Genomic DNA, 57,671 nt, shown 5'->3' with positions numbered 1-57,671 from the left:
GGTGACGACAGCCACGGTCAGGATGCCGAGATCTTTCGCCACTTCCGCGACCACAGGCGCTGCACCGGTACCGGTACCGCCGCCCATGCCGGCTGCGATGAACACCATGTCTGCCCCTTCCAGCGCAGAACGCAGTGCTTCGCGATCTTCTTCTGCAGAGTTACGGCCCACTTCCGGGTTCGCACCCGCACCCAGACCTTTGGTAATGTTATTACCGATCTGAATCGTCTGGCCGACCGCTGTTTTACGCAACGCTTGCGCGTCGGTATTCACAGCAAAGAATTCCACACCTTCGATACGTTCGCGTACCATGTGCTCTACGGCGTTACCGCCGCCGCCACCGACGCCGATGACTTTAATCACCGCGTCGTTGGTTAATTCCATAGGTTCAAACATGATTTCTCTCCGTTATGTGCCTGTCGCCTGGAGATCACTAAAGAAAACAGCATGATCTCCTTTCACAAAAATTAAAACTCTTTTTTTAACCAACTGTTAATACGCTTGAACCAGTTACCTACTGAAACCCGTTTTTCGGTCTCTGTATCCCCGTTCATGTGCGACTCTTTGCCGTAATGCAACAGTCCCACGGCGGTGGAGTAGTACGATTCCTGCGCATAATCAGTCAGGCCGGTAATATTCAGCGGTTGTCCGATGCGTACCTGTGTATGGAATACACGTTGCGCACAGGCCGCCAGTCCCTCGATTTGCGCTGCACCACCCGTCAGGACAATGCCTGCCGCTAAATGGTGTTTCACGCCCTGCTGACGCAGTTGTTCCTGTAATTGCAGAATCTCGTCATTGACCAGATTCAGAAGTTCGGTGTAACGCGGCTCAATCACTTCTGCCAGCGTCTGACGTTGCAGGCTGCGCGGTGGACGTCCACCCACGCTCGGCACTTCAACGTTCTCATCTTTGCCAACAATCGACCCCAGCGCGCAGCCGTGTCGCACTTTGATCGCTTCCGCGTCGGTTGGCGGTGTACCAAACGCATAGGCAATATCGCTGGTGACGACGTTGCCCGCATACGGAATAACCTTAGTGTGCCGTAAAGCGCCGCCGGTATATACGGCTATGTCCATTGTACCGCCACCAATATCGACAACACACACGCCCAGCTCACGTTCGTCTTCGGTTAAGACGGCAAAACTGGAGGCCAGACCGGCGAAAATCAGCTGATCCACCTTCAGGCCACAACGTTCAACCGCTTTCACGATGTTCTTCGCCATATCGTTGTGGCAGGTGATCAGGTGCACTTTCGCCTGCATGCGCACGCCGGAAAGGCCGACCGGATTCTTAATCCCTTCCTGATAGTCGATGGCATATTCCTGCGGAATCACGTGCAGAATGCGATGCTCGTCACGTACTCTTACCGACTTAGCGGTATGCACCACGTTCTCCACATCATCCTGAGTCACTTCCTCTTCCGAAATCGGAACCATCCCGATTTCGTTCTGACAACTGATATGTTTGCCCGATAAAGCAAGGTAGACGGAGGAGATCTGGCAGTCTGCCATCAGCTCAGCCTGATCGATGGCGCGCTGCACGCATTTCACCACCGACTCAAGGTCGTTTACGCCACCTTTGTCCATACCGCGGGATGGACAGCTGCCCACCCCAATAATGTTGACCATACCATCGGGCAGAATTTCCCCAACCAGGGCGGCAACTTTCGCAGTGCCGATTTCGAGTCCAACTACCAGTTTTCTGTCCGTTGCCTTGATCATTGTTGTTTAGCCTGTGCCTGGTTCTGTTGCTGATTACTGTCCTGTGGCTCCATCACGACCGGCGTCCAGCCAACAGAAGCGCCCGAGTCATATCGCAAATCCACGTAGCTGATACGTTTACTCTCGTTCTGGCCTTGCTGTTGCAGCACCGGGTAGAGCTCAATAAATCGGTTGAGTCGTTTCATGGTGTCGCTGCGTCCCAGTTCGATACGCACATCATCACTGGTGACCAGCTGCCATGAACGCCGGGCCGTCATCGACGCGGCCTTAAGGGTAAACTTCCGGGCCTTCAGCACATCATCCATGCTGTGATAGCCCGCCAGGACCTCTTTCTCACTCCCCTCAGGCCCATACAGCATCGGCATTGTCTCTTTGCCGACATGGCTGGCGGGTACGCTGAAGGAGACCCCGTCAGCGTCCACCATATGTAAATCGTTCCAGCGCGCCACCGGGGTGTATTCCACCAGATGGATCTTCAGTTCGTCCGGCCACTGTTTGCGCACGCTGACCTGCTTGATCCACGGCAGCCGCTCAATCTGCTGCTGTAAAATATCGACATCCTGCGACATAAAAGTCCCCGGCGCGCCGAGGGACAAAATCGCCTGACGAATATCGTCATGGGTGGTGTAGTGCGTTTGTCCGGTCACCACCAGTTTTGACAAGGGCAGGCGGGAAGCATCGTTCATCCACTTCAGCACCACCAGCCCGCCGGAAATCATAATGCCCACCACCATCAGCAGAAAAATAATGCCGAACAGTCGGGCTCCGTTACTGCGCCCGGTGCTGATACGCTCCTGCGGTTCACGGTTTCGGACTCTCATCGCCGCCTGTGACATATCAGTCGGCCAGCTCCAGAATATGGGCAACCAGCTGCGGGAAACTGATCCCCGCCTGTTTTGCCGCCATCGGCACCAGGCTGTGGCTGGTCATGCCTGGCGAGGTGTTGGCTTCCAGCAGCTGGAAATTCCCTGCGCTGTCGGTCATCACATCCACCCGTCCCCAGCCGCGACATCCCAGCGCACGCCAGGCGGCCAGTACCAGCTGCTGCAATTCCGCTTCACGCTCCGCACTCAGATCGGCCGGACAGAGGTACTGAGTATCGTCAGAAATATATTTAGCTTCATAGTCATAGAACTCGCTGGCGCTCTTTATTTCAATCGTGGGCAGAATGCGATCGCCCACAATCGCGACGGTATACTCCGCGCCGCTGAGAAACGCCTCGACCAGCACGTCATTATCGTGCCGGAACGCCAGTGCCAGGGCTGCGGGTAAGTCGGCCAGATCGTTCACCCGGCTGATGCCGACGCTGGAGCCTTCACAGGCTGGTTTGACGAACAGCGGCAGGCCCAGCGCCGCGATGGCGGCATGAGTCCCGGCGTCGATTCCGGCTTCAGAGTGCTGACGGGTCAGCCAGACAAAATCGCCTGACGGCAGACCACGCCCCTGCCACAGCAGTTTGGTCCTTAGCTTGTCCATGGTCACGGCCGAGGCCATCACGCCGCTGCCGGTGTAAGGCAGCTGAATGAAATCCAGCACCGCCTGCATGGTGCCATCTTCTCCGCCCCGGCCATGCAGCGCGATAAAGGCTTTGGTAAAGCCCTGCTCTTTCAGCGTCAGCACCGGCACATCGCGGGTATCAACGCCATGGGCGTCGATGCCCATCTCCCGTAATCCGGCGAGTACCGCCTGACCTGAATTCAGCGACACCTCGCGCTCAGCCGAGGTTCCGCCCATCAATACCGCGACTTTGTCAGCCATGACGATCCTCCGCTTTACGTTCTGGCTGGAGCTTAGCGTCAGCCAGTTTGCGGGCCACCTTGCCGACGTTACCGGCACCCTGCACCAGAATCAGGTCATTGCCTGACAGCAGCGGTGCCAGCATCTCCGGCAACGCATCATGTTCCGGCACCAGAATCGGATCGACTTTGCCCCGGCTGCGAATAGCGCGGCAGAGTGAGCGGCTATCGGCCCCCGGAATGGCGGTTTCACCGGCGGAGTAAACGTCCAGCATCAGCAAAACATCGACATGCGAGAGCACGTTGGCAAAATCATCAAACAGATCGCGGGTGCGGGTATAGCGGTGCGGCTGAAACACCATCACCAGTTTTTTATCGGGCCAGCCCGCACGCGCCGCTTTAATCGTCGCGTCGACTTCGGTGGGATGATGACCGTAGTCATCGACCAGCATCGCGCTGCCTGGCTGACCGTTGACCGGCTCTGTCGGGAACTCACCCAGCAGATCGAAGCGGCGGCCGGTGCCCTGGAAACTCTCCAGCGCGGCGAGAATGGCGTTGTCATCAATGCCCTCTTCACTGGCGACGGCAACCGCGGCGGCGGCGTTCAGGGCATTATGGCGACCTGGCGCATTCAGCGTGATGTGCAGCGGCGCTTTCTCCTGACGGATCAGCGTAAAGTGCCCCTGTGAGCCGCGCTGGTGGTAATTTTCAATGCGCAGGTCCGCGTCATCGCTGAAACCGTACGTGGTGATCTGACGCCCTACGCGTGGGATCAGGTCACGGATAACCGCATCATCCACACACAGTACCGCGCGTCCGTAAAACGGCAGGTTGTGCAGGAAATTGATAAAGGTCTGCTTCAGGTTCTCAAAGTCGCCCTGATAGGTATCCATATGATCAGCTTCGATGTTGGTCACAATCGCCACCATCGGTTGCAGATGCAGGAACGACGCATCGCTCTCATCCGCTTCAGCAATCAGGTAACGGCTGCTGCCAAGACGCGCATGGGTGCCCGCCGCTTTGACCAGGCCGCCGTTAACGAAGGTCGGATCGAGACCGCCCTCGGCATAAATGCTCGACACCATCGCCGTGGTGGTGGTTTTGCCGTGGGTGCCGGCCACCGCGATGCCATGACGGAAACGCATCAGTTCAGCCAGCATTTCCGCGCGACGGATCACCGGAATGCGCTGTTCCCGCGCCGCCACCAGTTCCGGGTTGTCCTGCGCAACCGCGCTGGAGACCACTACGACGCTGGCGTCGGTCACGTTTTCGGGGCGATGGTTAAAATAAATGGTGGCACCCAGCGCGATCAGATTCTGCGTCACCGGGTTAGGGGCCAGATCAGAACCGCTGATATGGTAGCCTTCATTCGCTAACACTTCGGCAATACCGCCCATGCCAGCACCGCCGATGCCGACAAAGTGGATGTGCCGGACGCGACGCATCTCGGGCACGATAGAACGCAGTTTTGCCAATTGTTGTGTATTCATCGCTTTCAATTACCTGCTCTTTCAGTTTGTACCCAAACCGGGTACAGGTCAGACCCGCTGACCGGAATGATTACTTTGCGGCGCGAGCCACTTCCTGCGCGACCCGTTCAGTCGCGTCGGGGATCGCCACCTGACGGGCCTGCTCAGCCATCGTCAGCAGTGTGGCGCGGTCCCAGTGGCGTACCTGATCCGCTACAGCCTCCGCAGTAAACTGCGGCTGCTCAAAAATTCTGGCCGCGCCCGCTTTTTCCAGCGGCAGCGCGTTCCAGTACTGCTGGCGATCTTTATGCTGAAACGGCACGAAAATCGCCGGTAATCCGGCGGCGGCGACTTCACTCACCGTCAATGCCCCGGAACGACAGACCACCAGATCGGCCCAGGCGTAGGCGGCGGCCATGTCATCAATAAATTCGGTCACTTTATGCTGCGTCTGACCCACCTGCTGATAGGCTTTTTCCACCTCAGCCAGCGCACCTTTGCCGGTCTGATGCCACAGCGTGATTTCGTCACCGGCCAGCGCCGCTACCTGGGGCAGCGTCTGGTTCAGTACCCGCGCGCCCTGACTTCCGCCGATCACCAGGACTCTTATCGGACCGGTACGCCCGGTTAAACGCACGGCGGGCAGCGGCAGCGCCAGCACATCGGTTCGAACCGGATTCCCGACCACGTCAGCGGCGGGAAACGCGCCCGGAAACGCCTGAAGCACTTTTGTGGCAATTTTCGCCAGCCATTTGTTGGTCAGGCCGGCAATGCCGTTCTGCTCATGCAACACTACCGGAATGCCGCAACTCCAGGCCGCTAAACCGCCGGGACCAGAGACATAGCCGCCCATCCCCAGCACCACATCCGGCTGCCAGGCTTTCATGATGCGACGCGCCTGACGCCATGCGTTGAAGATGCGCAGCGGCGCCAGTAACAGCGCTTTTATCCCTTTACCGCGCAATCCGCTGATGCGGATAAAATCGATGTCGATGCCATGTTTAGGCACCAGGTCCGCTTCCATCCGGTCGGCGGTGCCTAACCAGCGAACCTGCCAGCCCTGTTCCATCAGATGATGGGCGACAGCCAGACCGGGAAAAACATGTCCACCGGTTCCGCCCGCCATCACCATCAATCGCTTACCGCTCATCGACCACCTCGGGTAAACGCCTGCGCTTTCGCCAGGCGCGTTTCATAATCTATGCGTAACAAAAAGACGATAGCGGTCGACATAATAATCAGACTCGACCCGCCATAACTGATCAGCGGTAACGTCAGACCTTTGGTCGGCAGCATACCGGCTGCCGCGCCGACGTTAACCAGCGCCTGAAAGCTGAACCAGACACCGATGGAACAGGCCAGGAAGCCGGAAAAACGCTGATCCAGCTCCAGCGCACGACGGCCAATCGACATCGCACGAAAAGCGACGAAGAATACCATTAAAAGTGCCAGTACCACACCGATGTAGCCGAGTTCTTCACCGATGATGGCGAAAATAAAGTCGGTGTGCGCTTCCGGCAGATATTCCAGCTTTTGCACCGAGTTACCGAGTCCCTGCCCCCAGAATTCGCCCCGGCCAAAAGCCATCAGCGACTGGGTCAGCTGGTAGCCACTGCCGAAGGGATCTTCCCACGGGTTCCAGAACGAGGTGACGCGACGCATACGGTAAGGTTCCGCGATGATCAGCAGCACCACGGCAAAGATGCCGGAGCCGATAATCGCCAGGAACTGCCACAGCTTGGCTCCCGCCAGAAACAGCATCGCCAGCGTCGTCACAAACAGTACCACCACCGTTCCGAGGTCCGGCTGCGCCAGCAGCAGTACCGCCAGCACCACCATCACGCCCATCGGCTTACAGAAGCCCCAGAAGTTATTGCGCACCTCTTCCACTTTTCGCACCAGGTAGCTGGCGAGATAGCAGAACAGGGAGAGTTTCGACAGCTCCGCCGGCTGGATACGCAGCGGACCCAGCGCGATCCAGCGCGAGGCGCCGTTAACCGAGCTACCGACCACCAGTACAATCAGCAGCATCGCGACCGTCACCATCAGCATCACGTTGCTGTAGCGCTGCCAGAAATCCATCGGCACCCGCAGCGTGACCAGCGCCATGCCGACCGCCAGCGCGATATAGAAGGCGTCACGCTTGGCGAAGTAAAACAGATCGTCATTCAGACGCTGTCCCACCGGCATAGAGGCGGAGGTCACCATCACAAAACCGATCACCGCCAGGCCGAGCGTCAGCCACAGCAGCGTGCGATCATAGAGCACCAGCGAAGAGTCATCGCTTTCACGCGCGCCCATCACCCAATCTTTCAGCCGTCCTGAGAAATAGTGCGCCAGTCCGGCGCCAGGAATACGCATCAGCTCAGCTCCTTCACCAGTTGCGCGAACTGTTCACCGCGCTGCTCAAAGTTACGGAACTGATCCAGGCTGGCGCAGGCTGGTGACAGCAGCACCATATCGCCCGGTTTAACCTGCGGCGCGATCTGCTCCATCGCCTGGCGCATCGTTTCGGTACGCACCGCGATCTCCGGGCGCAGCGACGCCAGCGCATCCCCGTCACGGCCAAAGCAGTAGATCCGTACCTTGTCGCCCTGGAGCCAGGGCGTCAGCGGCGTGAAATCCGCGGACTTGCCATCACCGCCCAACAGCAGCCACAGGGTTCCCTGTACCTGAAGGCCATTCAGCGCCGCTTCAGTGCTGCCGACGTTGGTCGCCTTAGAATCATTAATCCAGCGCACGCCCTGATGCTCATGCACCAGCTGGAAGCGATGCGCCAGGCCGGTAAAGTGAGTCAGCGCCGCCAGGCTGGAAGCGCGCGGCAGCCCCACCGCATCCGCCAGCGCCAGCGCGGCCAGCGCATTGGTATAGTTATGCTGTCCCACCAGCTTCATTTCAGCGGTGTTCAGCACTTTCTCACCCTTGACCCGCAGCCAGACACTGCCCTGCTGCTTGTTGAGGTGATAGTCGCCAAAATCGACGCCAAAACTGACACAGCGGGCGTCCGCGCCGCGTACCGGCATGGTCAGGGCATCATCCGCGTTCACCACGCAGACCTGCGCGCCTTCATAGATGCGCAGTTTGGCGGCGCGATACTGCTGCATGCCGAGCGGATAGCGATCCATATGATCTTCGCTGACGTTGAGCACGGTCGCCGCCGCCGCTTTCAGGCTATGGGTGGTCTCCAGCTGGAAACTGGACAGCTCCAGCACATAGAGCTGCGCCGGAGATTGCAGCAGGCTCAGCGCCGGCAGACCGATATTGCCGCCCACGCCCACCTGCCAGCCTGCGGCTTTCGCCATCTCGCCCACCAGGGTGGTGACGGTGCTTTTGCCGTTAGAGCCGGTGATCGCCACAATCGGTGCCTGGGCCTCGCGGCAGAACAGCTCAATATCACCGACAATTTCAATGCCAGCGCTGACCGCTTCACTGAGGATCGGATGGGCCAGCGCCACGCCCGGACTGGCAACAATCAGATCGGCCGCCAGCAGCCAGTCGCCGTTGATGCCGCCCAGATGACGTTCAACCTGCGCGGGCAGTTTATCCAGTCCCGGCGGCGACACACGGGTATCCATCACGCTGGGGGTAACCCCCTGCGCTAAAAAGAAATCAACACAGGAGAGCCCGGTCAGGCCCAGCCCGATGATGACTACTTTTCTGCCCCGATAGTCAGCCATGATTAACGTACCTTCAGCGTGGCCAGGCCAATCAGCACCAGCATGAGTGAAATAATCCAGAAGCGCACAATAACGCGCGGCTCCGGCCAGCCCTTGAGTTCATAGTGGTGATGGATCGGCGCCATGCGGAAAATACGCTGGCCGCGCAACTTAAAGGATCCCACCTGGAGGATCACCGAGAGCGTCTCCACCACAAACACGCCGCCCATAATCACCAGTAAAAATTCCTGACGCAGCAACACCGCGATGGTGCCCAGTGCGCCGCCCAGCGCCAGCGAACCCACATCGCCCATAAAGACCTGCGCCGGATAGGTGTTGAACCACAGGAAGCCCAGCCCGGCCCCGACGATGGCGGTGCAGACAATCACCAGCTCACCGGCGTGACGCAGATAGGGGATATGCAGATATTCAGCGAACTTCACGTTACCGGTGGCCCACGCCACCAGGGCGAAACCGGCCGCAACAAAGACGGTGGGCATAATCGCCAGGCCATCCAGTCCGTCGGTGAGGTTAACCGCGTTACCGGTTCCGACAATCACGAAGTAGGCCAGCAGCACATAAAACAGACCTAACTGCGGCATAATGTCTTTGAAAAACGGCACCACCAGCTGAGTGGCGGGGGTATCTTTGCCCGCCATGTAGAGCGCGAACGCCACACCCAGCGAGATCACCGACATCCAGAAATATTTCCAGCGTGCGATCAGTCCTTTGGTGTCCTTGCGGACCACCTTGCGGTAGTCATCCACAAAACCGATGATGCCGAAACCGATCAGCACCGTCAGCACGCACCAGACGTATGGGTTAGATGGATAGGCCCACATCAGCACCGAAATGGTAATGGAGGTGAGGATCATGATGCCGCCCATGGTAGGCGTGCCGCGTTTACTGAAATGCGATTCCGGGCCATCGTTACGCACCACCTGGCCAATCTGCAATTTTTGCAGCCAGGCGATCAGGCGCGGACCCATCCAGAGAGAGATAAACAACGCGGTCAGCAGGCTGACAATGGCGCGAAACGTCAGATAGGAAAAGACGTTGAAGCCGGAATAAAAAGCGACCAGATGCTCGGCCAGCCAGACTAACATGTTCCTTTCTCCTGTAGGCTTTGTACTACCTGCTCCATGGCGGCACTACGTGAACCTTTGATCAAAACGGTAATTTGTGAGTGTTCGGACAACAGCTGGCGTAAACGTTCAGTCAGCGTCGTTTTATCGCTGAAATGTTCGCCAACTCCGCTGCTTTCGCTGATGAAATGACTGAATTTTCCGGTAGTCAGTACCCGGTCGATGCCTGCGTCACGCGCCGCTTCCCCGACTTCCCGGTGACATTTTTCTGTTTCGTCGCCCAGTTCGGCCATATCGCCCGCCACCATCACCCGGTAGCCCGGCATCTCCGACAGCACCTGAGCGGCAGCGGTCATTGAGCCGACGTTGGCGTTGTAACTGTCATCCAGCAGCAGCTGATGCGCCGAGAGACGCACCGGGAAGAGACGACCCGGCACCGATTGCAAGGTTTTCAGCCCCTGCTGCACCGCGCTGAGCGGCGCGTCAACTGCCAGGGCCAGCGCCGCGGCGGCCAGCGCGTTGGCGATGTTATGGCGGCCCGGTAACGGCAGCACGATCTCCGCCTCACCACGCGGCGTCACCATCACAAAATGGGTGCCATCATGCGCGATGCGAATATCGCGGGCGGAGAAATCACATCCGGCGGCCTGCGGCGCGAAGCGCCATACCTTTTTGTCCTGCAAACTGTGCTGCCAGTTCGGCCAGTCATTGCTTTCGGCGTTCAGAATCGCAATGCCGTTTGCCGGCAGACCCTGGAAAATTTCGCCCTTGGCTTTGGCGACGCCCGCCAGCGAGCCAAATCCCTCCAGATGCGCCGCCGCCAGGTTATTCACCAGCGCGCTTTCTGGTTTAACCAGATCGGTGGTGTAGGCGATCTCACCCTGATGATTGGCACCGAGTTCGATCACCGCATACTGATGTTCCGCCGTCAGGCGCAGCAGCGTCATCGGTACGCCAAAATCGTTGTTGAGATTGCCCGCGGTATAGAGCGTTTCGCCACACTGACGCAGGATCGCCGCCGTCATCTCTTTCACCGAGGTTTTGCCGGAGGAGCCGGTCAGCGCCACCACCCGGGCGGTGGACTGCTGGCGCACCCAGGCTCCCAACTGACCGAGGCCCAGACGGGTATCTGCAACCACCACCTGCGGCACGGCGACAGGTAAGTGCTTACTTACCAGTAGCGCCTGCGCGCCGTTAGCAATCGCATCACCGACAAAATCATGCGCGTCAAAGCGTTCACCCACCAGCGCGATAAACAGACTGCCCGCCGTCACCTTGCGGGTGTCGGTGGTGACATCATCAAGCGTCAGGTCGCTGCCATAGAGCGTGCCGCCGGTGATCTCAGCCAGAGTGGATAATGAAACCGAAATCATGCTGCGCCTCCCAGCAGTGCGGCGACCGTGGCACGATCGGAGTAATCGAGGCGGCGGTTGCCGATAATCTGATAATCTTCGTGGCCTTTGCCCGCCACTAACACGATGTCGTCAGGCTGCGCCTGCATAATGGTACTGGTCACCGCCTGCGCCCGGCCTGGCACCACGCGAGCACGGCCTGGGTCCAGCAATCCGGTGAGAATATCGTTGACGATCGCCAGGGGATCTTCGCTGCGCGGGTTGTCATCGGTAATCACCACCACATCCGCACACTGCTCAGCAATCGCTCCCATCAGCGGGCGCTTGCCTTTATCCCGGTCGCCGCCGCAGCCAAACAGACACCAGAGTTTGCCTTTGCAGTGCAGGCGGGCAGCTTCCAGCGCTTTTTCCAGCGCATCCGGGGTGTGGGCATAATCAACCACCACCGTGGGTTTGCCTTTCGCGCTGAACACTTCCATCCGGCCATTGACCGGCTGTAACTGAGGCGCCGCGTTAATCAGGGCGCTGAGCGGATAACCCAGCGCCAGCAGGGTCGCCAGCGCCAGCATCAGGTTGCTGACATTGAATGCGCCCATCAGCGGGCTGTCGATTTCACCGTTGCCCCAGCTGGAGCTGAAACGGATATGTGCACCGTTGTCGTGATAGTTCACCGCATCGACTTTCAGCCAGCGGCCACGACAGCCAGGCTGCACATTATTTTCCAGCGTGACCGCCACCGCGTCGGGTAAACGGGCCAGCCAGCGACGGCCGGTTTCATCATCGGCATTGAGGATCGCCTGGCCGACCTGATGCTCAGAAAAGAGCAGCCACTTGGCTGACTCATAGCTCTGCATATCGCCGTGATAATCGAGGTGATCACGGCTGAGATTGGTAAACACCGCCGCCGCAAACGGCAGCGCGGCGACGCGATGCTGCACCAGACCGTGAGAGGAGACCTCCATCGCGGTCAGGGTCGCCCCTTTTCCGGCCAGATCGTGCAGCTGGTGCTGCACATCAACCGCCGAGCCGGTCGTGTTTTCAGCAGGGATAAGCTGACCAACCAGCCCGTTGCCCACGGTTCCCATCACCGCGCTGGTTTCGCCCAGCAACGCCGCCCACTGCGCCAGCAGCTGCGTGGTGGTGGTTTTGCCGTTGGTGCCGGTGACGCCAATCAGCGTCTGCTTTTCACCCGGTTGCTGATAAAACCGCCCGGCTAAAGCGGAAAGACGCTGATGCAGCTGCGCCAGATAGATAACCGGCACACCGTGCATTTCACGGATTTCGCCGTCAGCCGCTTCGCCTTCCGCTTCAGCCACCACGGCCGCCACGCCCTGAGCAATGGCCTGCGGAATAAAACGGCGTCCATCAGCCTGATGGCCTGCGACAGCGACAAACAGATCGCCAGATGCCGCGTTGCGGCTATCCAGGGTCATGTCACGCAGTGGACGCGCCGGCGCGCCAGGCACCCAGGGGCCGAGCAGGTCGCGCAGGTTACGATCTGTCACTTGATTCCTCACTTCTGTTGGTCACCAGCTCATTCTTGTCATTGGTCGGCAGCGCATCCGGCTCGATGTTCATGGTGCGCAGTACGCCGCCCATGATGGCACCAAATACCGGTGCAGAGACCGCACCACCGTAATACTTACCGGCCTGGGGATCGTTGATCACCACCACCAGCGCGAATCGGGGATGACTGGCAGGCGCTACGCCTGCGGTATAGGCAATGTATTTATTAACGTAGCGGCCATCCGGTCCGACTTTTTTCGCCGTACCGGTTTTAATCGCGATGCGATAGCCCTTGATGGCCGCTTTCACCCCGCCACCACCGGGCAGCGCCACGCTCTCCATCATATGCATCACGGTTTTCACCAGGGATTCATCGAAAACGCGCTGGCCCGCCACGGGCGGATCCACTTTGGTGATCGACAGCGGGCGGTTAATACCGTAGCTGCCGATGGTTGCGTAGACTCGCGCTAACTGTAACGGCGTTACCATTAGCCCGTAGCCGAAAGAGAAGGTGGCCCTCTCTATGTCAGACCACCGTTGTTTTTTAGGGTATAAGCCACTGCTTTCCCCGACCAGCCCCAAATTGGTCGGTTTGCCCAGTCCAAAGCGCGCGTAAGTCTCTACCAGCGCTGAGGAAGGCATCGCTAACGCCAGACGTGAAACCCCGACGTTACTCGATTTCTGTAAAACCCCGGTCAGGGTCAATTCGTTGTAGCGCGCCACATCTTTGATCTCATGACCATTGATACGGTACGGCACGGTATTCAGTACGCTGTTCTCTCTGACCACGCCGCGTTGCAGCGCCGTCATCACCACCATCGGCTTCACGGTTGAGCCGGGTTCGAAAATGTCGGTGATGGCGCGGTTACGCATCAGATCTTTTGGCGTGTTGCCAAGATTATTGGGGTTGTAAGCCGGACTGTTGGCCATCGCCAGCACTTCGCCGGTATTCACATCCACCAGCACCGCGGTGCCCGATTCCGCTTTGTTAAAGGCGACGGCGTTGTTCAGTTCGCGATAGACCAGCGCCTGTAACCGCTCATCGATGCTCAGCGTCAGGTTATGGGCCGCGCGGCTGTCGATAGAGGAGATGTCCTCAATCACCCGGCCGTAGCGATCTTTACGCACCGTCCGTTCACCGGGGGCACCGGTCAGCCACTTATCAAAGCTCTTCTCAATGCCTTCAATGCCCTCGCCATCGATATTGGTGAAGCCAATCAGATGAGAGGTGACCTGGCCGGCCGGGTAGTAACGGCGTGACTCTTCGCGCAGATGAATGCCGGGGAGTTTGAGTTTTTTGACATACTCGCCAATGGCCGGATTGACCTGACGCGCCAGATAGACAAAGCGGCCTTTCGGGTTGGCATTGACGCGGGCAGCCAGCTGGTCGAGTGGGATAGAGAGCGCATCGGACAGCGCCTTCCAGCGGCTGTCCAGCGTGACGCCGCCACCGGCATGCAGCTCTTTCGGGTCGGCCCAGATCGCGTTAACCGGCACGCTGACCGCCAGCGGTCGTCCGGCGCGATCGCTGATCATCCCGCGCGAGGTCGGCACGGCCTGCACCCGCAGCGAGCGCAGATCGCCCTCTTTCACCAGCTTGTCAGGATTGATCACCTGTAGCCAGGCGACACGCGACAATAATCCGCCCAGCGCCAGTAAAATGCAGCAGCACAACAACGCAAAACGCCAGCTTACAAAGCTGGCTTTATCTTCCGGTTTCTTCAACTTCAGCGTTCTGCCCGTACCGCTCATTCGCTATCTGGCGTCCTTATTTCTGCACCACAATATTTTCTTGTGAAGGATCAACGTGCTGCAAGTGCAGCTTCTCGGTGGCGATGCGTTCCACCCGGCTGTGATCGCCCAGCGCATTCTCTTCCAGAATCAGGTTGCGCCACTCGATATCCAGCGCGTCGCGCTCCAGCACCAGCTGTTCACGCTGCGCGGTTAACAGCCGCGTTTTATGGGTGGTGGTCACCACCAGCACGGCGGAGACCACCACAGCGATCAGCAACAGCACCGGGATCTTGCCCTTTCGCAGCAGATCCCCGCCAATCACCGCTGGCAGACTGTGGCGCTCGTTGCCGATCATGCGTCGCTTTTCTCCGCGATACGTAATACCGAGCTGCGGGCGCGCGGGTTCTCAGAGACCTCAGCGTCACCCGGCGACATTTTGCCGAGCAGCTTCAGTTCACGACCACCCAGCGCGCGCAGCTGCTGTTCCGTCATCGGCAGCCCGGCCGGCACCTGCGGTCCGCGGCTCTGATCGCGCATAAAGCGCTTCACCAGCCGATCTTCCAGCGAATGGAAACTGATTACCGAGAGACGGCCCTGCGGGGCCAGCACTTCCACTGCACCTTTCAGCGCAATATCGATCTCTTCCAGTTCGCTGTTGATCCAGATGCGAATCGCCTGGAAACTGCGCGTCGCCGGATGCTTAAACTTATCTTTGATCGGCGTGGCGATGGCGATCACCTCCGCCAGTTCCCGGGTGCGGGTCATTGGCTGCTCGCGGTTGCGTTCAACAATGGCGCGCGCGATACGTTTAGCAAAACGCTCTTCACCGTAGGTCTTCAGCACAAAAGCGATGTCCGCCTCTTCCGCCTGCAACAGCCATTCGGCAGCGGAGTGGCCGCGCGAAGGGTCCATACGCATATCCAGCGGTCCGTCACGCATAAAGGAGAAGCCGCGTTCGGCATCATCCAGCTGCGGTGATGAGACCCCCAGATCCAGCAAAATGCCATCAATTTTCCCGACCAGTTCCCGCTCAGCGACATACTCTGCCAGGGCGGAAAAAGGGCCATGAATAATTGAGAAACGCGGGTCGGTGATCTCCGCGGCGGCCGCGATAGCTTGTGGATCACGATCGATAGCGATCAGCCTGCCCTTCTCTCCCAGTTGCGAAAGAATCAGACGCGAATGGCCGCCACGGCCAAAGGTGCCATCGATGTAAATACCGTCTTCCCTGATATTGAGGCCGTTAACCGCCTCATCCAACAGTACGGTGGTATGTTTGAAATTTTCCTGCATAGCTATAGCGACAAGTCCTGCAACCGCTCAGATAAAGGCTCCTGAGCCGACTGTTCTGCGTCAATATCGTCCCTGACTTGTTGATACCAGGTCTGTTCATCCCACAATTCAAACTTGTTGAACTGTCCAACCAGCATCACTTCTTTGGTTAATTTTGCGTGCTGACGAAGCGTATTCGCCAGCAGCAGGCGGCCTGCGTTATCCATCTGACATTCACTGGCGTGCCCCAGCAACAGACGCTGCACGCGGCGCTCAAGCGGATTCATACTGGAAAGGCGTGCCAGCTTTTTCTCAATGATTTCCCATTCGGGCAGGGTATAAAGCAACAGGCATGGCTGGTGGAGGTCGATGGTACAGACCATCTGCCCCTGAGACTCCCCCTTCAGCAAATCGCGGTATCGCGTGGGTACGGCAAGCCGCCCTTTGCTGTCGAGATTGACTAACGTTGCTCCGCGGAACATGCCAGCCTCTTCTCCTGATCGCCCGTTTACGCCACTTTATCCCACTTTTTACCACGAAACGAGTTTAAGGATCCCATGAAATCCTTGTCAAGCCGGAGCGGTAGCTGAATATCACTCTTTACAGACCGGAGAATTAAGGTCTGACATCGATATAATCGGGCAAAAAGGGAAAATTAAAATTAAGCCGATGAATATCTGAATAAAAAACCCGGCCTGAGAAAAAACGACTAAAAATGAAACAATGTAAAGCGCTAAATATTTATCGCTGTTTCTGAGACAGCGGCGGCATTTTAGGGGATTTCCGAAAGGAAGCCCAGCAGCTTCAGCGGCGGCGGGCGGGCAAGGTTTGTTGAAGTTGTAAGCAGATAATAAAAATAAGGTGCAGTGCTTTGTTAGAATTGATGAGCAGAATTTACGCTTTTTTACGTCGACCTGTTTATTTAATCAGTTAAATCGGCAGATTAAATGTACGGGCAGCGTAATACTGCCCGTTAATCATTTAACTCGTCGGCTTAATTGTCCGCGACGATATAAATTACGACGAATACGGGTTAAGCCGGGTTTCGGTTTTCGCGGTTCATCCAGCGAGGCTAAAACTAATTCCAGCACCCGCTCGGCGACGTCGCGATGACGCTGACCCACGGCCAGCACCGGGCACTCCAGGAAGTCCAGTAATTCGTGGTCGCCAAAAGTGGCAATCGCCAGCTCGGTCGGCAGGCGTCCGTCTCGTTTCAGCGTCACATCCATCACCCCCTGCAACAGACCAAACGAGGTGGTAAATAGCGCCTCCGGCATCGGATGATCTTCAAGATACTTTTCAAACAGCGCCGCCGCCGCACTGCGCTCAAAGCTGTTGCAGTAGATATAGTCTATTGGCCGGGGGTCCTCTTTCCACGCATCGCGGAAGCCCAGTTCACGCAGAAAACTCACCGACAGCTCCGGCAACGCGCCGAGAAACAGCACATTTTTAACCGGCAGCTGACGCAGTTCAGCCGCCAGGGTAAAAGCGTCATCCTGATCGGCACCCACCACGCTGGTGAAATGCTCACGATCCAGCGCCCGGTCTAAGGCGATAATCGGTAAGGGATCGTGGATCCAGCGCTGATAAAAGGGGTGCTCAGGCGGCAGGGAGGTGGAAACAATAATCGCGTCGACCTGCCGCTGTAACAGATGTTCAATGCAGCGCATCTCGTTATCGGGCTGATCTTCAGAACAGGCGATCAGCAACTGATAACCACGCTGACGCGCCTGACGCTCAAGGTAGTTGGCAATGCGGGTATAACTGGTGTTCTCCAGATCGGGGATCACCAACCCGATTGAGCGCGTGCGCCCGGCGCGCAGCCCGGCAGCCACCGCGTTGGGGTGATAATTATGCTCACGTACCACCGCCATCACTTTTTCAACGGTTTTGTCGCTGACACGATACTGCCGCGCCTTACCGTTGATCACATAACTGGCCGTGGTGCGCGACACGCCTGCCAAACGCGCAATTTCATCCAGCTTCACGATAACTCCATCATCAAATCCGCTTCTGTGGCAGAAATAGCCGCAGTTACGCTATGGACAACTCATGGCTATCATCTAACAGCAGAAAAGTGCGCGGAGCAACCGCTTTTCTGAATGTATCCCGGCTGACGCATAAAAAATAAAAAACCCGGCATTTCGCCGGGTTAGGTCAGGTTTGATGGTGACGTAGCGCAATTAACGCATGATGCGATCGCCGCGGGAAACGCCCACGATGCCGGAACGGGCCACTTCAACAATTTCCGCCACGTCACGCACGGTGTTGAGAAAGGCGTCCAGCTTGTCGCTGGTGCCAGCCAGCTGAACCGTGTAAAGCGTCGGCGTCACGTCGATGATCTGACCCCGGAAGATCTCGGCGTTACGCTTCACCTCTTCCCGGCCATAACCGCTCGCCTGAATCTTCACCAGCATGATCTCGCGCTCAACATAAGCGCCCTGCCCCAGCTCGGTGACGCGCAGCACATCCACCAGCTTGTGCAGCTGCTTTTCAATCTGCTCCAGCACTTTCTCATCGCCCACCGTCTGAATGGTCATGCGCGACAGCGTCGGATCGTCGGTCGGCGCCACGGTCAGGCTCTCAATGTTGTAACCGCGCTGCGAGAACAGGCCGACAACGCGGGATAATGCGCCGGATTCATTCTCCAGCAGAACCGATAAAATGCGACGCATAATTATGTCCTCTCCGTTTTGCTTAACCACATCTCATCCATGCTGCCACCGCGAATCTGCATCGGATAGACGTGCTCGCTACCGTCAACGGTGACATCCACAAACACCAGGCGTCCCTGCGCCAGGATCTCCAGCGCCTGGGTCAGCTTCTCTTCCAGCTCGGCCGGATGTTCGATGGCGATGCCCACATGGCCGTAGGCTTCCGCCAGTCGCACAAAGTCAGGCAGCGACTCCATATAAGACTGTGAGTGGCGGCCAGAGTAGATCATATCCTGCCACTGTTTCACCATGCCCAGCACCCGGTTGTTCAGGTTTAACACCAGCACCGGCAGGTTGTATTGCAGCGCGGTAGAAAGCTCCTGAATGTTCATCTGGATACTGCCATCGCCGGTTACGCAGATCACCGTCTCATCCGGCAGCGCCATCTTCACGCCCAGCGCCGCAGGCAGGCCAAAGCCCATGGTGCCCAGACCGCCGGAGTTGATCCAGCGGCGCGGTTTATCAAAGGGATAGTAGAGCGCAGCGAACATCTGATGCTGACCGACATCGGAGGTGACATAGGCGTCGCCTTTAGTCAGCCGGCTGATGGTTTCAATCACCGCCTGCGGCTTGATTTTGGCGCTGGTGCGATCAAATTCCAGGCAGTGGCGACTGCGCCAGCCCTCAATCGTCTGCCACCAGTCGCCCAGGCTGTCGGCGCGCTGCTGACTGTCGCTCTGCGCCAGCAACTCCAGCATCTGCTGGAGAACCTGCTTAGCGTCACCCACAATCGGAATATCCGCCGCCACCGTTTTAGAGACGGAGGTCGGGTCAATATCGATGTGCATCACCGTGGCGTTGGGACAATATTTCGCCAGATTATTGGTGGTGCGATCGTCAAAGCGCACGCCGATACCAAAAATCAGGTCGCTGTTGTGCATCGTCATGTTGGCTTCGTAAGTGCCGTGCATCCCGAGCATGCCGACGCACTGACGATGGGTGCCCGGAAAAGCGCCCAGCCCCATCAGCGAGGTGGTCACCGGAATATTCAGGCTTTCCGCCAGCTGTAACAGTTCCGCTTCGCAGCCCGAGGTAATGGCCCCGCCACCGGCGTAGATCACCGGCTTGTGCGCCGCCAGCAGCGTCGTCAGCGCACGCTTAATCTGCCCTTTATGCCCCTGAATCGTCGGGTTGTAAGAGCGCATGCTCACCGTTTCCGGCCAGTGATAGGGCAATTTGTTCGCCGGATTGAGAATGTCTTTCGGCAGATCGATCACCACCGGCCCCGGACGTCCGCTGGAGGCCAGCCAGAACGCCTTTTTCAGCACGGTCGGGATCTCTTCAGTGCTTTTCACCAGGAAGCTGTGCTTGACCACCGGACGGGAGATGCCGACCATGTCGCACTCCTGAAAGGCGTCATAGCCAATCAGCGACGACGGAACCTGGCCCGACAGGATCACCAGCGGGATAGAGTCCATATAGGCGGTGGCAATACCGGTGATCGCGTTGGTGGCACCCGGTCCTGAAGTGACCAGCACCACGCCGACTTCGCCGGTCGCGCGTGCCAGGCCATCCGCCATATGCACCGCGCCCTGCTCATGGCGCACCAGAATGTGGTCGATTCCGCCCACGGTTTGCAGCGCATCATAAATATCTAAGACTGCGCCACCCGGATAACCGAATACCTGCTTAACGCCCTGGTCGATCAACGAGCGGACGACCATTTCGGCTCCTGACAACATCTCCATCTTCTGCCTCCAGGCGTGAGGAGCGGATAACCCTGACGCACCTTTCAGCGCCTGTCACGTTATCCCGCTCCCTGTTGTGCCAATGTAAGATCAAAACCTTATGTTTATGCCAGCCCAGCGGAAAAGGGTATCGCCGGGCGGTTACAGAGAAATCTGTTGAGTTCATTGTTCTCAGAGTAGGTCGATTACCATAACCGCAGTTAACCTTGCAGGCAAACCGCCAACCCGCGCAAATTAACCGGCGGGAATGTAAAGGCTCTGCGCGATAAGAATTGGCTGCGCGGATTAAACTAATTACCCGACCGAACCGCAGAGGAAAATGCTGAATAAGAAATTATTTTCAGCGTGATCTAAGAAATAGCGAAAAGTTATTATCTTCAGTAATAGCCCACAATCGCCTGACACTTTTCTTTTCTGGCGTAATTAACCTGAAAAACATAAAAGCACCTGCGATTATGCTAAAGCTCAGCCGGGGCCATCTGCCTTATCGCATCAAGCGCGAACAAATAAATCCTTTTATTTCATGGCAATAAATCATACCTGAACCCGGCAAGAGCGCATTCCGCCGCGCTATTCTTCCCGGTGCTCAGGGATCGCTGTTCATTACGCTGCTTTGTTGCAAAATGACAGAATATTTTTCTTATGCGCCAGCGAAAATGAGCCCGCACGGAAGGTTGACATCGCCCGGTGATTCCAGTACCAATATGTGCAGCACAACATTTTATGAGGTCTGAATCGATGTTTCGTTCTTCCCGCCTACTCGGTCTACTACTAAACGCATACAGCTTGCGCGGTAGACTTGTGGGCGGAATCAAACACTGATTCAGACCTGCTGAAAGTTAAAAACCCGCGCCTGTCGCGGGTTTTTTTATGCTCGTTGCAAGGCCAGAAAAGCATAAGGATGATTACGATGAGCCAGCAAGTCATTATTTTCGATACCACTCTGCGCGACGGTGAGCAGGCATTACAGGCCAGCCTGAGTGTGAAAGAAAAATTGCAGATCGCGTTAGCGCTGGAGCGCATGGGCGTGGATGTCATGGAAGTCGGCTTTCCGGTCTCGTCGCCGGGTGATTTCGAGTCGGTACAGACGATTGCCCGCACCATTAAAAACAGCCGGGTCTGTGGTCTGGCGCGCTGTGTGGAGAAGGATATTGACGCCGCTTATGAGTCACTGCGCGTGGCCGAAGCCTTCCGTATTCATACCTTTATCGCCACCTCGCCGATGCACATCGCCACCAAACTGCGCAGCACGCTGCCAGAAGTGATTGAGCGCGCGGTACATATGGTGAAACGGGCGCGTAACTACACCAGTGACGTTGAGTTCTCCTGTGAAGATGGCGGACGGACCCCGATTGACGACCTGTGCCGGATGGTTGAAGCGGCGATTAACGCCGGTGCCACCACCATCAACATCCCCGACACCGTGGGCTACACCCTGCCAGGCGAATATGCTCATATCATCAGCCAGCTGATTAACCGCGTGCCGAACATCGATAAAGCGATTCTGTCCGTGCATACCCACGACGACCTGGGCATGGCGACCGGCAACGCGCTGGCTGCGGTGCAGGCGGGTGCGCGTCAGGTTGAAGGCACCCTGAACGGTCTGGGTGAACGCGCCGGTAACTGTGCGCTGGAAGAGGTGATCATGGCGATTAAAACCCGCCAGCAGATTATGAACGTGCACACCAATATCAATCATCAGGAGATCTACCGCACCAGCCAGATGGTCAGCCAGATCTGCAACATGCCGATTCCGGCTAACAAGGCGGTGGTTGGCTCCAACGCTTTCGCCCACTCCTCCGGTATTCATCAGGATGGCGTGCTGAAGAATCGCGAGAACTATGAAATCCTGACGCCGGAGTCGATCGGCCTGCACAAAATCCAGCTGAACCTGACCTCACGCTCCGGCCGTGCGGCGGTGAAACACCGTATGGAAGAGATGGGCTACGCAGAGCAGGATTACAATCTGGATACCCTGTATGACGCCTTCCTGAAGCTGGCCGACAAAAAAGGCCAGGTGTTCGATTACGACCTGGAGGCGCTGGCCTTTATTAACAAACAGAATGAAGAGCCGGAACATTTCCAGCTGCACGAATTCAACGTCCAGACCGGCTCCAGCATCACCGCCACCGCCTCCGTCAACCTGGGCTGCGGCGATAGCGCGAAATCGGATGCCGCGACCGGTAACGGTCCGGTGGATGCGGTCTATCAGGCGATCAATCGCATCACCCAGATTGACGCTGAACTGGTTAACTACAAACTCACGGCCAAAGGCCACGGCGAAAACGCGCTGGGTCAGGTCGATATTGTGGTGAGCTACAACGGCCGTAAGTTCCACGGCATTGGGCTGGCGACCGATATTGTAGAGTCTTCCGCCAAAGCGATGGTCAACGCCCTGAATAACATCTGGCGTGCCCGACAGGTTGAACAGGAATTGCAGCGCAAATTTAAAGATCAGAAGGAAACCGTATAACTATGTCCAGCTCTTCTCATATCGCAGTTTTGCCCGGTGACGGTATCGGCCCGGAAGTGATGGCTCAGGCCATGAAAGTGCTGGACGCGATTCGCCAGCGCTTTGATATGCAGATTACCACTCAGGAATATGCGGTCGGCGGTATCGCTATCGATCAGCATGGTGAGCCGCTGCCGCCCGCCACTATCGCCGGCTGCGAACAGGCCGACGCGATTCTGTTTGGTTCCGTTGGCGGACCGAAGTGGGAGCACTTACCGCCCGCGTCACAGCCGGAACGTGGCGCGCTGCTGCCGTTGCGTAAACATTTTAAGCTGTTCAGCAACCTGCGCCCGGCGGCGCTCTACAGCGGGCTGGAAGCCTTTTGCCCGCTGCGCAGCGACATCGCCGCCAGAGGCTTCGATATTCTGTGCGTGCGTGAACTGACCGGCGGCATCTATTTTGGTCAGCCTAAAGGTCGCGAAGGCAGCGGCCCGGAAGAGCGCGCCTTTGACACCGAGGTCTATCACCGTTTTGAGATTGAGCGCATCGCCCGCATCGCCTTTGAATCGGCGCGCAAGCGTCGCAACAAAGTGACTTCGGTGGATAAAGCCAACGTGCTGCAAACCTCGGTGATGTGGCGTGAGATCGTGAATGAAGTGGCCAAAGAGTACCCGGATGTGCAGCTGAGCCACATCTACATTGATAACGCCACTATGCAGCTGATCAAAGACCCGTCGCAGTTTGACGTGCTGCTCTGCTCCAACCTGTTTGGCGACATTCTCTCGGATGAGTGTGCGATGATCACCGGTTCGATGGGGATGCTGCCCTCCGCCAGTCTGAATGAGGCGGGCTTTGGCCTGTTTGAACCGGCTGGCGGCTCAGCACCCGATATTGCCGGTCAGAACATTGCCAACCCGGTGGCGCAGATTCTGTCACTGTCGCTGCTGCTGCGTTACAGCCTGAATGCCGATGCGGCTGCCGACAGCATCGAACGCGCCATCAGCCGTGCGCTGGAACAGGGCTACCGCACCAAAGATTTAGCCGGCGACGGCCCCGCGGTCAGCACCGATGAGATGGGCAGCATCATTGCCCGCTTTATCGCCGAGGAAAAATAAAATAATGAAAACTTTATACCAGAAGTTATTTGATGCTCATGTCGTCCACGAAGCGCCGAATGAAACACCGTTACTCTACATCGATCGCCACCTGATCCATGAAGTAACCTCGCCGCAGGCCTTTGATGGCCTGCGTGCCCACGGACGTAAAGTGCGTCAGCCGGGCAAAACCTTCGCCACAATGGATCACAACGTCTCTACCCAGACCAAAGATATTAATGCGTCGGGCGAGATGGCGCGTATCCAGATGCAGGAGCTGATGAAAAACTGCGCCGAGTTTGGCGTCCAGCTCTATGACCTGAATCACCCATTCCAGGGCATTGTCCATGTTATCGGCCCTGAGCAGGGCATGACGCTGCCGGGCATGACCATTGTCTGCGGCGACTCCCATACCGCCACTCACGGTGCCTTTGGCTCGCTGGCCTTTGGTATCGGCACCTCCGAAGTGGAACATGTGTTTGCGACCCAGACCCTGAAACAGGGTCGGGCGAAAACCATGAAGATTGAGGTGCTGGGCCAGGCCTCCACCGGCATCACCGCGAAAGATATTGTGCTGGCGATCATCGGCAAAACCGGCAGCGCCGGCGGCACCGGCTATGTGGTCGAGTTCTGCGGACCGGCGATTCAGGCGCTGAGCATGGAAGGTCGTATGACCCTGTGCAACATGGCGATTGAGATGGGGGCGAAAGCGGGCCTGGTGGCACCGGATGAGACCACCTTCAACTACCTGAAAGGCCGTCAGTTCTCGCCGCAGGGCGAGAAATGGGAGCAGGCCGTGGAGTACTGGCGCACCCTGAAGTCAGATGAAGGTGCCACCTATGACGCGGTGGTGACGCTGCACGCCGAGGAGATTGCGCCACAGGTCACCTGGGGCACCAATCCCGGTCAGGTGATTGCGGTTGATCAACTGATCCCGAATCCGGCCTCGTTCGCCGATCCGGTGGAGCGCGCCTCCGCGGAAAAAGCGCTGGCCTACATGAACCTGCAACCGGGCATTAAGCTGACCGATGTGGCGATTGATAAAGTCTTTATCGGCTCCTGTACCAATTCACGTATCGAAGATCTGCGCGCCGCCGCCGCCATCGCCAAAGGCCGTAAAGTGGCTCCGGGCGTGGTCGCCATGGTGGTGCCGGGTTCCGGTCCGGTGAAAGCGCAGGCCGAAGCGGAAGGTCTGGATAAAATCTTCCTGGAAGCGGGCTTTGAGTGGCGTCTGCCCGGCTGCTCAATGTGTCTGGCGATGAACAATGACCGTCTGAATCCGGGCGAGCGTTGTGCCTCAACCAGTAACCGTAACTTTGAAGGTCGTCAGGGCCGCGGTGGGCGTACCCACCTGGTCAGCCCGGCGATGGCCGCCGCGGCCGCCGTAACCGGCCATTTTGCCGACATCCGTGAACTGACGACAGGAGCTTAAGTCATGGCGAATAAATTTACTCAGCACACCGGCATTGTCGCGCCGCTGGATGCCGCGAACGTCGATACGGACGCGATCATTCCCAAGCAGTTTTTGCAGAAAGTGACCCGTACCGGTTTTGGCCAGCATCTGTTCCACGACTGGCGCTTTGAAGATGACGCAGGAACCGTACCGACCCCCGGCTTTGTGCTGAATAAGCCGGAATTTAAAGGCACCAGTATTCTGCTGGCGCGCGAGAACTTTGGCTGTGGCTCCTCACGTGAGCATGCGCCCTGGGCGCTGACCGATTTCGGTTTTCACGTCGTGATTGCCCCCAGCTTCGCGGATATTTTCTACGGCAACAGTTTCAATAACCAGCTGCTGCCGGTGAAACTCAGCGAAGAAGAGGTGGATGAGCTGTTCAGACTGGTTGCGGCGCAGCCGGGCATCCGCTTTACGGTCGATCTGGAAGCGCAGACGGTCACCGCGGGCGATAAAGTCTATCCATTTGAGATCGACAGTTTCCGCCGTCACTGCATGATCAACGGCCTCGACAGTATCGGCCTGACGCTGCAACACGAAGCGTCCATTTCACAATATGAACAGAATCAGCCCGCGTTTCTGCGCTGATTGCGGTTACAGGGCGACCTCCGGGTCGCCCTGCTTCTTTATACGTCCCGCACCCGCGCCGACATCAACAGCGCCACCATCGCCAGCCCGAACGCCAGCCAGTAAACCGCCTCATGTCCCAGCCGCTCACTTAACGATCCCTGAATCACCCCGGCCAGGATCATGCCGGTCGAAATAGAGTTGGTGAACATGGTGGTTGCCGCGCCGGGTCGTCCGGGCATCAGATCCTGAAACCACAGCATCCCGATCCCGGCGATAATCCCGACAAACACCGCGTTAAACAGCTGCAACACCATCAGTGAGGTGCGCGAGTTGAACAGCACCAGCCCGAGGTAAAACAGCACCCCCGCCCCTACCGCGATCAGCATCAAGCGGCGTTTACCGATGCGCCGGGCGTAGTGCCCGGCCAGCAGCATCACCGGGATCTCCAGCCCGGCCGCCGTCCCCATCAGCAGACCGGCCAGCTTCTCCGGCAGACCCAGCGTGGCGCTGATATAGAGCGGCATGTCGATGATATACATGGTGTTGCAGGTCCACATCGCCACAGAAGCAAGGAACAGCAAGCGCACATCGCGGTCACGCCAGCCGCTGAGCGGCAGTCCGCCGCTTTGCAGCAACGGCTGCGACCGCGGCACCGACGGCAGGGTAAACCAGACCAGCAGGATGCAGATCAGAAACAGCGCTGCCGCCACCATAAACAGCGTCACGAAACCATAATTGAGTGCCAGCGCGAACGACAGCGGCGGGCCGATCACCCACGCCAGCGACAGCTGCGCCCGCATCACCGAACTGAACATCACCGCTTCACGCGCCGACTGGTCGGCATATTCACGCGCCAGCGCAAACAGCTGTGGCATCGAGACGCTGGCCAGCGCCGAGAGCAGCACGCCCAGCGTAATCAGCGTCAGATAGTGGCGGGTAAAGGCAAACAGCAGCGCATTGATGAGCGCCATCAGGCAGCAGAACAGAATGATATTGCGCCGGTCGCCCACGCTGTCTGAGCGCTTCGCCACCAGCATGCTCACCACAATCCCGGCCACCGCGTTGATGGTGAAAAACAGCCCGACCCAGAAGGGGCGTGCCTGTACCTCACGGGTCAGAAACAGGCTGAGCGTCGGCGCCTGCAATGCGCCCGCCACCCCCAGCATAAAGGAGGCGACCATAAAGGCGAGGTAAACCGGATTGATGCGGCGCTGCCGCGTTAACAGCGATTTCATACCGAAATCCCTTACAGGATGAACAGAGAGGAGAAAAGAAGGGTAGACGATAACGCGCAACATGAAAAAAGCCAGCAGAGATGATCTGCTGGCGGTGTAAATGCACCCTACTCAGAAAAGCATCCCGCTGAACAGCGAAATGCGGGTCGAGCGCCATTCCCTGCGGAATGCCTCCCGCTCTTCCCATAGGCTAAAGTTTGCTCTTAAAATAGGGCAGGAAAAACAGAGCGCTTTTAAGCGGGAGCTCCCCTTTTATGTCCACCTCACGTCTGAAGCAGCAGTTCATCCGCCTGTGGCAGAGCTGCCAGGGGCAGACGCAGGCGATCACGCTCAGTGAACTGGCCGATCGGCTGCACTGCTCGCGCCGCCATATGCGCAATCTGCTCAACCGGATGCAGGCGGCGGGCTGGCTGATCTGGCAGGCAGAGGCGGGCCGCGGCAAGCGTTCGCAGCTCACCTTCTGCTATACCGGGCTGGCTTTGCAGCAGCAGCGGGCGGAAGATCTGCTGGAGCAGGATCGCATCGATCAGCTGGTTCAGCTGGTGGGCGATAAAAATCAGGTCCGGCAGATGATCAGCGCCCATCTGGGCCGCAGCTTCCGTCAGGGCAAGCATATCCTGCGGGTGCTTTACTATCGGCCGCTGCTTAACCTGCTGCCTGGCTCGCCGCTGCGACGCTCGGAAACCCATATCGCCCGGCAGATTTTCAACGGCCTGACCCGGATAAATGAGGAAAACGGGGAAATCGAGCCCGATATTGCCCATCACTGGCAGCAGACCTCTCCGCTGCACTGGCGCTTCTTTCTGCGTCCGGCGATTCGCTTCCATCACGGCCGCGAACTGGAGATGGAGGATGTGATCGCCACGCTGGAACGTCAGCGCTCACAGCCGCTGTTTTCGCATATTGCGCAGATCGACTCCCCCGCGCCCTGGACGCTGGATATTCACTTAAGCCAGCCGGATGAAGGCTTGCCCTGGCTGCTCGGCAGCGTCAGCGCGATGATCCTGCCGCGGGAGTGGCCGACGCTGCGGGATTTCGCCCGCCAGCCGGTGGGCACCGGTCCCTACAGCGTGGTGCGCAATCAGGAGAGCCAGCTAAAGATTGAAGCCTTTGATGACTACTTCGGCTTTCGTGCTCTGATTGATGATGTCTCGATCTGGGTGTTACCCGATATCAGCGATGAGCTGGTCTACGCCGGTGTGCGCTTGCAGGGTGACAACGCCGGTGAGATCCAGGAGGAGAGCCGCCTCGAAGAGGGCTGCTACTATCTGCTGTTCGACCAGCGCTCGGAACAGGGCCGCGACGCGGCAGTGCGCCGCTGGGTCAGCTACCTGTTCAACCCCATCGCCCTGCTCAATCACGCCGGGGTCGGCTATCAGCGCTACTGGTTCCCGGCGTATGGCCTGCTGCCGCGCTGGCATCACCGGCGCGACCTGACACCGGTGGAAAAACCCGCTGGCCTGACCCATCTGACGCTCACCTGGTACAGCCAGCATGTGGAGCATGAAGGCATCGCCAACGCGCTGCGTCCGCTGCTGGCGCAGCACGGCGTCACGCTGGTGACCCGCGAAATCAGCTATGAAAGCTGGTATCAGGGCGAGGCGGCGAGCGACATCTGGCTCGGCAGCGTGAACTTCACCCTGCCACTGACCTGGTCGCTGTTTGCCCAGCTCTACGAAATCCCGCTGCTGCACCATTGTCTGCCGATCGACTGGCATGGCGACGCCGCCCGCTGGCGCGAGAAAACGCTGCCGCTGGCGGAGTGGAGCAAACAGTTGGTGCAGGAGGCGGGTCTGCATCCGCTGTTTCATCACTGGCTATTGCTCGAAGGTCAGCGCAGTATGCGCGGGGTGCGGATGAATACCCTGGGCTGGTTTGATTTTAAATCCGCCTGGTTTGCCCCACCGGCGCTGTGACGCTTTCGCGCGGGCGCTGAAATGACTAGAATGTGACGTTCTCAACGGGGTGCCGCCTGCCAACCGCAAGCAGCTGAGAGAGACCCGTCGAACCTGATTCGGTTAATACCGACGTAGGGATTTGAGAGGCCTCTGTGCTCAGATCCTTTGCGACTCATTTCCTCTTCTCCTTAAGGAACGCAAAGTGTTGAAAAAAGTTCTGCCGCTGCTGCTGTTACTCTCCGCCCCCGTACTGGCGGCTAAATCGGTTCTCACGGTCTACACCTACGACTCCTTCTCCGCTGACTGGGGCCCTGGCCCGGCGGTCAAAAAAGCCTTTGAAGCGCAGTGCAACTGCGAGCTGAAATTTGTCACGCTGGAGGATGGCGTCTCGCTGCTGAACCGCGTTCGCATGGAGGGCAAAAACAGCAAGGCCGATGTGGTGCTGGGGCTGGATAACAATCTGGTGCAGGCGGCGCAGAAAACCGGTCTGTTTGCCGACAGTAAGGTCGATACCTCGAAATTAAACCTGCCCGGCGGCTGGCACAATACCACCTTCGTCCCGTTTGATTATGGCTACTTCGCCTTTGTCTATGACAAAACCCGGCTGAAGAATCCGCCGAAAAGCCTGAAGGAGCTGGTCGACAGCCCGCAGAAGTGGCGAGTGATCTACGAAGATCCGCGCACCAGCACGCCGGGGTTAGGTCTGCTGCTGTGGATGCAGAAAGTCTATGGCGATCAGGCTGCGCAGGCCTGGCAGAAGCTGGCGCAGAAAACCGTGACGGTGACCAAAGGCTGGAGCGAAGCCTATGGTCTGTTCCTCAAGGGCGAGGCCGATCTGGTGCTGAGCTACACCACCTCGCCCGCTTACCACATCATTGAAGAGAAAAAAGAGAACTACGCCGCCGCGCCGTTTGCCGAAGGGCACTATTTACAGGTTGAAGTCGCCGCGCAGTTAGCCAGCAGCAAACAGCCCGCGCTGGCGCAGCAGTTTATGCAGTTTATGGTGTCGCCAGCGTTCCAGCACACCATTCCGACCGGCAACTGGATGTACCCGGTGATCGACACGCCACTGCCTGCGGGCTTCTCCGCGCTGACCGTGCCCGCCACCGCCCTGCAATATTCGCCGGAGGAGGTTGCCAGCCAGCGTTCCGGCTGGATTAGCCAGTGGCAACGCGCCGTCAGCCACTGATGCCACGCTGGCTGATCCCCGGTTCGCTCGCCACGCTGCTGTTAATCAGCGTGGCGCTGCTGGCCTTTGGCGCACTCTGGCAGGCCGCGCCAGCCACCGACTGGCGCAGCCTGTGGCAGGATGCCTATCTGCATCACGTTATCGCCTTCTCGTTCGGTCAGGCCCTGCTTTCGGCGCTGCTGTCGCTGCTGCCCGCGCTACCGCTGGCGCGCGCGCTCTACCGTCGCCGGTTTCCTGGCCGTCAGCTGCTGCTGCGTCTATTTGCCATGACGCTGGTGCTGCCGGTGCTGGTGGCGGTGTTTGGTCTGCTGACCGTCTATGGGCGCGTCGGCTGGCTGGCGCAGCTCTGTCAGCTGGCTGGGATTGATTATCACTTCTCGCCCTATGGCCTGCCGGGCATTCTGCTGGCGCACGTCTTCTTTAACCTGCCGCTGGCGACGCGCCTGATGCTCCAGGCACTGGAGACCATTCCGGCGGAGCAGCGTCAGCTGGCAGCGCAGCTTGATCTGCGCGGCTGGCACCATTTTCGTCTGCTGGAGTGGCCGTGGCTGCGGCGGCAACTGCTGCCGACCGGTGCGCTGATCTTTATGCTCTGTTTCGCCAGCTTCGCCACTGTGCTGTCGCTGGGCGGCGGCCCGCAGGCCACCACCATCGAGCTGGCGATCTTTCAGGCGCTGAGTTATGACTACGATCCTGGCCGTGCCGCACTGCTGGCGCTGATCCAGCTCGGCTGCTGCGTGACGCTGGTGTTGCTCAGCCAGCGCTTCAGCCGGGCGATTCCCGCCGGGACCAGCCAGCTGCATGGCTGGCGCGACCCACAGGATTCGCGCCGGGCGCAGCTGACCGACGCGCTGCTGATCGGGCTGGCGCTGATCCTGCTGCTGCCCCCGCTGGCGGCGGTGATCGTCGATGGTCTGCACGGCGGACTACGCGGCGCGCTGGCGCAGCCCGCACTCTGGCAGGCGACATTGACCTCACTGCGCATCGCCACCGGCGCGGGCCTGTTGTGTGTGGTGCTGAGCCTGATGCTGCTCTGGAGCAGCCGCGAGCTGCGCCTGCGTCAGCGTCCGGCGGCGGCCACCTTTATCGACACCAGCGGCATGCTGATTCTGGCGATGCCGGGCATTGTGCTGGCGACCGGCTTTTTCCTGCTGCTCAACGCCACCGTCGGCCTGCCTGAGTCGGCTGAAGGGCTGGTGACCTTTACCAATGCGCTGATCGCCATCCCCTATGCGCTGAAGGTGCTGGAAAACCCGATGCGTGACGTGGCTGAGCGTTATGGTCAGCTGTGCGACTCACTCGATATTCACGGCTGGAACCGGCTGCGGCTGATTGAACTGCGGGCGCTGAAACGTCCGCTGGCGCAGGCGCTGGCCTTTGCCTGCGTGCTGTCGATTGGCGATTTTGGCGTGGTGGCGCTGTTTGGCAGCGCCGACTTCCGCACCCTGCCGTTCTACCTCTATCAGCAGATTGGTGCCTACCGCGGCGCTGATGGCGCGGTCACCGCCCTGCTGCTGCTGCTGCTCTGTTTACTGCTGTTCACGCTAATGGAAAAATTACCAGGCCGCCATGCTGACACTTGATAACCTTACTTACCTTTATCAGCATCTGCCGATGCGCTTCAGCCTCAATGCCGCGCGCGGCGAGCGCATCGCGATTCTCGGCCCGAGCGGGGCCGGAAAAAGCACCCTGCTGAGCCTGATCGCCGGTTTTCTGCCGGTGAAGCAAGGCACCCTGATGATTGATGGTCAGGATCACACCCACAGCGTTCCGGCCAGACGCCCGGTGTCGATGCTGTTTCAGGAGAACAATCTGTTTCCGCACCTGAGCGTTGAGCAGAACATGGCGCTGGGGCTGCATCCGGGATTGAAACTCAGCGCGCAACAGCGCCAGCAGCTGACAGGGCTGGCCGATCAGGTGGGATTAGGCGATCTGTTATCACGTCTGCCGGGCGAGCTGTCGGGTGGACAGCGGCAGCGCGTGGCGCTGGCGCGCTGCCTGCTGCGAGACCGCCCGGTGCTGCTGCTGGATGAGCCGTTTTCCGCGCTCGATCCGGCGCTGCGCGGAGAGATGCTGCAACGGGTACGGTCGGTGTGTGAAGCGCGCAGCATTACACTGCTGATGGTGTCGCACAGTCTGGAAGATGCCCAGCAGATTGCGCCGCGCAGCGTGGTGATTGTGGATGGCCGGGTCTGCTGGGATGGGGAAACCCGACAGCTGCTGTCGGGCGAAACGCGGGCCGCCGAAGTGCTCGGCATTCCGCGCCGGTCAGTTTAAGCGACAAACACCTGCCACAGCAGATGACGGAAAACCGGCATCATCGGATGGAACTGGATCCCGACAAAAGCGGCGATGGCGATCACCAGCCCCAGCGGGCCTGCCCAGCGTAACCGCTGCGGCGGCAGCCAGGCCGTCGCCCAGTCGCGGCTCTTGCCGCTACGCCACCAGCGCCAGCACAACCAGCCGCCGAGCCAGATCAGCAGCGCGGTCGCCAGTAACAGCCACTTAAAGCTGCCGCCCTGCGCCGCTTTCGGCACATCGATCGCCACCCCGGCCAGAATGCCAGGCAGCAGATAGAGCGGCGGCCATAAAATACAGCCGATAATGTTCGGTGGCAGAAATTTACGCACCGGCAGTTCCAGCATCCCGGCCGCCAGCGGGATCAGTGGCCGCGTCGGGCCGACAAAGCGTCCCACCAGAATGGTAAACATGCTGTGCTGATGCAGGGCGTGTTCGGTCTTATCCAGCAGACCTTTATATTTTTGCAGATACTTCCAGCGATGCAGCGGCCCCTGAAACTTCCAGCCGATGCCGTAGGAGACCCAGTCACCAATCAGACAGCCCGCAAAGCCCGCCGCCCAGGCGGGATAGAGGCCAAGCTCGCCACTGCCGACCAGCGCGCCCAGGCTGGCCATCATCACGGTGCCTGGCAGCAACAGCCCGACCAGCGCCAGTGACTCAAGAAAGGTCACCAGCGCAACGGCAAACAGCGCCCACTCCAGAGACTGCGTAATCAGTTGTTGAATCCAGGCTTCCATACAGGTCCTTAAAAAAAGCGGAGGGCTGGATTGTCCTGAGCCAGCCACACAGCGTCAAGGCAAGAATTGTAGGACAATGTTGACAAATCGCGGCGGCGGAACTGTATAAATATCCATGTTATACTGCTGAGGTTTTCTCACCCCTGACATTCTGAGTCTGGAGACTATCTGACTATGCCCCGCGCAGGTTTTCTGCTCACCCGCCACTGGCGCGACACGCCGCAAGGCACCGAAATTACCCTGTGGCTCGCCACCGATCAGGGGGCGCAGCGCGTGGTGCTGCCGGTGCAGGAGTCGGTCGCGTTTATCCCGCAGGAATTTCAGGCTCAGGTCAGCGAATTACTCAAAGATGAACGTCAGTTTCGGATTCAGTCGCTGGCGCTGAAAGATTTCCGCCAGCGCCCGGTTTTTGGCCTCTACTGTCCGCAGAATCGGCAGCTACAGCGCCTTGAAAAACAGCTACGCGAACAGGGCATTCCGGTCTATGAGGCCGATATTCGCCCGCCGGAGCGCTACCTGATGGAGCGCTTTATCACCGCGCCGGTCTGGTTTGATGGCGATCAGCAGGGCAACAGTGTGATCAATGCGCGCCTGAAACCCCATCCTGACTACCGCCCACCGCTGAAATGGGTCTCGCTGGATATTGAAACTACCCAGCATGGCGAGCTTTACTGCATCGGGCTGGAGGGCTGTGGTCAGCGTCAGGTCTTTATGCTCGGCCCGGCCAATGGCGATGCCAGCGCGCTCGATTTTGAGCTGATCTACCTCGACAGCCGGCCGCAGCTGCTGGAAGCGCTGAATCAGTGGTTTGCCGATCACGATCCCGACGTTTTAATCGGCTGGAACGTGGTGCAGTTCGACCTGCGGGTGCTGCAAAAACATGCCGATCGCTACGGCATCCCGCTGCGCCTTGGCCGCCAGCAGAGCGTGCTGGAGTGGCGTGAGCATGGCTTCAAGCCAGGCGTTTTTTTCGCCCAGGCCAGCGGCCGGTTGATCATTGATGGCATTGAGGCGCTGAAATCGGCTTTCTGGGATTTCCCCTCTTTCAGCCTGGAGTCGGTGTCGCAGCAGCTGCTGGGAGAAGGTAAAGCGATTGATAACCCGTGGCAGCGCATGGAGGAGATCAACTGGCGCTTTGCCAACGATAAACCGGCGCTGGCGCGCTATAACCTGAAAGATTGCGAACTGGTCACGCGCATTTTTCACCAGACGGCGATCATGCCTTTCCTGCTGGAACGGGCGGCGGTCAATGGCCTGGCCGTCGATCGCCATGGCGGTTCGGTGGCGGCGTTCAGTCACCTCTATATTCCGCGCATGCATCGCGCCGGTTTTGTCGCCCCCAATCTGGGCGAGGTGGCCCCGGAAGCCAGTCCCGGCGGCTACGTAATGGACTCCCGGCCCGGTCTCTACGACTCGGTGCTGGTGCTCGATTACAAAAGCCTCTACCCGTCGATTATCCGCACCTTCCTGATCGACCCGGTCGGTCTGGTGGAGGGGCTGGCCCATCCTGACGAGGCGGATTCGGTGGAAGGGTTTCGCGAGGCGCGCTTCTCCCGCCATACCCACTGTCTGCCGGCGATGGTCGAACAGATCTGGCTGGGGCGCGAAGCGGCGAAAAAACAGGGGAAGCAGCCGCTATCGCAGGCGCTGAAGATTATTATGAACGCCTTTTACGGCGTGCTGGGCACCAGCGCCTGCCGCTTTTTCGATCCACGTCTCGCCTCCTCTATTACCCTGCGCGGTCACGCCATCATGCAGCAGACCCGGACGCTGATTGAGGCGGAGGGTTACGACGTGATTTATGGCGACACCGATTCCACCTTTGTCTGGCTGAAGTCCGCCCACCGCGAAGAGGATGCCGCCGCGATTGGTCAGCAGCTGGTGCAGAAAGTGAATGCCTGGTGGCGCGACCATCTGCAACAGAGCCAGGGGCTGACCAGCGCGCTGGAGCTGGAGTATGAAAACCACTTCTGCCGGTTTCTGATGCCGACCATTCGCGGCGCGGAACAGGGCAGCAAAAAACGCTACGCCGGACTGATTCGTGACAAAGGCGGTGAGCGCATGGTCTTTAAGGGGCTGGAGTCGGTGCGCACCGACTGGACGCCGCTGGCGAAACAGTTCCAGCAGCAGCTCTACCAGCGCATTTTCCGCCGTGAGCCGTGGCAGGATTACATCCGGCAGACCGTAGCGCAGCTGCTGGCGGGCGAACTCGACGATCTGCTGATCTATAAGAAGCGTTTACGGCGTCCGCTGAAGGAATATGAACGAAACGTGCCACCACACGTCCGCGCCGCCCGGCTGGCCGATGAGGAGAATCGTCAATTAAACCGGCCATTGCAGTACCAGAATGGCGGCCGCATCCGTTACGTCATGGCGACGGCAGGCCCCGAGCCACTGGAGGCGCGCCGCACCCCGCTCGATTATGACCACTACGTCACCCGACAGCTCCAGCCGGTCGCCGACGGGATCCTGCCCTTTGTCGGAGGGGACTTTGCTACACTGATTACCGGGCAGCTGGGGCTTTTTTGACAGGTGACGAACGCCCTGCCATCCAGTACCATAGCGCCCTTCCTGAAACTCACCGCTCTTACACCCGATCCAGGCCTTGCTGTCTGGCGGTAATGCTATTGCCTGAGCTTTGGGAACACCTCTAAAAACGTTAAAATTCGAGCTAAAAATATATGGTTTTTACATTAGGTCAGCGCTGGATTAGTGATACGGAAAGTGAACTGGGACTGGGCACCGTGGTGGCGATCGATACCCGCATGATCACCCTGCTGTTTCCGGCCACGGGGGAAAACCGCCTCTACGCCCGCAACGATTCGCCGGTTACCCGCGTCATCTTTAATCCGGGTGATACCATCACCAGTCACGAAGGCTGGCAGATGCGCGTCGATGAAGTACGCAACGAAAATGACCTGATGACCTATATCGGTACCCGTCTGGATACCGATGAAAGCGACGTGATGCTGCGCGAAGTGATGCTCGACAGCAAGCTGGTATTCAGTAAGCCGCAGGATCGCCTGTTTGCCGGCCAGCTTGACCGGATGGATCGTTTCGCCCTGCGCTTTCGCGCCCGTAAATACCAGAGTGAGCAATACCGTCTGCCCATCAGCGGCTTACGCGGGATGCGCACCAACCTGATCCCTCACCAGCTGCATATCGCCCACGATGTCGGCCGTCGCCATGCGCCGCGCGTACTGCTGGCCGATGAAGTCGGCCTGGGGAAAACCATTGAAGCCGGGATGATCATCCAGCAGCAGCTGCTGGCGGGACGTGCCGACCGCGTGCTGATCGTGGTGCCGGAGACGTTGCAGCACCAGTGGCTGGTGGAAATGCTGCGCCGCTTTAACCTGCGCTTTGCGCTGTTTGATGACGATCGCTACACCGAAGCGCAGCACGACAGCGACAACCCGTTTGAAACTGAGCAGCTGATTATCTGTTCACTCGACTTCGTGCGCCGCAATAAGCAGCGTCTTGAGCTGCTGGCCGATGCCGACTGGGATCTGCTGGTCGTCGATGAAGCGCACCATCTGGCCTGGTCAGAAGGCGAGCCAAGCCGTGAATATCAGGTGATCGAACAGCTGGCGGAGAAAACCGCCGGGGTTCTGCTGCTGACCGCCACCCCGGAACAGCTGGGGATGGAGAGTCACTTCGCCCGTCTGCGCCTGCTCGACCCGGACCGTTTTCACGACTTCGCCGCCTTTGTTGAAGAGCAGCAGCACTTCCGCCCGATCGCCGATGCGGTCACGGCGCTGCTGGCGGATAAAGCGATCTCTCAGGAAGAGATGAACCGGATCAACGATCTGGTGGGTGAGCAGGACATCGAACCGCTGTTGCAGGTCGCCAACAGCGATCGCGACGGCAAACTGGAGGCGCGCCAGGAGCTGATTTCAATGCTGATGGATCGCCACGGCACCAGCCGCGTGCTGTTCCGTAACACCCGTAACGGGGTGAAAGGCTTTCCGAAACGCGAACTGCATCAGATCCGCCTGCCGCTGCCGGCGCAGTATCAGACCGCGATTAAAGTCTCCGGCATTATGGGCGCGCGCAAAAGCGCAGAAGAGCGGGCGCGTGACCTGCTCTACCCGGAGCAGATCTATCAGGAATTTGAAGGCGACAGCGGCACCTGGTGGAACTTCGATCCGCGCGTCGAGTGGCTGATGGGCTATCTCACCAGCAACCGCAAAGAGAAAGTGCTGGTGATCTGCGCCAAAGCTGCCACCGCGCTGCAACTGGAGCAGGTGCTGCGTGAGCGCGAAGGCATCCGCGCGGCGGTGTTCCATGAAGGACTGTCGATCATTGAGCGTGACCGCGCGGCCGCCTGGTTTGCCTCAGAAGAGAATGGCGCGCAGGTGCTGTTGTGCTCGGAGATCGGCTCTGAAGGCCGTAACTTCCAGTTTGCCAGCCGGCTGGTGATGTTCGATCTGCCGTTTAACCCCGATCTGCTGGAGCAGCGTATCGGGCGTCTGGATCGTATCGGCCAGGCGCACGATATTCAGATTCTGGTGCCGTGGCTGGAGCAGACCGCGCAGGCGGTGTTACTGCGCTGGTATCACGAAGGGCTGGATGCGTTTGAACACACCTGCCCGACCGGCCGGACGATTTACGACAGCGTCCATTCGCAGTTAATTGGCTATCTGGCCGCGCCGGAAAACAGCGAAGGCTTTGATACCTTTATCACCGACTGCCGTAAACAGCACGACGCGCTGAAGTCACAGCTGGAACAGGGACGCGATCGCCTGCTGGAGCTGAACTCCAACGGCGGTGAAGCGGCCCAGCTGCTGGCTAATGCCATCAGCGAGCAGGATAACGACACCGGCCTGGTAAACTTCGCGCTCAACCTGTTTGATATTGTCGGCATTAATCAGGAAGACCGCAGCGATAACCTGATTGTGCTGACCCCTTCCGACCACATGCTGGTGCCCGATTTCCCCGGCCTGCCGGAAGATGGCTGCACCATCACCTTTAACCGTGAGCAGGCGCTGTCGCGCGAGGATACCCAGTTTATTACCTGGGAACACCCGCTGATCCGTAACGGGCTGGATCTCATCCTGTCGGGCGACACCGGCAGCAGTGCGCTGTCGCTGCTGAAGAATAAGGCGCTGCCGGTGGGGACGCTGCTGGTCGAACTGATCTATGTGGTGGAAGCACAGGCACCGAAGCATCTGCAACTGACCCGCTTCCTGCCGCCGACCCCGATTCGCCTGCTGCTGGATCGCAACGGCACCAACCTGGCGGGCAAAGTGGAGTTTGAGAGCTTTAACCGCCAGCTGAATGCCGTCAATCGCCATACCGCCAGTAAGCTGGTGAACGCGGTGCAGCAGGATGTGCACGCCATTCTGACCCAGGGTGAAGAGAGCGTGGTCAGCGAAGCGCGCGCGGTGATTGACGCGGCGCGGGCCGAGGCGAATGAGAAGCTGGGAGCAGAACTCGCCCGGCTTAACGCGCTGAAAGCGGTTAACCCGAACATCCGTGAAGATGAGGTTGAGGCGCTGGAGAGTAACCGTGAACAGGTGCTGGAGAGTCTCGACCAGGCGAACTGGCGTCTCGACGCGCTGCGCCTGATAGTGGTCACACACCAGTAAGCTCAGGGGCCACAAGGCCCCTTATTTTTGGAAAGCCCCATGGAACCTTACAACCCACCGCGTGAACCCTGGCTGCACATTCTTTATCAGGATGCGCACATCATGGTGGTGAACAAACCCAGTGGCCTGCTCTCAGTACCGGGTCGGCTGGATGAGCATAAAGATAGCGTGATGACGCGCATCCAGCGTGATTTTCCGCAGGCGGAATCGGTGCACCGGCTTGATATGGCCACCAGCGGCGTGATCGTGGTGGCGCTGACCAAAGCCGCAGAGCGTGAGCTGAAGCGCCAGTTCCGGGAGCGGGAGCCGTCCAAAACCTACGTCGCCTGCGTCTGGGGTCATCCGGTGAAAGAGGAAGGCCTGGTGGATCTGCCGCTGATTTGCGACTGGCCAAACCGGCCGAAGCAGAAGGTCTGTTTCGAAACCGGCAAAGCGGCGCAGACGGAGTATCAGGTGCTGGAGTATCGGGCGGATAACAGTGCGCGGGTGTCGCTGAAACCGATCACCGGGCGTTCACATCAGCTGCGGGTGCATATGCTGGCGCTGGGTCATCCGATTCTGGGTGACAACTTCTACGCTCATCCAGAGGCCAAAGCGATGGCCTCCCGCTTGCTGCTGCATGCAGAGTCGCTGACCATTACCCATCCCGCCTTTGGCAATGCCATGACCTTTCGCCAGCCCGCCGATTTTTAATCTTCATGGCCGCGCCGCCTGGCCCCCTATCAGACGGGAGGCCACGGCGGCGGGAGATTATTTAAAGCCTTTTTCCCTGCGGATCAGATCATACGCCGCCTGGATCTCCTGCGCTTTCTGCTTCGCCATCTCCATCATCTCTGGCGGCAGACCTTTCGCCACCAGCTTGTCGGGATGGTGTTCGCTCATTAACTTGCGGTAGGCGCGCTTAATAGTCGTGGCGTCGTCACTGCTCTTCACGCCCAGCACGCTGCACGCATCGTCCAGCGTAGGGCCGCGCTGCGCCTGCTGGAAACCGCCGCCTGCACTGCGCTGACCACCGCCAAACTGCTGGCCGCCTTCCATCATCCGCAGGAACTGATCGAACTGCACCCGCGAAATGCCCAGCTCCTCGGCGATCACATAGAGCACCTGGCGCTCATTGGGATGCAGCGAGCCGTCAGCAAAGGCAGCCTGAATCTGAATCTCCAGGAACATCCGAATCAGGTCGAAGCGACCGAAACAGGCGCTGCGAAATTCGCGCAGCTTGCTGCGTAACGGATAATCCGCCTGCTTGCCTTCGCGGAACGCGCGCTGGGCCGCGGTGCGGGAGTCCCCATGCAGCTGCATCCGCTCCATAAACAGCGAAGCAATCTGAATATCGGCTTCGGTAACGCGACCTTTTGACTTGGTCAGATGGCCCATCACCTGAAAGGTGGTGCTGAAAAACAGCGTCTGTCGGGTCTGATTATTTGAGAAGTAAGCCCTGCCCTGCGCGCCACGTGCTTTGTCAATCATATGACCAATGATCAAACCGATCACAATCCCCCAGAAGCCTGCGCCGGAAAGCAATCCCACCGCCAGACCCACAACTTTTCCCCAGTAGCGCATAAACTCCTCAATTCGCCATGCTTGCGGCTGAAAATTGCATTATCATACCTGTCATTTATCTCAGCGCCTAACGTCAACGCTGACAGACCAGGATTAACACTGGCGCAACGCCGGGCAGTAAGTTAGTCTCTGACCCGATTGTCGGCATGATGCCAGTTTTCATGGAATTCTCGATACCGCGTATGAAAAAACATATACCTACCCTGCTGGCCACTCTGATCGGCGCAGCCATTAGCCAGCAAGCCTTTGCCGACGATTTGATGTCGCAGTGTATGTTAGGCGTGCCGAGTTATAACCGCCCGGTGGTGAACGGCGATACCAATCAGCTGCCCGTCACAATTCACTCCGACGCCGCCAAGGGGAACTACCCCAACGACGCGGTCTTTACCGGTAATGTGAATATCGAACAGGGCAACAGCCGCATGCAGGCGGATGAAGTTCAGCTTCATCAGCGTCAGCAGGAAGGCCAGACCGCGCCAGTGCGCACCGTCGATGCCCTCGGTAATGTGCACTACGACGATAATCAGGTCATCCTGAAAGGTCCGAAAGCCTGGTCCAACCTCAACAGCAAAGACACCAACGTCTGGAACGGACAGTACCAGATGGTGGATCGTCAGGGTCGCGGCACCGCGGATCAGATGAAGCTGCGCGGTGACAACCGTTACACCATTCTGGAAAACGGCACCTTTACCTCCTGTCTGCCTGGCTCCAACAGCTGGAGCGTGGTGGGGTCAGAAGTGATCCAGGATCGCGAAGAGGAAGTGGCGGAGATCTGGAACGCCCGCTTTAAGCTCGGTTCAGTTCCGGTGTTCTACAGCCCCTATCTGCAATTGCCAATTGGCGATCGTCGTCGTTCCGGCTTCCTGATCCCCAATGCAAAATATGGCAGCAACAACGGCTTTGAGTTCATTCTGCCCTATTACTGGAACATCGCGCCGCAGGCCGATGCCACCATCACGCCGCACTACATGAGTAAGCGCGGCATGCAGCTGGAGAACGAATTCCGTTACCTCACTACGCTGGGTGCGGGTCTGGTGGAATTTGACTATCTCGCCTCAGATAAACAGTACGATAACGACAAAGCGGTGCGCGGCATCGCCGAAGATGACAGCTCCAATCGCTGGCTGTTCTACTGGCGTCACGCCGGTGTCTATGACAAAAACTGGCGTTTCAGCGCCGACTACACCAAAGTCAGCGACCGCTACTACTTCAACGATCTCGACTCGAAGTACTACAGCTCAACCGACAACTACGCCACGCAGAAATTCAGCATTGGCTATGCGGACACCAACTGGGACGCCACGCTCTCCACCAAAGATTTCCAGGTGTTCGGCGATACCAGCAGCAGCAACGTCTATCGCGCGATGCCGCAGCTGGACCTGAACTTCTATCAGAATGACATCGGCCCGTTTGATGGCCGCATCTATGCCCAGGCGGTAAAGTTCACCAACGTCAGCGACCGCTATCCTGAAGCGACCCGCCTGCATATCGAGCCGACCCTGAACCTGCCGCTGTCAAACGGCTGGGCCAGCCTGGACACCGAAGCGAAGCTGCTGGCGACCCACTATCAGCAGGATGATGTTGAGTACTACAACAACAACATCGACACCAACCGCAACAACCAGCTGAAAGAGTCGGTCAACCGTACGCTGCCGCAGTTTAAAGTGGATGGCCGGATGGTGTTTGACCGCGATATGGACTCGGCGGCGGGCTACACCCAGACGCTGGAGCCGCGGGTGCAGTACCTCTATATCCCGTATCGCAACCAGAGCAATATCTATCCGTACGACTCCACCCTGCTGCAAACCGACTACACCGGCCTGTTCCGCGATCGCACCTATAGCGGCCTGGATCGCATCGCGTCTGCCAACGAAGTGGCCACCGGCGTCACCTCGCGTATTTATGATAACGATCTGGTTGAACGTTTTAACGTTTCTGTAGGTCAAATCTACTCGTTTACCCCTTCTCGCACCGGTCTGAACCAGACCAGCGAAGAAGATGATACCGGCAGTCTGATCTGGGCGGGCGATACTTACTGGAAGGTCAGCGATCGCTGGGGCGTGCGCGGTGGGCTGCAATATGACACCAAACTCGACAACGTCTCTCAGGGAAATGCGGTGCTGGAATACCGTCGTGATGCCGACCGTATGGTGCAGCTGAGCTACCGCTACAGCAGCCCGGAGTATGTGGCCGCCGCGCTGAACAACAGTTCGCTGGTGGATAATCCCATCTATAAAAACGGGATTTCACAGGTTGGTACCACGGCCAGCTGGCCGATTGCCGATGCCTGGTCTGTGGTCGGGGCATACTACTACGACACCCGCAACTCGCGTCCGGCGTCGCAGCTGGTGGGCCTGCAATACAGCTCATGCTGTTATGCCATTCGCGTAGGTTACGAGCGCAAGATCAACGGCTGGGAAAACGACGACAGTAAATATGACAACCAAATCTCATTCAACATTGAGCTGCGTGGTCTGAGTTCCAACTATGGCTTAGGCACCAACCAAATGCTGCGTCAGGGCATCATTCCTTACCAGCGCGCTTTCTGATGTTGTGATGTTTGACAGGCAATCCCGCAGTGCGGAACCAACAATGGATAAAGTATGAAGAACTGGAGAATGCTGATTCTTGGTGTGGCGTTAAGTGCCAACACCGCGTTCGCAGCACCACAAGTGGTTGATAAAGTTGCAGCCGTGGTCAATAACGGCGTGGTTCTTGAGAGTGATGTAGATGGCATGATGAGCACCGTCAAATCTCAGGCCCGACAGGCAGGTCAGCAGTTGCCAGATGATAAAACGTTACGCCATCAGATTCTGGAACGTCAGATCATGGATAACATCATCCTGCAAATGGGTGAAAAAGCGGGTATTGAGATCAGCGACCAGCAGCTGGACCAGGCGATCCAGAACATCGCCGCCCAGAACCGCATGAGCCTCGATCAGCTGCGCAGCCGCCTGGCTTACGACGGCATGAACTACAGCGTCTATCGTTCTCAGATCCGTAAAGAGATGACCATCGCTGAAGTGCGCAACAACGAAGTGCGTCGCCGCGTGACCATTCTGCCGCAGGAAGTCGATACGCTGGCCACCCAGATCGGTTCTCAGAACAGTCAGGGTACCGAGCTGAATGTCAGCCATATCCTGCTGCCACTGCCGGAAAACCCGACGCAGCAGCAGGTCGATGAGCAGGAAACCCTGGCGAAGCAGCTGGTTGGCGAACTGAAGAATGGCGCTGACTTCGGCAAAATGGCCGTGACCTACTCCGCAGACTCCCAGGCGCTGAAAGGCGGCAACATGGGCTGGGGTAAAATTGAAGAGTTACCGACGCTGTTTGCTCAGGCGCTGGCGACCGCCAAAAAAGGCGACATCGTCGGACCGATTCGTTCCGGGGTGGGCTTCCACATCCTCAAGGTGAACGACCTGCGCGGTGAGAACAAAAATGTCTCGGTTACCGAAGTCCATTCACGCCACATTCTGCTGAAGCCCTCGCCGATCCTGACTGACGATCAGGCGCGGGCGCAGCTGGAGCAGATTGCAGCCGACATCCGCAGCGGCAAAACCACCTTTGCCGCCGCCGCGAAACAGTTCTCTGACGATCCGGGTTCGGCGAATCAGGGCGGCGATCTGGGCTGGACCTCACCAGAAGTCTTTGATCCGGCGTTCCGTGACGCGCTGCTGCGTTTGCAGAAAGGCCAGACCAGTCAGCCGGTTCACTCCTCTTTCGGCTGGCATCTGATTCAGCTGCTGGATACCCGTCAGGTGGACAAAACCGATGCGGCCCAGAAAGAGCGTGCTTACCGTATGCTGTTTAACCGTAAATTTGCTGAAGAAGCGCAGACCTGGATGCAGGAACAGCGCGCCAGCGCCTACGTGAAGATCCTGGATGGCAATGCGCAGTAATGTCCGCGTGGTGATCACCCCCGGCGAACCCGCCGGGATTGGTCCCGATCTCACCGTTCAGCTGGCCCAGCAGGCGTGGCCGGTTGAACTGGTGGTCTGCGCCTCGCCTGCGCTGTTGCAGCAGCGTGCGGCGCAGCTGGGTTTACCTCTCACCCTTCTCCCTTATCAGCCGGACGTGGCGGCCCAGCCACAGCCGGCGGGGTCGCTGACGATCCTGCCGATTGAAACGGCCGCACCGATCACGCCCGGCGAGCTTTGTGTCGCCAACAGCGACTATGTGCTGGCGACGCTGGCACGCGCCTGTGACGGCTGCCTGAGCGGAGAGTTTGCCGCGCTGATTACCGGTCCGGTGCATAAAGGGGTGATCAACGACGCCGGTATCGCCTTTACCGGTCATACCGAATTCTTTGCCGATCGCGCCGGCGGCCATCGGGTGGTGATGATGCTGGCGACCGAAGCGCTGCGCGTCGCGCTGGCGACCACCCATCTGCCGCTGAAAGAGGTCTCCGCCGCCGTGACCCGCGACTGTCTGCATGAAGTGATCACCATTCTGCATCACGATCTGCGGCAGAAGTTCGCCATTGCCGAGCCACATATCTATGTCTGTGGCCTCAATCCCCACGCGGGCGAGAGCGGCCATATGGGGCGGGAAGAGATCGACACCATTATCCCGGCACTCAATGAACTGCGTCAGCAGGGCATTAAACTGACCGGCCCGCTGCCAGCGGATACGCTGTTCCAGCCGAAATATCTGCAACATGCCGATGCGGTACTGGCGATGTATCACGACCAGGGCTTGCCGGTACTCAAATTTCAGGGGTTTGGCCGGGCGGTCAATATCACCCTGGGCCTGCCCTTTATCCGTACTTCCGTTGACCACGGCACCGCACTTGAACTCGCCGGGCTGGGTCAGGCTGAAGCGGGCAGCTTCATCACGGCGCTTAACCTCGCCATCACTATGATCAAGAGCAGTAATGAATAATCGCGTCCATCAGGGGCACTACGCCCGTAAACGTTTCGGGCAGAACTTCCTGAACGATCAGTACATTATCGACAGCATTGTCTCCGCCATCCATCCACAGCGCGACGAAGCGCTGGTGGAGATCGGTCCCGGCCTGGGTGCCTTAACCGAGCCGGTGGGCGAGCGCCTCGATAGCTTAACGGTAGTGGAACTGGACCGCGATCTCGCGGCGCGTCTGCAAACTCACCCGTTTCTTGGGCCGAAGCTGACCATCTTCCAGCAGGATGCCATGACCTTTGACTTCGCCGCGCTGGCGCAGGAGAGAGGCCAGCCGCTGCGGGTGTTCGGCAACCTGCCCTACAATATTTCGACGCCGCTGATGTTTCACCTTTTCAGCTATACTGGTTCGATCAAAGATATGCACTTCATGCTGCAAAAAGAGGTGGTCAACCGTCTGGTTGCCGGTCCGGGCAGCAAAGCCTATGGCCGTCTGACCGTGATGGCGCAGTACTACTGCCAGGTGATCCCGGTGCTGGAAGTGCCTCCGCACTCGTTTACGCCGCCACCGAAAGTGGACTCTGCCGTGGTGCGCCTGGTGCCGTTTGCCGAGCCGCCGCATCCGGTCAGCGATGTGCGTATCCTGAGCCGCATTACCACCGAGGCTTTTGGTCAGCGCCGCAAAACGCTGCGCAACAGCCTGAGTCATATGGTAGCCGCGGGTGCGCTGGAAGAGTTATCCATTGATTCCACCCTGCGGGCCGAAAACGTTTCGGTCGCGCAATATTGTCAGCTGGCCAACTGGCTGGCGAATCATCAGGGAAAATCGCAGGAGTAAACCATGAGTGAAACGGCCCGCGTCTCCGTCCATGTGCAAAGCCAGTACGTCGCCTCGCAATCCTCCCCGGATGACGATCGCTACGTCTTCGCCTATACCATCACGATACGCAATCTGGGCCGTTCCTCCGTGCAGCTACTGGGACGCTACTGGCTGATTACCAACGGTAACGGCCGTGAAACGGAAGTTCAGGGCGAAGGTGTGGTGGGCGAGCAGCCCCATATCGCAGCCGGTAATGAATTTCAGTACACCAGCGGGGCGGTGATTGAAACCCCGATGGGCACCATGCAGGGACACTACGTGATGGTCGACGAACAGGGTGACACCTTTCACGTCGAAATCCCGGTTTTCCGCCTCGCAATTCAAACGCATATTCATTGATTTGCACGTCTCACGCCCGTTAAGTCGGGCACCATTCCTGATGGATAAAATCTTATGAGCACATACCTGATTGGCGACGTTCACGGCTGCTACGATGAATTACGTGCACTGCTGCAACAGGTCGATTTCAACCCTGAGCAGGACACCCTGTGGCTGACCGGCGACCTGGTGGCGCGCGGCCCCGGCTCTCTTGAAGTCCTGCGCTATGTAAAATCGCTGGGTGATTCCGTGCGTCTGGTGCTGGGTAATCACGATTTGCACCTGCTGGCGGTCTACGCGGGCATCAGCCGCAACAAACCCAAAGATCGCCTGACGCCGCTGCTGGAAGCGGATGATGCCGATGAGCTGATCAACTGGCTGCGTCGTCAGCCGCTGTTGCAGGTGGATGAAGAGAAAAAGCTGGTGATGGGTCACGCCGGTATCACGCCGCAGTGGGATATTGAGACCGCCAAAAAGTGTGCGCGTGAAGTGGAGGCGGTGCTCGCCAGCGACAGCTATCCGCTGTTCCTCGATGCGATGTATGGCGACATGCCGAATAACTGGAGTGAAGATCTGACCGGCCTGGCCCGGCTGCGTTTCAGCACCAACGCCCTGACCCGTATGCGTTACTGCTTCCCCAATGGTCAGCTGGATATGATCTGCAAAGATTCGCCCGAGTCGGCCCTTCCGCCGCTAAAACCCTGGTTTACCCTTGAGGGGCCGGTGGCGCGCGACTATACCATCATCTTCGGTCACTGGGCCTCGCTGGAAGGCAAAGGCACCCCAGAGGGCATTATCGGGCTGGACACCGGCTGCTGCTGGGGCGGGTCGCTGACCCTGCTGCACTGGGAAACACAGCGCTACGTGGTGCAGCCGTCGAACCGTGAACAGGCGTTGGCCTCCACCGAAAGCCTGGCACCGCCCGCACTCTGACCGGGACACTGGCTGACAGGCCAGCATCCCGCCCCGTTTAAGCGCCGATCACCCCGCCATCTTCGCGGGTGATCATTATCACCGACGAACGGGGCCGCGGGCTGTTATCGGGGAAGTGTGAATCGCCCGCTTCGCCCGGATGCTGCACGTTGACGAACAGGGTTTTGTAGTCGGGGGTAAAGGTGATGCCGGTCAGCTCGCACGATTTCGGCCCCACCATAAAGCGGCGAATCTCTCCGCTGTCGGGATCTCCCACCAGCATCTGATTATTCCCCTGCCCCTGATAATCCTTTTTATTGCTGTACTTGCCGTCGGTCAGGATCCACAGTCGCCCCTGCCCATCAAACCCCAGCCCGTCGGGGCTGTTAAAGGTATTTTCAGCGGTGATATTCGGCGTGCCGCGATAGATCCCTTCAGGATGGGCAATCGGGTTGCCGCACAGCGCGTAAATATCCCAGTCAAACCTCAGCGCGGTGGCGTCGCCCTGCTCATCCCAGCGAATAATCTGACCGTAAATATTGTCAGGGCGAGGATTGGCGGCGTTAACCGGCATACCTTCCTCACCCCGCTTGTTGTTGTTGGTCAGGGTGCAGTAAGCGCGGCCATCGTGCGGGTTAACCGCGATCCACTCCGGCCGGTCCATCCGCGTGGCATTAACCACATCGGCCGCAGCACGCGCGTTGATCAGGACATCCGCCTGGCTGCTGAACCCCTGTTCCGCCGTGAGTCCATTTTCACCCCACCTCAGCGCCAGCCAGCGCCCGGTGCCTTTTAACGGCGTGCCCTGCTCGTCACCGTTGAACTGCGCCACATAGAGCGTGCCCTTATCCAGCAGCCCGTGATTGGCTTTGGCATCATCCGGCATCACCTTGTCGTCTGAGACATATTTATAGATATACTCGCCGCGCTCGTCGTCGCCCATATAGACCACCAGCTGGCCGGTTTTCGCCACCGTCACGGCGGCATTCTCATGCTTGAAGCGGCCCAGCGCGGTGCGCTTTACCGGCACCGAGTGGGGATCAAAAGGATCGATTTCGACAATCCAGCCGTGGCGGTTAAATTCGTTGGGATTTTTCGCAATATCGAAGCGGGGATCGAAGTCGGCCCAGTTATGCTCCGGCTCGGCGGCATTCAGGGTGTAGCGCTGCTGCTGGGGAGTCGGGGTAAAGTCCGCCTGATGAGTACCAAAGTAAGTGTCGTAGTTCTCTTCGCAGGTGAGATAGGTGCCCCACGGCGTTTTGCCATTGGCGCAGTTACCAAAGGTGCCCTGCACCTGCATTCCCTCTGGATCGGCGGCGGTTTGCAGCGCTTTATCGCCAGCCGCCGGACCGGAAAAGCGCATCGCGGTATTGGCGGTAATGCGGCGGTTATAGTCGGAAGGACGCACCACCTGCCAGCGATTGTCCTCGCCCCGCTTCACCTCCACGATAGAGACGCCGTGCGCGGCCTGTGACTTTTTCACCTCTTCCAGGCTGGTCGCTTTGCTGCCGCCGTGGGCGAACAGGGTCGGCTCGTTGACATATTCATTGTTAATCGCCATTACCCCACGCCGATCGTCAATGGCGAAGAAGCTCATACCATCATTATTATCGCCGAACTGCTTTTCCTGATCTTCCGCGCTGTTATTCCCGTGCGGATCGAAGGCGGCCGCGCCGTTGACCAGCGGATCGCCCCAGGAGATTAACACCTCGGCGCGGTAGCCCGGTGCCACCACAACCTCATCGGCGGTGGAGGCGGCAATCGCCTGAAAGCCGAGCAGTGGACTGCCGGCCAGCTTCTGCTGCGCCATTGCGCCGCCAGAGAGGGTAAGGCCGCCGCTGAGAAAGCCGGTCAGCCCGATGGCACCGGAACCGGCGATGAATTTGCGCCGCAGTGGATCACCCAGGCGGTCAGTGCTTAACGCGCTTAATTCGGTTTTCATTATTCATTGCTTCCTTTGTGTCGATCCCAGAAAAGAAGCAATGCTAATGAAACTACGTGACAGCCAGGTTACAGCCGGGCTGGAGGCGGAGAGGGGTTAGCGGCGGCGATCGAGGATCTCAAAACAGTAGCTGTGGGAGTTCTGCTCGTCAGCATCGTGGAATTCGCTGAAGGTTGACTGCCACTCATCCGGCTCGTAATCAGGAAACTGGGTGTCTCCTTCCACTTCGGCATCAATGTGCGTCAGATAGAGACGATCGGCACGCTTCAGCATCTGCTCATAGACCCGGCCACCGCCAATCACCATGATCTCTTCCGCATCACCCGCGGCCTGAATCGCCTCATCCAGCGAAGTCACCCAGGTGACGCCGTCGGTGGTGCCCGGCTGGCTGCTGACCACAATATTCAGGCGGCCAGGCAGAGGACGACCAATAGATTTAAAGGTCAGCCGCCCCATAATCACCGGTTTCTTCAGCGTATTACGCCTGAACCAGGCCAGATCCGCAGGCAGGTTCCACGGCATGGCATTCTCCATACCAATAATGCGATCGGCTGCTATCGCGGCGATAAGACTAATCATGTTAACCACTCACTGGAAAAAATTGGCGCCATCATACGTAAAGGCGAAACTTTCGTCGATAGGACGAAAGGTCTAATTGCGTAAAGCCTTTTTTGACACCGTTTTTCCACGCCGGTGCAGCGTTTTTCACCGCGTAATCGCGCCTGTTGGCCGCGACTCGCCAGCAATCTGATTCAGGATGGCACAAAGTAAGGAGCAGAGAGAAACGGCTCCCGAGGGAGCCGTCAGTGTGATCAGAAGTCGTAGCGCAGACGCACCAGATTCATATCACCGAGGTTATCGGTGCTGGAGGTAAAGACATGTTCGTAATCGACCCGGAAGCCATATTCCATAAACAGCGTCACGCCCAGACCGTTATCAATACGCTGGTAGTTACGACCCGATGCGTACTCAAGGCGGTCACCCATTACGTAAGGCTGCACCGCTTTCAGGCCATATTGCGCCACCGGAATTTTGTAACCGGCAAAATATTCAATCCCCCACGCATCATCGGCAAAGTAGTCATGCACATCTTTGCGTTTGGTGGTCAGGAAGTTCTGATACCAGCCACCACCGGCTGACAGGGTCCAGTTGTCTGGCGTCCAGCTCAGCGCGGTACCGAAAATGTTCTGATCGTAATCTTTGCTGTCGCCATTATTCGGGTTGCGCATCGCGGCACGGGTGTAGTTCCACGCGGTGCCCCAGGTCAGATCGTCGGTGATGTGGTAATCCACACCCAGTGAGCCGCCACCTTTACGCTTATAGCGCAGGCCGTTGCCTGGCAGATACTCATTGTCCTGGAACAGATAGGAGGCGTAGAGATCGACGTTATCAAAGGTGTTTTTATATTTCAGCTGCTTACGTGAACGATAAGAGCCGTCATAGTCACCGTTGATGCCGTTACCCGGTGCCTGACCGAGCATATCGTAATCCCAGATATCGGTCTTCGCGCCCACGGTGTCGTAATAGACGCTGTTCTGCTGACCAAAGGTCAGCTGACCCCAGGTTTTGCTTTTCAGGCCGGTATAGAGCTGACGACGTGAAGTTTTACGCGCGCCATCCGCATAGTGGTTATCCCAGCTGAAGACCGCCGGGACATTGACGCCCAGCTCGTAGTAGCTGATCCAGCTGACGTCATCAAACAGGTAGTAGTCTGCGCCGAAACGGAAACGGGTGCCGCCATCAAAGCCGTTACGCTTATAAGATTTGTCATTCACACCGGTCTGGTGATTGAACTGGGGACGGATGCTGCCACCCACCGCGAAGTTAAGACGGCTGAGTGGATCGCCTGCCTGCGGGTCCTGTTTCAACAGGGTGATTTCTGCCTGGCTGGCGAAAGGAAGAATAGCCATCAGTGCCGCCACTGCACTCAGAGAAAAAGTCTGCATTTTCATTTTTATTTATGTCCTGGTACGCTCCAGTGATGAGCGGCAGGCATATTACTGGCGAAAAATCGGGACAGGAAGCGTTTAAATTATAAATTCGTGCGAAGTGAATTTATTCGCACTCAAAGCTAAAAAATTAAGTCAAATCAGTCACTTTAATGCAAATTCGTTGCAACAAAATCAGATTATCGCCATGCCAGAGGCAAAAAAAACGGCTCCCGCAGGAGCCGTTGTGACGATTACCTCGCCTTTATCTGCGCATGCATTTCCTGCACCGAGATGACCTGTTCTGTCGGGTCCGCATTCAGCGCCATGGCGGTGGCAAAGCCGCCATTCAGCGTGGTGTCATAGTGCACTTTATATTGCAGCGCACTGCGGCGAATCAGCTTGGAATCCTCAATCGCCTGACGGCCCGCCGTGGTGTTGACGATGTAGCTATATTCGCCATTCTTCAGACGGTCCTGAATGTGCGGACGCCCTTCATGCACCTTGTTGACCAGGCGCGGATTAATGCCCGCTTCACCCAGCACCACCGCGGTGCCGTGGGTCGCATCCAGTTCGAAACCAAACTTCTGCAACTTCGCGGCCAGGTCGACAATACGTTTCTTGTCGCCTTCACGCACGGAGAGCAGCGCACGACCTGACTTCTTCATGTTGCTCTGCGCACCGAGCATCGCTTTAGAAAACGCTTCAGCGAAGGTACGGCCTACGCCCATCACTTCACCGGTAGAGCGCATCTCCGGGCCAAGGATAGGGTCAACGCCCTGGAACTTGTTGAACGGCAGCACCACCTCTTTCACCGAGTAGTAAGGCGGGATCACCTCTTTCGTGACGCCCTGTTCCGCCAGCGTTTTGCCTGCCATTACCCGCGCCGCCACTTTCGCCAGCGGTACGCCGGTCGCTTTGGAGACAAACGGCACGGTACGCGCCGCACGTGGGTTGACTTCAATCAGGTAGACTTCGTTGTCTTTGACCGCGAACTGCACGTTCATTAAGCCGCGAACGTTCAGCTCAAACGCCAGCTTCTCAACCTGCTGGCGCATCACATTCTGAATCTCCTGACTCAGAGTGTAGGCCGGCAGAGAACAGGCGGAGTCACCGGAGTGCACGCCAGCCTGTTCGATATGCTCCATGATGCCGCCAATCAGCACCCGCTCACCGTCGCAAATCGCGTCAACGTCCACCTCGACCGCATCATCCAGGAAACGGTCCAGCAGCACCGGCGCGTCGTTGGAGACGGAAACCGCGGTCTGGAAGTAGCGCTTCAGGTCGACTTCGTCGTAGACAATCTCCATCGCACGGCCGCCCAGCACATAGGAAGGACGCACCACCAGCGGATAACCGAGGCCAGCAGCTTTCTCAACCGCCTGCTCCAGCGTCGCCACTGTGGCGTTGGCTGGTTGCTTCAGGCTCAGGCGATCCACCGCCTGCTGGAAACGTTCACGGTCTTCGGCGCGGTCAATCGAGTCCGGGCTGGTGCCGATAACCGGCACACCCGCCGCTTCCAGCGCACGCGCCAGTTTCAGCGGCGTCTGACCGCCATACTGCACGATCACCCCTTTTGGCTGCTCGATGCGCACGATTTCCAGCACATCTTCCAGCGTTACCGGCTCGAAATAGAGGCGGTCGGAGGTGTCGTAATCGGTCGAGACGGTCTCCGGGTTACAGTTGACCATAATGGTCTGGTAGCCATCTTCACGCAGCGCCAGTGCGGCGTGAACGCAGCAGTAGTCGAACTCGATACCCTGCCCGATACGGTTGGGGCCGCCGCCGAGGATCATGATCTTATCGCGATCGGGACTCGGATTGGCTTCGCACTCTTCCTCATAGGTGGAGTACATATAGGCGGTGTCGGTGGCAAACTCTGCGGCGCAGGTATCGACGCGCTTATAGACCGGGTGCAGGTCGAACTGCTGACGCAGTTTACGGATCTCGCTCTCGGCCACACCCGCCAGCGTCGCCAGGCGTGAATCCGCAAAGCCTTTACGCTTCAGGGCGCGCAGGAAAGTGGCATCCAGGCTGTTGACCCCTTCGCGTGCCACCTGCTCTTCCAGCCGCACCAGCTCTTCAATCTGCACCAGGAACCAGCGGTCGATGTTGGTCAGGTTGAACACCCCATCCACGGACATGCCCGCGCGGAACGCATCGGCGATGTACCAGATACGGTCTGAACCGGCATCTTTCAGCTCACGACGGATGCGGGTTAACGCTTCCGGGTCGTCGAGGTGCACTTTCGGGTCGAAGCCGTTAGCGCCCACTTCCAGGCCGCGCAGCGCTTTCTGCATCGACTCCTGGAACGTGCGGCCAATCGCCATCACTTCACCGACCGATTTCATCTGGGTGGTCAGGCGATCGTTGGCACCGGCAAATTTTTCAAAGTTGAAACGCGGGATCTTGGTGACAACATAGTCAATCGATGGCTCAAACGAGGCTGGCGTTAAGCCGCCGGTAATGTCGTTCATCAGCTCGTCAAGGGTAAAGCCGACCGCCAGCTTGGCTGCGACTTTGGCAATCGGGAAGCCGGTCGCTTTCGACGCCAGCGCCGAAGAGCGCGACACGCGCGGGTTCATCTCGATGACAATCAGGCGGCCATCTTTCGGGTTGACCGAGAACTGCACGTTGGAGCCGCCAGTTTCGACGCCGATCTCACGCAGTACCGCCAGCGAGGCGTTACGCATGATCTGATACTCTTTGTCGGTCAGGGTCTGGGCAGGCGCTACCGTGATAGAGTCACCGGTGTGAATCCCCATCGCGTCGAAGTTTTCGATTGAGCAGACGATGATGCAGTTATCGTTCTTATCGCGCACCACTTCCATCTCATACTCTTTCCAGCCAATCAGCGACTCATCAATCAGCAGCTCATTGGTTGGTGAGAGATCGAGACCGCGTTCGCAAATCTCTTCAAACTCTTCGCGGTTATAGGCGATGCCGCCACCGGTGCCGCCCATGGTAAAGGAGGGACGGATGATGCAGGGGAAGCCGACATCTTCCGCCACCGCCAGCGCTTCTTCCATGGTGTGGGCAATGCCTGAGCGCGCCGTGTCCAGCCCGATGCTCTTCATCGCCACGTCGAAGCGACGGCGATCTTCCGCTTTGTCGATCGCGTCGGCGGTCGCGCCAATCATGGTGACGCCAAACTCTTCCAGTACGCCCTGACGCTCCAGCTCCAGCGCGCAGTTCAGCGCCGTCTGGCCGCCCATGGTTGGCAGCACCGCGTCCGGGCGCTCTTTTTCGATAATTTTGCGCACCACTTCCCAGTGGATTGGCTCGATATAGGTCGCATCGGCCATTTCCGGGTCGGTCATGATGGTGGCCGGGTTAGAGTTCACCAGGATAACGCGGTAGCCCTCTTCACGCAGCGCTTTACACGCCTGCGCACCGGAATAGTCAAATTCGCAGGCCTGGCCGATCACAATCGGACCGGCACCAAGAATCAGGATCGATTTTATGTCTGTACGTTTTGGCATGATTAGCTCCTGATTACTTCGCTTGCAGACGGAATGCGTCAATCAATTCAATAAAGTGGTCAAACAGCGGCGCAGCATCGCCCGGTCCGGGGCTGGCTTCCGGGTGTCCCTGGAAGCTGAAGGCTGGCTTGTCGGTGCGATGGATCCCCTGCACGGTCTTATCAAACAGTGAAATGTGGGTGACGCGCAGGTTAGCCGGCAGATCGGTTTCATCAACGGCAAAACCGTGGTTCTGCGCGGTGATCATCACCCGGTTGTTGTCGAGATCTTTCACCGGATGGTTACCGCCGTGGTGGCCCAGCTTCATCTTCACGGTTTTTGCGCCGCTGGCCAGTGCCAGCAGCTGATGACCGAGGCAGATACCGAACAGCGGAATATCGGTTTTCAGGAACGCCTGAATCGCGCTGATGGCGTAGTCACACGGCTCCGGGTCGCCCGGACCGTTGGAGAGGAAGATGCCATCCGGGTTAAGCTTCAGCACCTCTTCGGCCGGTGTCTGTGCCGGAACGACGGTCAGGCGGCAGCCACGATCGACCAGCATCCGCAGGATATTGCGCTTGGCACCGTAATCGTAAGCGACCACATGGTAAGGCAGCGCCTCCGCGGCGGCCTGCTCTGGCAGTCCCTTATCCAGCGTCCAGCTGCCCTGCTGCCAGCTGTAGCGCTCGGCGGTGCAGACCTCTTTCGCCAGATCCATCCCTTTCAGCCCAGGGAACGCCTGCGCTTTTTGCAGCGCCAGCGCGGCGTCCGGGTTATCGCCGGCGATAATGCAGCCATTCTGCGCCCCTTTCTCACGCAGCAGGCGCGTCAGCTTACGGGTATCAATATCGGCAATCGCGACAATGTTGTTGCGTTGCAGGTAAGCGGATAAGCCCTCTTCACTGCGGAAGTTACTGGCAATCAGCGGCAGGTCACGGATAACCAGGCCCTGCGCATGAATCTGACTGGATTCTTCGTCGGCGGCGTTGGCACCGACATTGCCGATATGGGGATAAGTGAGAGTGACGATTTGGCGGGAATAGGAAGGATCAGTGAGGATTTCTTGATAACCGGTCATTGAGGTGTTGAAAACGACTTCCCCCACTGCCGACCCTGTTGCCCCGATGGCCCGACCGTGGAATTGGGTTCCGTCTTCCAGAACCAAGAGCGCTGACTTAATCAAAACATCCTCCAGGGAATAAACAGTCACAATATCTGCATATTAATTCAAAATAGACGCCTGAATCAATGCAAAAACCGCCTGAATTGTCGATTTTTGGCAAATTGCGCGCATTCTAATGATCGACCTGGTACTTGTCTACCCTGAGCCGGATTTTTTTCACCATTATCTGCCTTCTGAGTGATAATAGGGGTATAAGCGGCAAAAAGAGAGGAAAACAGGGCCGAATAATCGTTTGCCAGACCTTTAAAAAGCGACAGAGCCATCGCCGGACAATTATTTTTGACCAGATGGTCAAAATTCGATGAATTCAGGAAACAAAAACAGAGAAAAGCATGACAAAAAGCAGTTTAGCCAACTAATTTCGTCAAAGTCTTATTTTAAGGATAAAATTAAGGGCAATGAAAACATTGCCCTTTCTCAATCAAGGTGTTACCGATTGAAATAACCACATCACGATGGTTTACAGCACTCACAACATCGACAGATCCAGCACGTCACGCATATCAAACAGGCCAGATTTCTTATCTTTCAACCAGAATGCCGCCTTAACCGCGCCATTTGCAAATGTCATGCGGCTGGAAGCCTTGTGGGTTATCTCAACCCGCTCGCCAATATCGGCAAACATCGCCGTATGCTCACCAACAATGTCGCCGGCACGAACGGTGGCAAAACCGATGGTCTGCGGCTGACGTTCACCGGTGTGCCCTTCACGGCTGTAGACCGCATGCTCATCCAGTTTCCACTGCATCGCCCCGGCAATCGCTTCGCCCATCGCCAGCGCGGTGCCTGAAGGGGCATCCACTTTGTGGCGATGGTGCGCTTCCACAATCTCAATATCGGCGTACTCACCCATCACCCTGGCGGCCTGCTCCAGCAGCTTCAGCACCAGGTTGACTCCGACGCTGAAGTTGGCGGCGAACACAATGGCAATATCCTCCGCGGCCGCGCGGATTGCCGCTTTGCCTGCTTCATCAAAACCGGTGGTGCCGATCACCATCGCCTTCCGGTGCTCACGGCAGATCGCCATATACTCCAGCGTGCCTTCCGGGCGGGTAAAGTCGATCAGCACATCAAAGTCATCGATCACCGCGCGCAGATCGTCAGCGATGAGGATGCCACTCTTACCGATACCGGCTAACTCACCGGCGTCACTGCCGATCAGCGATGAGCCCGGACGCGCCAGCGCGGCCCCCAGCGCGATCCCTTCCGCCTGCTGCGCTGCCTGAATCAGGTTGCGGCCCATACGGCCCGGCGCGCCCACAATGGCAATGCGGATATTGTTCATATTTATTCATTCCTAAGAGAAAACTATGCATCCAAAGCGTCATCAGGTTAACCACGAGTTAACAGTCACGCCACTATTAATCAGGGATAATAAGAATTTTATGCCAGCCGTCGGCGATTATCAGTAAAAGCAATTACCGCCGCTGAAAACGACGTTTGAGCCCGGCCTGAAAAACAAAAAAGGCCGAACAGAGTCGGCCTTTTCTTCTTCATGACGATAGATTACTGCACGTTGCGCACTTCGACGCGCAGCTCTTTCGGCACTTCAAACACGATATTCTCTTCACGGCCAATCAGCTCAATCGCTGCTTCACCGCCCAGCTCACGCAGCCGCTGGATCACCTGCTGCACCAGAATATCGGGGGCGGACGCACCGGCGGTGACGCCGATACAGGCCACGCCTTTCACCCACTCTTCCTGAATATCATCCGCCGAGTCGATCAGCTTCGCCAGCTTACCGGCGCGCTGTGCCAGCTCGGCCAGACGGTTAGAGTTAGAGGAGTTTTTCGACCCGACCACCAGCACCACATCCGCATCCTGTGCCAGCGTGCGGACCGCTTCCTGACGGTTGGTAGTGGCGTAGCAGATGTCATCTTTACGCGGCCCGATAATCGCTGGAAACCGCTGACGCAGGGCATCAATGATGTCGGAGGTGTCATCCACCGACAGCGTGGTCTGCGTCATAAAGCTCAGATTGTTTTCATCTTTAACCGTCAGCTTAAACACATCTTCCGGTGATTCAACCAGGTACATGCCGCCATTGGGGTTGTTGTACTGCCCCATGGTGCCTTCCACTTCCGGGTGACCGGCGTGACCAATCAGAATCGCTTCGACCCCTTTACGGCTGGCACGCGCCACTTCCATATGCACTTTAGTGACCAGCGGACAGG

General features: G+C 58.2%; 46 protein-coding genes and 1 riboswitch (2 of these 47 running past the window's edge). Of the genes, 18 read left to right on the top strand and 28 right to left on the bottom strand.

The window, feature by feature from the left end; all coding sequences use genetic code 11:
• The 18 genes from ftsZ to ilvI all read right to left on the bottom strand — a co-directional run.
• Positions 1 to 396, bottom strand: the 5' end (the start) of a protein-coding gene (gene ftsZ, locus ACCW71_RS11600; RefSeq protein WP_009092127.1) for a cell division protein FtsZ. The gene continues 759 nt to the left of window position 1, outside the view; the window shows 396 of its 1,155 coding nt (coding positions 1–396); the start codon lies at positions 394 to 396; its stop codon lies beyond the left edge, outside the window.
• A 71-nt stretch (positions 397 to 467) separates the two neighbouring features.
• Positions 468 to 1,724 carry a cell division protein FtsA gene (gene ftsA / locus ACCW71_RS11595; protein WP_436371458.1) on the bottom strand — a complete coding sequence of 419 codons (1,257 nt, stop codon included), beginning with the start codon at positions 1,722 to 1,724 and terminating at the stop codon, positions 468 to 470.
• Positions 1,721 to 2,560 (bottom strand): cell division protein FtsQ, encoded by an 840-nt coding sequence (ftsQ, locus tag ACCW71_RS11590; protein ID WP_436371456.1) that lies wholly within the window; start codon positions 2,558 to 2,560, stop codon positions 1,721 to 1,723. Before ftsQ ends, ftsA begins: the two co-directional genes overlap by 4 nt.
• 1 nt (position 2,561) lies before the next feature.
• Positions 2,562 to 3,482 (bottom strand): D-alanine--D-alanine ligase, encoded by a 921-nt coding sequence (locus ACCW71_RS11585; protein WP_436371454.1) that lies wholly within the window; start codon positions 3,480 to 3,482, stop codon positions 2,562 to 2,564.
• Positions 3,475 to 4,950 (bottom strand): UDP-N-acetylmuramate--L-alanine ligase, encoded by a 1,476-nt coding sequence (murC, locus tag ACCW71_RS11580; RefSeq protein WP_436371451.1) that lies wholly within the window; start codon positions 4,948 to 4,950, stop codon positions 3,475 to 3,477. Before murC ends, ACCW71_RS11585 begins: the two co-directional genes overlap by 8 nt.
• Before the next feature lie 70 nt (positions 4,951 to 5,020).
• A complete protein-coding gene (gene murG / locus ACCW71_RS11575) occupies positions 5,021 to 6,079 on the bottom strand; it encodes an undecaprenyldiphospho-muramoylpentapeptide beta-N-acetylglucosaminyltransferase (protein WP_436371450.1) in 1,059 nt (352 codons plus the stop codon).
• Entirely contained in the window at positions 6,076 to 7,290 is a 1,215-nt protein-coding gene (gene ftsW / locus ACCW71_RS11570) for a cell division protein FtsW (RefSeq protein ID WP_436371448.1), read from the bottom strand. The genes murG and ftsW overlap by 4 nt, the downstream gene beginning before the upstream one ends.
• Positions 7,290 to 8,606, bottom strand: a complete 1,317-nt coding sequence (gene murD / locus ACCW71_RS11565) for a UDP-N-acetylmuramoyl-L-alanine--D-glutamate ligase (RefSeq protein WP_436371446.1) — start codon at positions 8,604 to 8,606, stop codon at positions 7,290 to 7,292. The genes ftsW and murD overlap by 1 nt, the downstream gene beginning before the upstream one ends.
• A 2-nt stretch (positions 8,607 to 8,608) precedes the next feature.
• On the bottom strand, positions 8,609 to 9,691 hold the full coding sequence (mraY, locus tag ACCW71_RS11560; RefSeq protein WP_436371444.1) for a phospho-N-acetylmuramoyl-pentapeptide-transferase: 1,083 nt from the start codon (positions 9,689 to 9,691) through the stop codon (positions 8,609 to 8,611).
• A complete protein-coding gene (gene murF, locus ACCW71_RS11555; protein ID WP_436371443.1) occupies positions 9,685 to 11,043 on the bottom strand; it encodes a UDP-N-acetylmuramoyl-tripeptide--D-alanyl-D-alanine ligase in 1,359 nt (452 codons plus the stop codon). Before murF ends, mraY begins: the two co-directional genes overlap by 7 nt.
• On the bottom strand, positions 11,040 to 12,527 hold the full coding sequence (gene murE / locus ACCW71_RS11550) for a UDP-N-acetylmuramoyl-L-alanyl-D-glutamate--2,6-diaminopimelate ligase (RefSeq protein WP_436371441.1): 1,488 nt from the start codon (positions 12,525 to 12,527) through the stop codon (positions 11,040 to 11,042). Before murE ends, murF begins: the two co-directional genes overlap by 4 nt.
• A complete protein-coding gene (locus ACCW71_RS11545) occupies positions 12,514 to 14,280 on the bottom strand; it encodes a peptidoglycan glycosyltransferase FtsI (protein ID WP_436371439.1) in 1,767 nt (588 codons plus the stop codon). Before ACCW71_RS11545 ends, murE begins: the two co-directional genes overlap by 14 nt.
• Before the next feature lie 16 nt (positions 14,281 to 14,296).
• Positions 14,297 to 14,617 carry a cell division protein FtsL gene (ftsL, locus tag ACCW71_RS11540; RefSeq protein ID WP_436371437.1) on the bottom strand — a complete coding sequence of 107 codons (321 nt, stop codon included), beginning with the start codon at positions 14,615 to 14,617 and terminating at the stop codon, positions 14,297 to 14,299.
• Positions 14,614 to 15,555: a 16S rRNA (cytosine(1402)-N(4))-methyltransferase RsmH gene (gene rsmH / locus ACCW71_RS11535; RefSeq protein ID WP_436371435.1), complete on the bottom strand. Its 942-nt coding sequence runs from the start codon at positions 15,553 to 15,555 to the stop codon at positions 14,614 to 14,616. The genes ftsL and rsmH overlap by 4 nt, the downstream gene beginning before the upstream one ends.
• Positions 15,556 to 15,557: 2 nt before the next feature.
• On the bottom strand, positions 15,558 to 16,016 hold the full coding sequence (gene mraZ / locus ACCW71_RS11530; RefSeq protein WP_436371433.1) for a division/cell wall cluster transcriptional repressor MraZ: 459 nt from the start codon (positions 16,014 to 16,016) through the stop codon (positions 15,558 to 15,560).
• A 495-nt stretch (positions 16,017 to 16,511) separates the two neighbouring features.
• A complete protein-coding gene (gene cra / locus ACCW71_RS11525; protein WP_436371431.1) occupies positions 16,512 to 17,522 on the bottom strand; it encodes a catabolite repressor/activator in 1,011 nt (336 codons plus the stop codon).
• A gap of 195 nt (positions 17,523 to 17,717) precedes the next feature.
• A complete protein-coding gene (gene ilvN / locus ACCW71_RS11520) occupies positions 17,718 to 18,209 on the bottom strand; it encodes an acetolactate synthase small subunit (protein WP_436371429.1) in 492 nt (163 codons plus the stop codon).
• A gap of 2 nt (positions 18,210 to 18,211) precedes the next feature.
• Complete coding sequence (gene ilvI / locus ACCW71_RS11515; protein ID WP_436371427.1) at positions 18,212 to 19,936, bottom strand: acetolactate synthase 3 large subunit; 1,725 nt, start codon at positions 19,934 to 19,936, stop codon at positions 18,212 to 18,214.
• Positions 19,937 to 20,659: 723 nt separating this feature from the next.
• Here ilvI and leuL point away from each other — a divergent pair.
• The 5 genes from leuL (at position 20,660) to leuD (ending at position 25,523) form a co-directional block, all read left to right on the top strand.
• Complete coding sequence (gene leuL, locus ACCW71_RS11510) at positions 20,660 to 20,758, top strand: leu operon leader peptide (protein WP_436371425.1); 99 nt, start codon at positions 20,660 to 20,662, stop codon at positions 20,756 to 20,758.
• 88 nt (positions 20,759 to 20,846) lie between these two features.
• Positions 20,847 to 22,409 (top strand): 2-isopropylmalate synthase, encoded by a 1,563-nt coding sequence (gene leuA, locus ACCW71_RS11505; RefSeq protein WP_436371423.1) that lies wholly within the window; start codon positions 20,847 to 20,849, stop codon positions 22,407 to 22,409.
• A gap of 2 nt (positions 22,410 to 22,411) precedes the next feature.
• On the top strand, positions 22,412 to 23,503 hold the full coding sequence (gene leuB, locus ACCW71_RS11500) for a 3-isopropylmalate dehydrogenase (protein ID WP_436371421.1): 1,092 nt from the start codon (positions 22,412 to 22,414) through the stop codon (positions 23,501 to 23,503).
• 4 nt (positions 23,504 to 23,507) lie between these two features.
• Complete coding sequence (leuC, locus tag ACCW71_RS11495) at positions 23,508 to 24,914, top strand: 3-isopropylmalate dehydratase large subunit (protein ID WP_436371419.1); 1,407 nt, start codon at positions 23,508 to 23,510, stop codon at positions 24,912 to 24,914.
• Between the two features lie 3 nt (positions 24,915 to 24,917).
• Complete coding sequence (gene leuD / locus ACCW71_RS11490) at positions 24,918 to 25,523, top strand: 3-isopropylmalate dehydratase small subunit (RefSeq protein WP_436371417.1); 606 nt, start codon at positions 24,918 to 24,920, stop codon at positions 25,521 to 25,523.
• Positions 25,524 to 25,561: 38 nt separating this feature from the next.
• Here the strand turns inward: leuD and ACCW71_RS11485 are convergent, their stop codons facing one another.
• On the bottom strand, positions 25,562 to 26,740 hold the full coding sequence (locus ACCW71_RS11485) for an MFS transporter (protein WP_436371416.1): 1,179 nt from the start codon (positions 26,738 to 26,740) through the stop codon (positions 25,562 to 25,564).
• 254 nt (positions 26,741 to 26,994) lie between these two features.
• Here ACCW71_RS11485 and sgrR point away from each other — a divergent pair, with 254 nt between their 5' ends.
• The 4 genes from sgrR (at position 26,995) to thiQ (ending at position 32,104) form a co-directional block, all read left to right on the top strand.
• Complete coding sequence (gene sgrR / locus ACCW71_RS11480; protein WP_436371414.1) at positions 26,995 to 28,656, top strand: HTH-type transcriptional regulator SgrR; 1,662 nt, start codon at positions 26,995 to 26,997, stop codon at positions 28,654 to 28,656.
• Between the two features lie 35 nt (positions 28,657 to 28,691).
• Positions 28,692 to 28,794: riboswitch (TPP riboswitch) on the top strand.
• 46 nt (positions 28,795 to 28,840) lie between these two features.
• The gene (gene thiB / locus ACCW71_RS11475; RefSeq protein ID WP_436371412.1) at positions 28,841 to 29,827 is read left to right on the top strand and encodes a thiamine ABC transporter substrate binding subunit; all 987 of its coding nucleotides are present in this window, start codon (positions 28,841 to 28,843) and stop codon (positions 29,825 to 29,827) included.
• Positions 29,803 to 31,410: a thiamine/thiamine pyrophosphate ABC transporter permease ThiP gene (gene thiP, locus ACCW71_RS11470; protein WP_436371410.1), complete on the top strand. Its 1,608-nt coding sequence runs from the start codon at positions 29,803 to 29,805 to the stop codon at positions 31,408 to 31,410. The genes thiB and thiP overlap by 25 nt, the downstream gene beginning before the upstream one ends.
• The gene (gene thiQ, locus ACCW71_RS11465; protein ID WP_436371408.1) at positions 31,397 to 32,104 is read left to right on the top strand and encodes a thiamine ABC transporter ATP-binding protein ThiQ; all 708 of its coding nucleotides are present in this window, start codon (positions 31,397 to 31,399) and stop codon (positions 32,102 to 32,104) included. Before thiP ends, thiQ begins: the two co-directional genes overlap by 14 nt.
• On the opposite strand, the gene ACCW71_RS11460 is transcribed toward thiQ, so the two are convergent.
• On the bottom strand, positions 32,101 to 32,865 hold the full coding sequence (locus tag ACCW71_RS11460) for a DedA family protein (RefSeq protein ID WP_436371407.1): 765 nt from the start codon (positions 32,863 to 32,865) through the stop codon (positions 32,101 to 32,103). The two genes, thiQ and ACCW71_RS11460, sit on opposite strands and share 4 nt — an antisense overlap.
• A 168-nt stretch (positions 32,866 to 33,033) precedes the next feature.
• Here ACCW71_RS11460 and polB point away from each other — a divergent pair, with 168 nt between their 5' ends.
• From polB to rluA, 3 genes are all read left to right on the top strand, one after another.
• Positions 33,034 to 35,394: a DNA polymerase II gene (gene polB / locus ACCW71_RS11455; protein ID WP_436371653.1), complete on the top strand. Its 2,361-nt coding sequence runs from the start codon at positions 33,034 to 33,036 to the stop codon at positions 35,392 to 35,394.
• Positions 35,395 to 35,546: 152 nt separating this feature from the next.
• Positions 35,547 to 38,453: an RNA polymerase-associated protein RapA gene (rapA, locus tag ACCW71_RS11450; protein WP_436371405.1), complete on the top strand. Its 2,907-nt coding sequence runs from the start codon at positions 35,547 to 35,549 to the stop codon at positions 38,451 to 38,453.
• A 39-nt stretch (positions 38,454 to 38,492) separates the two neighbouring features.
• Positions 38,493 to 39,146 carry a bifunctional tRNA pseudouridine(32) synthase/23S rRNA pseudouridine(746) synthase RluA gene (gene rluA / locus ACCW71_RS11445; protein ID WP_436371403.1) on the top strand — a complete coding sequence of 218 codons (654 nt, stop codon included), beginning with the start codon at positions 38,493 to 38,495 and terminating at the stop codon, positions 39,144 to 39,146.
• Between the two features lie 57 nt (positions 39,147 to 39,203).
• On the opposite strand, the gene djlA is transcribed toward rluA, so the two are convergent.
• Positions 39,204 to 40,016, bottom strand: coding sequence for a co-chaperone DjlA (gene djlA, locus ACCW71_RS11440; protein ID WP_436371401.1), 813 nt, complete (start codon positions 40,014 to 40,016; stop codon positions 39,204 to 39,206).
• A 182-nt stretch (positions 40,017 to 40,198) separates the two neighbouring features.
• Between djlA and lptD the strand changes: the two genes are divergently transcribed.
• From lptD to apaH, 6 genes are read left to right on the top strand one after another with little or no spacing between them, the layout of a single operon-like run.
• Entirely contained in the window at positions 40,199 to 42,565 is a 2,367-nt protein-coding gene (lptD, locus tag ACCW71_RS11435; protein ID WP_436371399.1) for an LPS assembly protein LptD, read from the top strand.
• 54 nt (positions 42,566 to 42,619) lie between these two features.
• Complete coding sequence (gene surA / locus ACCW71_RS11430) at positions 42,620 to 43,915, top strand: peptidylprolyl isomerase SurA (protein ID WP_436371397.1); 1,296 nt, start codon at positions 42,620 to 42,622, stop codon at positions 43,913 to 43,915.
• A complete protein-coding gene (gene pdxA, locus ACCW71_RS11425) occupies positions 43,905 to 44,897 on the top strand; it encodes a 4-hydroxythreonine-4-phosphate dehydrogenase PdxA (protein ID WP_436371395.1) in 993 nt (330 codons plus the stop codon). The genes surA and pdxA overlap by 11 nt, the downstream gene beginning before the upstream one ends.
• Positions 44,890 to 45,711, top strand: a complete 822-nt coding sequence (rsmA, locus tag ACCW71_RS11420) for a 16S rRNA (adenine(1518)-N(6)/adenine(1519)-N(6))-dimethyltransferase RsmA (protein WP_436371393.1) — start codon at positions 44,890 to 44,892, stop codon at positions 45,709 to 45,711. The genes pdxA and rsmA overlap by 8 nt, the downstream gene beginning before the upstream one ends.
• A 3-nt stretch (positions 45,712 to 45,714) precedes the next feature.
• Positions 45,715 to 46,092 (top strand): Co2+/Mg2+ efflux protein ApaG, encoded by a 378-nt coding sequence (gene apaG / locus ACCW71_RS11415; RefSeq protein WP_436371391.1) that lies wholly within the window; start codon positions 45,715 to 45,717, stop codon positions 46,090 to 46,092.
• Between the two features lie 54 nt (positions 46,093 to 46,146).
• Entirely contained in the window at positions 46,147 to 47,004 is an 858-nt protein-coding gene (gene apaH / locus ACCW71_RS11410) for a bis(5'-nucleosyl)-tetraphosphatase (symmetrical) ApaH (RefSeq protein ID WP_436371389.1), read from the top strand.
• A 37-nt stretch (positions 47,005 to 47,041) separates the two neighbouring features.
• Here apaH and ACCW71_RS11405 read toward each other — a convergent pair whose 3' ends face one another.
• From ACCW71_RS11405 to ispH, 7 genes are all read right to left on the bottom strand, one after another.
• Positions 47,042 to 48,925, bottom strand: coding sequence for a PhoX family protein (locus tag ACCW71_RS11405; RefSeq protein WP_436371387.1), 1,884 nt, complete (start codon positions 48,923 to 48,925; stop codon positions 47,042 to 47,044).
• Positions 48,926 to 49,021: 96 nt separating this feature from the next.
• Positions 49,022 to 49,504 carry a type 3 dihydrofolate reductase gene (gene folA / locus ACCW71_RS11400; protein ID WP_436371385.1) on the bottom strand — a complete coding sequence of 161 codons (483 nt, stop codon included), beginning with the start codon at positions 49,502 to 49,504 and terminating at the stop codon, positions 49,022 to 49,024.
• A gap of 233 nt (positions 49,505 to 49,737) precedes the next feature.
• Complete coding sequence (locus ACCW71_RS11395; protein WP_436371651.1) at positions 49,738 to 50,871, bottom strand: porin; 1,134 nt, start codon at positions 50,869 to 50,871, stop codon at positions 49,738 to 49,740.
• Positions 50,872 to 51,107: 236 nt separating this feature from the next.
• Complete coding sequence (gene carB, locus ACCW71_RS11390) at positions 51,108 to 54,335, bottom strand: carbamoyl-phosphate synthase large subunit (RefSeq protein ID WP_436371384.1); 3,228 nt, start codon at positions 54,333 to 54,335, stop codon at positions 51,108 to 51,110.
• A gap of 13 nt (positions 54,336 to 54,348) precedes the next feature.
• The gene (gene carA, locus ACCW71_RS11385; RefSeq protein ID WP_436371382.1) at positions 54,349 to 55,497 is read right to left on the bottom strand and encodes a glutamine-hydrolyzing carbamoyl-phosphate synthase small subunit; all 1,149 of its coding nucleotides are present in this window, start codon (positions 55,495 to 55,497) and stop codon (positions 54,349 to 54,351) included.
• Positions 55,498 to 55,966: 469 nt separating this feature from the next.
• Positions 55,967 to 56,782 (bottom strand): 4-hydroxy-tetrahydrodipicolinate reductase, encoded by an 816-nt coding sequence (gene dapB, locus ACCW71_RS11380; RefSeq protein WP_436371380.1) that lies wholly within the window; start codon positions 56,780 to 56,782, stop codon positions 55,967 to 55,969.
• Positions 56,783 to 57,003: 221 nt separating this feature from the next.
• Positions 57,004 to 57,671, bottom strand: the 3' portion of a protein-coding gene (gene ispH / locus ACCW71_RS11375; protein WP_436371650.1) for a 4-hydroxy-3-methylbut-2-enyl diphosphate reductase. It continues 286 nt past the right edge of the window; the window shows 668 of its 954 coding nt (coding positions 287–954); its start codon lies off the right edge, out of view; it ends in the stop codon at positions 57,004 to 57,006.

This window comes from Pantoea sp. C2G6, from assembly GCF_051336815.1.
Taxonomy (GTDB): Bacteria; Pseudomonadota; Gammaproteobacteria; order Enterobacterales; family Enterobacteriaceae; genus Pantoea.
Note: the sequence above shows the minus strand (reverse complement) of the source record. Positions and strands in the feature narration are given on the sequence as shown.

Coding starts and splice junctions, on each gene's coding strand:
- ftsA (WP_436371458.1), bottom strand. CDS start 1,724: ATGATCAAGGCAACGGACAGAAAACTGGTAGTTGGACTCGAAATCGGC.
- ftsQ (WP_436371456.1), bottom strand. CDS start 2,560: ATGTCACAGGCGGCGATGAGAGTCCGAAACCGTGAACCGCAGGAGCGT.
- ACCW71_RS11585 (WP_436371454.1), bottom strand. CDS start 3,482: ATGGCTGACAAAGTCGCGGTATTGATGGGCGGAACCTCGGCTGAGCGC.
- murC (WP_436371451.1), bottom strand. CDS start 4,950: ATGAATACACAACAATTGGCAAAACTGCGTTCTATCGTGCCCGAGATG.
- murG (WP_436371450.1), bottom strand. CDS start 6,079: ATGAGCGGTAAGCGATTGATGGTGATGGCGGGCGGAACCGGTGGACAT.
- ftsW (WP_436371448.1), bottom strand. CDS start 7,290: ATGCGTATTCCTGGCGCCGGACTGGCGCACTATTTCTCAGGACGGCTG.
- murD (WP_436371446.1), bottom strand. CDS start 8,606: ATGGCTGACTATCGGGGCAGAAAAGTAGTCATCATCGGGCTGGGCCTG.
- mraY (WP_436371444.1), bottom strand. CDS start 9,691: ATGTTAGTCTGGCTGGCCGAGCATCTGGTCGCTTTTTATTCCGGCTTC.
- murF (WP_436371443.1), bottom strand. CDS start 11,043: ATGATTTCGGTTTCATTATCCACTCTGGCTGAGATCACCGGCGGCACG.
- ACCW71_RS11545 (WP_436371439.1), bottom strand. CDS start 14,280: ATGAGCGGTACGGGCAGAACGCTGAAGTTGAAGAAACCGGAAGATAAA.
- ftsL (WP_436371437.1), bottom strand. CDS start 14,617: ATGATCGGCAACGAGCGCCACAGTCTGCCAGCGGTGATTGGCGGGGAT.
- rsmH (WP_436371435.1), bottom strand. CDS start 15,555: ATGCAGGAAAATTTCAAACATACCACCGTACTGTTGGATGAGGCGGTT.
- mraZ (WP_436371433.1), bottom strand. CDS start 16,016: ATGTTCCGCGGAGCAACGTTAGTCAATCTCGACAGCAAAGGGCGGCTT.
- ilvN (WP_436371429.1), bottom strand. CDS start 18,209: ATGCGTCGCATTTTATCGGTTCTGCTGGAGAATGAATCCGGCGCATTA.
- ilvI (WP_436371427.1), bottom strand. CDS start 19,936: ATGGAGATGTTGTCAGGAGCCGAAATGGTCGTCCGCTCGTTGATCGAC.
- leuL (WP_436371425.1), top strand. CDS start 20,660: ATGAGGTCTGAATCGATGTTTCGTTCTTCCCGCCTACTCGGTCTACTA.
- leuA (WP_436371423.1), top strand. CDS start 20,847: ATGAGCCAGCAAGTCATTATTTTCGATACCACTCTGCGCGACGGTGAG.
- leuB (WP_436371421.1), top strand. CDS start 22,412: ATGTCCAGCTCTTCTCATATCGCAGTTTTGCCCGGTGACGGTATCGGC.
- leuC (WP_436371419.1), top strand. CDS start 23,508: ATGAAAACTTTATACCAGAAGTTATTTGATGCTCATGTCGTCCACGAA.
- leuD (WP_436371417.1), top strand. CDS start 24,918: ATGGCGAATAAATTTACTCAGCACACCGGCATTGTCGCGCCGCTGGAT.
- ACCW71_RS11485 (WP_436371416.1), bottom strand. CDS start 26,740: ATGAAATCGCTGTTAACGCGGCAGCGCCGCATCAATCCGGTTTACCTC.
- sgrR (WP_436371414.1), top strand. CDS start 26,995: ATGTCCACCTCACGTCTGAAGCAGCAGTTCATCCGCCTGTGGCAGAGC.
- thiQ (WP_436371408.1), top strand. CDS start 31,397: ATGCTGACACTTGATAACCTTACTTACCTTTATCAGCATCTGCCGATG.
- ACCW71_RS11460 (WP_436371407.1), bottom strand. CDS start 32,865: ATGGAAGCCTGGATTCAACAACTGATTACGCAGTCTCTGGAGTGGGCG.
- rapA (WP_436371405.1), top strand. CDS start 35,547: ATGGTTTTTACATTAGGTCAGCGCTGGATTAGTGATACGGAAAGTGAA.
- rluA (WP_436371403.1), top strand. CDS start 38,493: ATGGAACCTTACAACCCACCGCGTGAACCCTGGCTGCACATTCTTTAT.
- djlA (WP_436371401.1), bottom strand. CDS start 40,016: ATGCGCTACTGGGGAAAAGTTGTGGGTCTGGCGGTGGGATTGCTTTCC.
- lptD (WP_436371399.1), top strand. CDS start 40,199: ATGAAAAAACATATACCTACCCTGCTGGCCACTCTGATCGGCGCAGCC.
- surA (WP_436371397.1), top strand. CDS start 42,620: ATGAAGAACTGGAGAATGCTGATTCTTGGTGTGGCGTTAAGTGCCAAC.
- pdxA (WP_436371395.1), top strand. CDS start 43,905: ATGCGCAGTAATGTCCGCGTGGTGATCACCCCCGGCGAACCCGCCGGG.
- rsmA (WP_436371393.1), top strand. CDS start 44,890: ATGAATAATCGCGTCCATCAGGGGCACTACGCCCGTAAACGTTTCGGG.
- apaG (WP_436371391.1), top strand. CDS start 45,715: ATGAGTGAAACGGCCCGCGTCTCCGTCCATGTGCAAAGCCAGTACGTC.
- apaH (WP_436371389.1), top strand. CDS start 46,147: ATGAGCACATACCTGATTGGCGACGTTCACGGCTGCTACGATGAATTA.
- ACCW71_RS11405 (WP_436371387.1), bottom strand. CDS start 48,925: ATGAAAACCGAATTAAGCGCGTTAAGCACTGACCGCCTGGGTGATCCA.
- folA (WP_436371385.1), bottom strand. CDS start 49,504: ATGATTAGTCTTATCGCCGCGATAGCAGCCGATCGCATTATTGGTATG.
- ACCW71_RS11395 (WP_436371651.1), bottom strand. CDS start 50,871: ATGCAGACTTTTTCTCTGAGTGCAGTGGCGGCACTGATGGCTATTCTT.
- carB (WP_436371384.1), bottom strand. CDS start 54,335: ATGCCAAAACGTACAGACATAAAATCGATCCTGATTCTTGGTGCCGGT.
- dapB (WP_436371380.1), bottom strand. CDS start 56,782: ATGAACAATATCCGCATTGCCATTGTGGGCGCGCCGGGCCGTATGGGC.